Source organism: Pseudomonas marginalis (assembly GCF_001645105.1).
Classification (GTDB): Bacteria; Pseudomonadota; Gammaproteobacteria; order Pseudomonadales; family Pseudomonadaceae; genus Aquipseudomonas; species Aquipseudomonas petroselini.
Genome location: NZ_LKEG01000060.1, coordinates 252,672 through 302,602 on the forward strand (window position 1 = coordinate 252,672; position 49,931 = coordinate 302,602).

Genomic DNA, 49,931 nt, shown 5'->3' on the forward strand with positions numbered 1-49,931 from the left:
AGAAAATGGCCGGGGTGTTGCTGGCGCGGGCACGGTTGACGGCCAGTTTGACCCAGTCCTGGATCGGCGCGTCTTGGGTCTGGCACATGCGGAAGATGTCGCCAGCCTCGACTTTCTGTTCCATCAGCAGGTTGCCCTTGCTGTCGGTCACGCGGACGACGCCGTCAGCCTTGACCTGGAAGGTCTTGTCGTGGGAGCCGTACTCTTCAGCCTTTTTCGCCATCAGGCCAACGTTTGGCACGCTGCCCATGGTGGTAGGGTCGAAAGCGCCGTTGGCTTTGCACTCTTCGATCACCGCCTGGTAGATGGTGGCGTAGCAGCGATCCGGGATCACGGCCTTGGTGTCGTGCAGTTGGCCGTCGGTGCCCCACATTTTGCCGGAGTCACGGATCATGGCCGGCATCGAGGCGTCGACGATGACGTCGCTCGGTACGTGCAGGTTGGTGATGCCTTTGTCGGAGTTGACCATCGCCAGGGAAGGGCGAGCGGCGTAGACCGCTTGAATGTCAGCTTCGATCTGCGCTTGCTGATCACTAGGCAAGGCCTTGATGCGCGCGTACAGGTCGCCTATGCCGTTGTTCAGGTTGAAGCCGATCTGTGCCAGCACGTCGGCGTGCTTGGCCAGGGCGTCTTTATAGAACTCGGCAACGATCTGGCCGAACATGATCGGGTCGGAGACCTTCATCATGGTGGCTTTCAGGTGAACCGACAGCAGTACGCCTTGCTTCTTGGCGTCTTCGATTTCAGCGGCGATGAAGCTGCGCAGGGCTTTTTTGCTCAGCACGGCGCTGTCGATGATTTCGCCGGCCTTGACCGTGGTCTTTTCTTTCAGGACGGTGGTAGTGCCGTCTTGAGCGACCAGCTCGATTTTGACAGCGTCAGCGGCTTCGATCTGTACGGATTTTTCGCTGCCGTAGAAGTCGCCGCTGCTCATGTGGGCAACGTGGGACTTGGAGTCGGCAGCCCAGGCGCCCATTTTGTGCGGGTGCTTGCGTGCATAGTTCTTGACCGACAGCGGTGCGCGACGGTCGGAGTTGCCTTCGCGCAGTACCGGGTTCACGGCGCTGCCCTTGACCTTGTCGTAACGTGCACGGGTTTCTTTTTCCGCGTCGGTGGTTACGGTTTCCGGGTAGTCCGGCAGGGCGTAGCCCTGGGCCTGCAATTCCTTGATCGCGGCTTGCAGCTGCGGGGTCGAGGCGCTGATGTTAGGCAGCTTGATGATGTTGGCTTCAGGTGTAACGGCCAGGTCGCCCAGTTCGGCGAGGTGGTCCGGGATAGCCTTGGTGCCCAGTTGCTCGGGGAAGCTTGCGAGGATGCGCCCTGCGAGGGAGATGTCGCGGGTTTCCACGGCAATATCAGCGGAAGCGGTGAAGGCCTCTACGATAGGCAGCAGTGAATAGGTGGCGAGGGCTGGGGCTTCGTCGGTGAAGGTATAGATGATCTTCGAGCGGGTGGGCATATTCGGATTAACTCTCTTCTTTGCTGAAAGCGTGCGCAGAAACTCGAGATGCGCCGGGTGGAGCGCGTTCGTTCAAAGTCATCCATGAGCGAAATGTCGAGGTTTCTTCGCGGTGATGTTGGGTTGCATCAGTCGAGCGTCAAGCGGGTGGACTATTGTATTAGCCCTGCTTTGTAGCGGAAGGCGCTGTTCTAGAGCGGTCCGCCGTCGTGACTCTTTGGTCAGCGGCGGCATTATACATAGGTCGCTATGCTTACGCCGAGCCTTCATACAAAAGGTGTGTCGTCCATTGGTCTAAAGGTCGCAGGTGCCGGGATACGCCTAAAGTCGCACGATGTGCTCAAGATTGGCGCTTTTCCCTTTGCTTTCAGGCTTGTAGGCGACAATTTATGCTGTTTTCGATGCAAATGAGCATGGCGCGAGGTTTCAGTCGCCATTTATCTGGAGTAGGCTCGAACGCAGCCAGATGTTTAATCCATAGATGGAGTTCAGCATGGGATACAAGAAGATTCAGGTTCCGGCAGTCGGCGACAAAATCACCGTCAATGCAGACCATTCTCTCAATGTTCCTGACCAACCGATCATCCCTTACATCGAAGGTGACGGTATTGGCGTCGACATCAGCCCGGTGATGATCAAGGTGGTCGACGCAGCTGTTGAAAAGGCCTACGGCGGCAAGCGCAAAATCTCGTGGATGGAGGTTTACGCCGGTGAGAAGGCGACCCAAGTCTACGACCAGGACACCTGGCTGCCCCAGGAAACCCTGGATGCGGTCAAGGATTACGTGGTGTCCATCAAGGGGCCGCTGACCACGCCGGTCGGTGGCGGCATCCGTTCGCTGAACGTGGCCCTGCGTCAGCAACTCGACCTGTACGTGTGCCTGCGCCCGGTGCGCTGGTTCGAAGGCGTGCCCAGCCCGGTCAAGAAGCCAGGCGATGTGGACATGACCATCTTCCGCGAGAACTCCGAAGACATTTACGCCGGGATCGAATGGAAGGCTGGTTCGCCGGAGGCGACCAAGGTCATCAAGTTCCTCAAGGAAGAAATGGGCGTCACCAAGATCCGTTTCGACCAGGATTGCGGGATCGGCATCAAGCCGGTATCGCTGGAGGGCACTAAGCGTCTGGCGCGCAAGGCCCTGCAATATGTGGTGGATAATGACCGCGATTCGCTGACTATCGTGCACAAAGGCAACATCATGAAGTTCACCGAAGGGGCCTTCAAGGAGTGGGCCTACGAAGTGGCGGCGCAAGAGTTCGGCGCGACGTTGCTCGATGGTGGGCCGTGGATGCAGTTCAAGAACCCGAAGACCGGCAAGAATGTAGTGGTCAAAGATGCGATTGCCGACGCGATGCTCCAGCAAATCCTGCTGCGTCCGGCTGAGTATGACGTGATCGCCACCCTCAACCTGAACGGTGACTACCTGTCTGATGCCCTGGCGGCGGAAGTGGGCGGTATCGGTATCGCGCCGGGGGCCAACTTGTCCGACACTGTGGCGATGTTCGAGGCAACCCATGGTACTGCGCCTAAATATGCAGGCAAGGACCAGGTCAACCCAGGTTCGTTGATTCTGTCGGCAGAGATGATGTTGCGCCACATGGGCTGGACCGAGGCGGCTGACTTGATTATCAAGGGCACCAACGGTGCGATTTCGGCCAAGACCGTGACCTATGACTTCGAGCGCCTGATGGAGGGTGCGAAGCTGGTGTCGTCGTCGGGCTTTGGGGATGCGTTGATTTCGCATATGTAAGTCGAGCTATAAAAAATCGGCCATTCTGTTGAGTCAGAATGGCCGTTTCTTTAGCTGTTCACTCAAGGCTGATCAGGCCGTTTGTTTCTTTTTTGATTGAGTGCGCTGATCTGTCATGGGCTTCGTTTCGTGTGTTTCGTCGTGGGCTATTCCGGGCGTTGCCGCGCAAGCTGCACAAATCGCAACAGCGTGCAGTCCCTTAGGTCCTTGAATGATTTCAAAGCTCACTTCCTGGCCTGCTTTCAGCGTCTTGTAGCCGTCCATATTGATTGCTGAATAATGCGCAAACAGGTCCTCGGTTTTACCTTCTTCGTTGATAAAGCCATATCCCTTGGCATTGTTAAACCATTTGACCTTGCCACTGATCTTGACGCCAGACATACCCATATCCCTCTGCACCAGACTCCATCACTGGAGTATCATCCAGTTTATCCGTCCTAACCCGAATAAATAAGGTTGACTGCGCGGACCTTTTTTACCCACTGTGGGTTCTATTGGTTGTAACACCGTTTCGCCGATAGTCAAGGCGACCGATCGGTCAGCAGTTGAAATTCTGACAGGTCGCCCCCACCACTGTATTTGAACCACTGACGAACCTTTCTTTCCATGCATGCAATCAGCCAGATTCGACTAACATTCAATCAGGATCGACCGGATCACGAACACGATGACGACGGTTCTGCAGGCATTGCTGTTCAGGAGGCCAAGCCTGCTTTACAGGCGCCGCCGATGTACAAGGTGGTTTTGTTCAATGATGACTACACACCGATGGATTTCGTGGTCGAAGTGCTCGAGGTGTTTTTTAACCTGAACCGCGAGTTGGCGACCAAGGTAATGCTGGCCGTTCACACAGAAGGACGGGCAGTATGTGGAGTGTTTACCCGCGACATCGCCGAGACAAAGGCCATGCAGGTCAACCAGTACGCCAGGGAAAGCCAGCATCCGCTACTCTGTGAAATCGAGAAGGACGGTTAACGCCGACCACTTGGGTATGAGGTGAAGCTATGTTAAACCGCGAGCTCGAAGTCACCCTCAATCTTGCCTTCAAGGAGGCCCGTTCGAAACGTCATGAATTCATGACCGTCGAACACCTGCTGCTGGCACTTTTGGATAACGAAGCTGCCGCCACCGTTCTACGTGCGTGCGGCGCCAACCTCGACAAACTCAAGCACGACCTGCAGGAGTTTATCGACTCCACCACGCCACTGATCCCCGTGCACGACGAGGACCGTGAAACCCAGCCAACCCTGGGCTTCCAGCGGGTATTGCAGCGCGCTGTTTTCCACGTTCAGAGCTCCGGTAAGCGTGAAGTCACGGGCGCCAATGTGCTTGTGGCCATTTTCAGCGAACAGGAAAGCCAGGCAGTGTTCCTGCTCAAACAGCAGAGCGTTGCCCGTATTGATGTCGTCAATTACATCGCCCACGGTATCTCCAAAGTGCCTGGGCACGGCGATCATTCCGAGGGTGAGCAGGAAATGCAGGACGACGAGGGCGGTGAGTCTTCTTCTTCGGGCAATCCACTGGATGCCTATGCCAGCAACCTCAACGAACTGGCGCGCCAGGGGCGGATCGATCCGCTGGTGGGGCGCGAGCTTGAGGTTGAGCGTGTAGCGCAGATCCTCGCGCGTCGTCGCAAGAACAACCCGTTGCTGGTGGGTGAGGCGGGCGTGGGTAAAACCGCGATTGCCGAGGGCCTGGCCAAGCGCATCGTCGATAACCAGGTGCCGGACCTGCTGGCAAACAGCGTGGTCTACTCCCTGGACCTGGGCGCCTTGCTCGCCGGGACCAAGTACCGTGGTGATTTCGAGAAACGCTTCAAGGCGTTGCTGGGTGAACTGAAAAAACGCCCTCAGGCGATTTTGTTCATCGACGAGATCCACACCATCATCGGTGCCGGTGCGGCGTCCGGCGGGGTAATGGATGCCTCCAACCTCCTCAAGCCGCTGCTCTCGTCGGGCGATATCCGCTGCATCGGTTCGACCACGTTCCAGGAATTCCGTGGCATCTTCGAGAAAGACCGTGCCTTGGCGCGTCGCTTCCAGAAGGTCGATGTGTCCGAGCCTTCAGTCGAAGACACCATCGGTATCCTGCGCGGGCTCAAGGGGCGTTTCGAAGCGCACCATGGCATCGAGTACACCGATGAGGCTCTGCGTGCGGCTGCTGAGCTCGCATCGCGCTACATCAATGACCGGCACATGCCGGACAAAGCCATCGATGTGATCGACGAGGCGGGCGCCTACCAGCGCCTGCAGCCGGTCGAGAAGCGTGTGAAGCGCATCGACGTTGCTCAGGTCGAGGACATCGTGGCCAAGATCGCGCGGATTCCGCCTAAACACGTCAACAGTTCCGATAAGGAGCTGCTGCGTAACCTGGAGCGCGACCTCAAGCTCACCGTGTTCGGCCAGGATGCAGCCATCGACGCGCTGTCCACCGCGATCAAGCTGTCGCGTGCGGGCCTCAAGTCGCCGGACAAGCCTGTCGGTTCGTTCCTGTTCGCAGGCCCGACCGGCGTCGGCAAGACCGAAGCGGCACGGCAGTTGGCCAAGGCCATGGGTATTGAACTGGTGCGGTTCGACATGTCCGAGTACATGGAGCGCCACACGGTATCGCGCCTGATCGGTGCGCCTCCGGGTTATGTCGGTTTCGATCAGGGCGGCCTGTTGACCGAAGCGATCACCAAGCAGCCGCACTGCGTATTGCTGCTCGATGAAATCGAGAAGGCTCACCCCGAAGTCTTCAACCTGCTGCTGCAGGTGATGGACCACGGCACCCTGACCGACAACAACGGGCGCAAGGCGGACTTCCGCAATGTGATCGTGATCATGACCACCAACGCCGGTGCCGAAACGGCTGCGCGGGCTTCGATCGGCTTCAGTCATCAAGATCACTCTTCCGATGCCATGGAAGTGATCAAGAAGAGCTTCACGCCGGAGTTCCGCAACCGCCTGGACACCATCATCCAGTTTGGTCGCCTCAGCCATGAGGTTATCAAAAGCGTGGTGGACAAGTTCCTCACCGAGCTTCAGGCGCAGTTGGAAGACAAGCGCGTGCAACTGGAAGTCTCCGAGGCGGCGCGCAGTTGGATCGCCGAGGGTGGCTACGACGCGGCAATGGGCGCACGTCCCATGGCACGTCTGATCCAGGACAAGATCAAGCGGCCATTGGCCGAAGAGATCCTGTTCGGCGAGCTCTCCGACCATGGTGGCGTGGTGCACATCGACCTCAAGGATGGCGAGCTGACCTTCGAGTTCGAAACCACGGCTGAAATGGCCTGATCGATAGCTGCGGGTGCCAATGTGGGAGGGGGCTTGCTCCCGATAGCAGTGTTTCAGTCGCTACATGAGTGACTGATCTACCGCTATCGGGGGCAAGTCCCCTCCCACATTTTGTTTTGGCACTTGGTAAATAGCACGCACACAAAAACGCCCGGCATAACCGGGCGTCTTGTATTGACTTGCTTAGCGAGCGCGGTAAGTGATGCGCCCTTTGCTCAAGTCATAGGGCGTCAGCTCGACGCGCACTTTGTCACCGGTAAGAATACGAATGTAGTTCTTGCGCATCTTGCCGGAGATATGCGCGGTTACGACGTGCCCATTTTCCAACTCCACACGAAACATGGTGTTGGGCAGGGTGTCGACGACAGTGCCTTCCATTTCGAAGCTGTCTTCTTTCGACATGCAGTAAAGCCCTCGGTATCCAGTGAATGGCCCGGTGCAACTGCGCCAGGCAAAAGCGGCGTGCATTGTGCCCGAAAAAGGGTGTTTAAGCCAAGGGGTTCTAGTTAAGTGTTACCCATCTTTGATTAATCAGCAGTTCAATAGGCCGGTATTGGGTCTTGTAATTCATCTTTTTGCAGTTCTTGATCCAGTATCCGAGGTACACCGCCTCCAGTTCCTGGCGCAGTGCCTCACCGATTTGCCAGAGGATCGCAAAGCGTCCCAGGCTGCGGCGTTCTTCGGCCGGCTCGTAGAAGGTGTAGACCGCTGACAGGCCGTTAGGCAGCAAATCGGTCACGGCAACGGCCACCAGTCGGCCGTCTGCGCGAAACTCGTAGAAGCGCGAGAAGGGCAGGTCGCGCACCAGGAAGGTAGAGAACTGGTCGCGGCTGGGCGGGAACATATCGCCATCGGCGTGTCGCTCCTCGATATAGCGCTGGTAAAGGTCGAAGTATTCTTCGGTAAACCGAGGCTTGGCCGGCATCACTGTGAGGTCGGCGTTGCGCTTGAGGATGCGTTTCTGGTTGCGGTCCGGCAGAAACTGCGCCACGGGGATGCGTGCCGGTACACAGGCATTGCAGTTCTGGCAGTGAGGCCGGTACAGATGATCGCCGCTGCGCCGAAAACCCATCTCCGACAGGTCGGCATACACATGCACGTCCATAGGCTGGCTGGGGTCGAGGAACAGCGTGGTGGCCTGCTCGTCGGGCAGATAGCTGCAAGAGTGGGGTTGAGTGGCATAAAACTTCAAACGCGCCAACTCGGTCATGATCAACCCTCGGATAAGCTTTCAAATAAGTGTAAGCCAGGAGCGCGCAAGTCGCCTAAGAAACCCACGGTCCAGTGTTGGGTTGGTCCAGATGGTCGCGCAGGAAACCTGCGAAGTCGCTGCGGGAGATGGCGCGGGCACCCAGGCTGTGCAGGTGATCGTTGGGCATCTGGCAGTCGATCAGTACAAAACCCCAGGCCTGCAATTGGCGGGTCAGGGTGGCGAAGCCGAATTTTGAAGCGTTGTCGGCGCGGCTGAACATGGATTCGCCGAAAAACAGCTGGCCCATCGCCAGGCCATACAGGCCGCCCACCAGTTCACCGTTGTCCCAAACCTCCACCGAATGCGCATAGCCGCGCTGGTGCAGTGCCAAGTAGGCGTTCTGGATGCTCTCGGTGATCCAGGTGCCGTCGGCATAGGCGCGCGGTGCTGCGCACGCTTGAATGACGGCAGCGAAGTCCTGGTCGAAGGTCACGGTGTAGCGCTGCTGGCGCAACAATTTGCCCAGGCTGCGCGATATATGCAGCTCGTCGGGGAATATCACCGTGCGGGGATCGGGCGACCACCAGAGGATCGGCTGGCCCTGCGAAAACCACGGGAAACAACCGTGGCGGTAGGCTTGGATCAGTCGCTCGACCGATAAATCGCCACCGGCCGCGAGCAGGCCATTGGGTTCGCGCATGGCTTTGGCCAGCGGGGGGAATGTTAGTGAGTCGCGTTGTAACCAGGTCAGCATGGCATCCAGGCTTACGGAAGGGGAGGGGAGTGGGCAGCGATGGTGTCTGCCCCAAGGGTTGATTATTGTCGACGCAGCGCTCTGGGGCCAGTCCGAATCGGCCATTGACGCGCATTAGCGTGAGCGGGTGTTTCTGCAACTCTCTGCATAAGGCGTGGTCGTAATCGGGTCTGGCCCATGCAGGCATTTTGCCAAGCTTGCCTGGATTAGTAAAAACAGCTCATAAGCCTTTGTCAGCAAAGACAATGCATGCTCAAATTGGGCCTCTTGTGAGATGTCATTGGCCAGGCTGTTTGAAGAACGCCAAGCGGCGTGGCATCAGGCACACAAACCCGTACAATGCGGCCATTGTGGCGCTGCTGCCATTTCATCCAGCAATCGCCCGGTGTTAAAAGTAGATTCAACCACGCTCGTTCATTTTTCAGCTGCTCGGATTGGGCAGTATTTGCAGTCATTCAACAGATGGACGCGCTAAAGGCGCAGGAAAAGACCCGTTTTGAAGAAATCCGCCGCAACACCTAAAGCAGCAGTCGTGCCCGCTTGGCGCCAGCACCTGCATTATCGCCTCAAGGAAGGTGCGTTGATCGCCATCGGCGCGCTGTGCCTGTTCCTGATGATGGCCTTGCTGACGTACGGCAAGGACGATCCGGGCTGGAGCCATAACAGCAAGATCGAAGACGTGCAGAACTTCGGTGGGCCTGCCGGTTCCTACAGCGCCGATATCCTGTTCATGGTGCTGGGTTACTTCGCCTATATCTTCCCATTGCTGCTGGCGATCAAGACCTGGCAGATCTTCCGCCAGCGTCACGAGCCGTGGCAGTGGAGTGGCTGGCTGTTCTCCTGGCGGCTGATCGGCCTGGTGTTCCTGGTGTTGTCCGGGGCGGCATTGGCGCACATTCATTTCCATGCACCCACCGGCCTGCCGGCGGGCGCGGGCGGGGCGCTGGGCGAAAGCCTCGGCGACCTGGCGCGCAAGACCCTGAATATCCAGGGCAGCACCCTGATGTTCATCGCGCTGTTCCTGTTCGGCCTCACCGTGTTCACCGACCTGTCGTGGTTCAAGGTGATGGACGTGACCGGCAAAATTACCCTCGACCTGCTGGAGCTGTTCCAGGGCGCCGCCAACCGCTGGTGGGCGGCCCGCGTTGAGCGCAAGCGCATGGTGGCGCAGCTGCGTGAAGTGGACACCCGTGTCAACGAAGTCGTGGCCCCAAGCACACCGGACCGGCGTGAGCAGGCCAAGGTCAAGGAACGCCTGATCGAACGCGAGCAGGCCCTGAGCAAGCACATGTCGGACCGCGAGAAGCAGGTGCCGCCGGTGATCGCTCCCGCGCCGCCTAAACCGGCCGAGCCGAGCCATCGCGTGCAGAAAGAGAAGCAGGCGCCGCTGTTTGTCGACAGCGCCGTCGAAGGCACCTTGCCGCCGATCTCGATCCTCGACCCGGCCGAAAAGAAACAACTCAACTATTCGCCGGAATCCCTGGCGGCCGTCGGCCATCTGCTGGAAATCAAGCTCAAGGAATTCGGCGTTGAAGTGTCGGTGGACTCCATCCACCCAGGCCCGGTGATTACCCGGTATGAAATCCAGCCAGCCGCGGGGGTGAAGGTCAGCCGTATCTCCAACCTGGCGAAGGATTTGGCCCGTTCCCTGGCCGTAACCAGCGTGCGCGTGGTGGAAGTCATCCCCGGCAAGACCACCGTGGGTATCGAGATTCCCAACGAAGACCGCCAGATCGTGCGCTTCTCCGAGGTACTGTCGACGCCGGAATACGACAACTTCAAATCGCCGGTGACCCTGGCCCTGGGTCACGACATCGGCGGCAAGCCGGTGATCACCGACCTGGCGAAAATGCCCCACCTGCTGGTGGCCGGTACCACCGGCTCGGGTAAGTCGGTAGGTGTGAACGCGATGATCCTGTCGATCCTGTTCAAGTCCGGCCCGGACGACGCCAAGCTGATCATGATCGACCCGAAGATGTTGGAATTGTCGATCTACGAAGGCATCCCGCACCTGCTGTGCCCGGTGGTGACCGACATGAAGGACGCCGCCAACGCCCTGCGCTGGAGCGTGGCCGAGATGGAGCGTCGCTACAAGCTGATGGCGAAGATGGGCGTACGGAACCTGTCGGGCTTCAACGCCAAGGTCAAGGAAGCCCAGGACGCCGGTACACCGCTGACCGATCCGCTGTACAAGCGCGAAAGCATTCACGACGAAGCGCCGTTGTTGACCAAGCTGCCGACCATCGTGGTGGTGGTCGACGAATTCGCCGACATGATGATGATCGTCGGCAAGAAGGTTGAGGAACTGATCGCGCGTATTGCCCAGAAGGCCCGTGCCGCCGGTATTCACTTGATTCTTGCGACCCAGCGTCCGTCGGTGGACGTTATCACCGGCCTGATCAAGGCCAACATTCCGACGCGCATGGCGTTCCAGGTGTCGAGCAAGATCGACTCACGGACCATCATCGACCAGGGCGGCGCCGAACAACTGCTCGGCCACGGTGACATGCTCTACATGCCACCGGGCACCAGCCTGCCAATCCGGGTTCACGGCGCCTTCGTTTCCGACGATGAAGTCCACCGTGTGGTGGAAGCCTGGAAACTGCGCGGTGCGCCGGAGTACAACGACGACATCCTCGCGGGCGTTGAAGAGGCCAGCAGTGGCTTTGACGGCGGCAGCAGTGGTGGCGACGATGATGCCGAGACCGACGCGTTGTACGACGAAGCCGTGGCCTTTGTGCTGGAAAGCCGTCGCGCCTCGATCTCGGCGGTACAGCGCAAGCTGAAAATCGGCTACAACCGCGCCGCCCGCATGATCGAAGCCATGGAAAACGCCGGCGTCGTCACCGCAATGAACACCAACGGTTCGCGCGAAGTCATTGCCCCCGGGCAGATGCGCGACTGATCCCGTGCCGCGTGGCAACACGCGGCGCGCCCTGACTACTCAATGAGGACTCCCATGCGTCTTATCCGCATGCTGTTGTTGCCGGCACTGGCCCTGACTGCTGTTTCGGCGCACGCCGACCCGGCCTCTGTCGCCAGCCTGAAGAACCTGCTGGACAAATCCCAGACCCTGACCGCGCGCTTCTCCCAGATGACCCTGGATGCCGGTGGCACCCAGTTGCAGGAAACTGCCGGCGAAATGGCCGTGCAGCGCCCTGGCCTGTTCTACTGGCACACCGAAGGCAAGGCCGAGCAAACCATCGTTTCCGACGGCCAGAAGGTCACCCTGTGGGACCCGGACCTGGAGCAAGCGACCATCAAGAAGCTCGACCCGCGCTTGAACCAGACCCCGGCGCTGTTGCTGTCGGGTGATGTGTCGAAGATCAACGACAGTTTTGACATCACCTCCAAGCAAACCAGCAACGTGATCGAGTTCACCCTCAAGCCGAAATCCAAGGACACGCTGTTTGACACACTGTCCCTGTCGTTCGGCAACGGCGTGATCAATAACATGCGCCTGGTCGACAGCGTCGGCCAGCGCACCGATATCCTGTTCTCCGGGGTCAAGGCCAACCAGCCGGTGCCCGCGTCCAAGTTCAAGTTCGACATCCCCAAGGGTGCCGACGTGATCCAGGAATAATCTAGAGGTTTCAAACGCTGCCCATGGACCTGTTTCGAAGTGACCCGATTGCCCAGCCTTTGGCGGCGCGCTTGCGTTCGACCAACCTGGATGAGTACGTCGGTCAGGAACACCTGCTCGCTCGCGGCAAGCCTTTGCGCGAAGCCCTGGAGCAGGGCGCGCTGCATTCGATGATTTTCTGGGGGCCGCCGGGAGTGGGTAAGACCACCCTGGCACGGCTGCTGGCGAAGGTCTCCGACGCGCACTTCGAAACAGTCTCGGCGGTCCTCGCCGGGGTCAAGGAGATCCGCCAGGCGGTGGAAGTCGCCAAGCAGCAGGCCGGGCAATACGGCAAGCGCACCATCCTGTTTGTCGATGAAGTGCATCGCTTCAACAAATCGCAGCAGGATGCGTTCCTGCCCTATGTGGAAGACGGCACGCTGATCTTTATCGGCGCCACCACCGAAAACCCTTCGTTTGAGTTGAACAACGCCTTGCTTTCGCGGGCGCGCGTCTATGTGCTGAAAAGCCTGGACGAAGCGGCGATGCGAAAGCTGTTGCAGCGTGCGTTAAGCGAAGACAAGGGTCTGGGCAAGCGCCAGCTGAGTCTCAGCGATGAAGGCTTCAAGATTCTGATGAGCGCCGCAGACGGTGACGGGCGCCGCTTTCTCAACCTGCTGGAAAACGCCTCGGACCTCGCCGAAGACGGCAATGAAATTGGCGTCGACCTCCTGCAAAGCCTGCTCGGCGATACGCGTCGGCGCTTCGACAAGGGCGGCGAAGCCTTCTACGACCAGATCTCGGCGCTGCACAAATCTGTACGCGGTTCCAACCCGGACGGCGCGCTGTACTGGTTCGCGCGCATGATCGACGGCGGCTGCGACCCGCTGTACCTTGCCCGCCGCGTAGTGCGCATGGCCAGCGAAGACATCGGCAACGCCGACCCTCGTGCGCTGAGCCTGTGCCTGGCGGCGTGGGAAGTTCAGGAGCGCCTGGGCAGCCCGGAAGGCGAATTGGCGGTGGCCCAGGCCATTACCTATTTGGCCTGCGCACCTAAAAGCAACGCGGTGTACATGGGCTTCAAGTCCGCGCTGCGCGCCGCGGCCGAACACGGCTCCCTGGAAGTGCCGCTGCACCTGCGCAACGCGCCGACCAAGCTGATGAAACAACTGGGCTACGGTGATGAATACCGTTATGCCCATGATGAACCGGACGCCTATGCTGCCGGTGAAGATTACTTCCCCGACGACCTTGAGCCACAGCCGTTCTACCAGCCGGTGCCCCGTGGCCTGGAGCTGAAAATCGGTGAAAAGCTCAATCACCTCGCGCAACTCGACCGGCTCAGCCCCAAACAGCGGAGAAAGTAGTGTTTAAGACGATTCTTGCCGTGTCCGCAGCCGGCATCGCTGGTACATTATTGCGTTTCGCCGCTGGCACCTGGGTCAGCGCCAACTGGCCGAAGCATTTTTATGCGGCGACCCTGGCGGTCAACCTGGTGGGCTGCCTGATCATCGGGCTCTTGTACGGCTGGTTCCTGTTGCGCCCGGAAGTGCCGATTGAAATTCGTGCCGGCTTGATTGTCGGCTTTGTAGGCGGTCTGACGACCTTTTCATCCTTTTCACTGGATACGCTGCGCCTGCTGGAAAGCGGGCAGGCCCTGATAGCCTTCGGGTACCTGGGCATCAGCGTGTTCGGCGGGCTGCTCGCCACCTGGGCCGGCCTGTCCTTGACCAAACTTTGATAAACGAGAGACCGACATGCTCGATTCCAAACTGTTACGTAGCAACCTTCAGGACGTAGCGGACCGCCTGGCATCCCGTGGCTTTGCCTTGGATGTTGCGCGCATCGAAGCGCTGGAAGAACAGCGCAAGACCGTCCAGACCCGCACCGAAGCACTGCAGGCTGAGCGGAATGCGCGCTCCAAGTCCATCGGTCAGGCCAAGCAGCGCGGCGAAGACATTGCGCCGCTGATGGCGGATGTCGAGCGCATGGGCACCGAGCTGTCCGACGGCAAGGTCGAGCTGGACAAGATTCAGACCGAGCTGGATTCGATCCTGCTCGGCATCCCTAACCTCCCGCACGAATCCGTGCCGATTGGCGAAGACGAAGACGGCAACGTCGAAGTGCGCCGGTGGGGCACGCCAACAGCCTTTGATTTCGAGATCAAGGACCACGTTGCCCTGGGCGAACTGACAGGTGGCCTGGATTTTGAAACTGCCGCCAAGATGTCCGGCGCGCGCTTTGCCTTGCTGCGCGGCCCGATCGCACGCATGCACCGCGCCCTGGCGCAGTTCATGATCAACCTGCACACCGCTGAGCATGGTTACGAAGAAGCCTACACCCCTTACCTGGTGCAGGCGCCGGCGCTGATGGGCACCAGCCAGCTGCCGAAGTTCGAGGAAGAGCTGTTCAAGATCAGCCGCGACGGTGACGCCGATCTGTACCTGATCCCGACCGCCGAAGTGTCGCTGACCAACATCGTGGCGGGCGAGATCCTCGACGCCAAGCAACTGCCGCTGAAGTTCGTGGCTCACAGCCCGTGCTTCCGCAGCGAAGCCGGTGCATCGGGTCGTGACACTCGCGGCATGATTCGCCAGCACCAGTTCGACAAGGTCGAGATGGTGCAGGTGGTCGAGCCGTCGACCTCCATGGAGGCCCTAGAAGGCCTGACCGCCAACGCCGAACGCGTCCTGCAACTGCTGGAGCTGCCGTACCGCGTGCTGGCGCTGTGCACCGGCGACATGGGTTTCAGCGCCGTGAAGACCTACGACCTCGAAGTGTGGGTGCCGAGCCAGGACAAATACCGCGAGATTTCGTCGTGCTCCAACTGCGGTGATTTCCAGGCGCGTCGCATGCAGGCCCGTTTCCGCAACCCGGAAACCGGCAAGCCGGAGCTGGTCCACACCCTCAACGGTTCCGGTCTGGCTGTAGGCCGCACCCTGGTGGCCGTGCTGGAAAACTACCAGCAGGCTGACGGTTCTATCCGCGTACCTGAAGTGCTCAAGCCTTACATGGCGGGCGTTGAGGTCATCCGCTAAATGGAATTTCTGCCGCTGTTTCATAACCTGCGCGGCAGTCGCGTGTTGGTCGTCGGTGGCGGGGAGATTGCCTTGCGCAAATCCCGGCTGCTGGCGGATGCCGGTGCGGTGCTGCGAGTGGTTGCTCCCCAGATCGAAGACCAGTTGCGTGAGCTGGTGCAGGGCAGTGGCGGGGAACTGATGTTGCGCGGTTATCAGGAGGCCGACCTCGACGGTTGCACCCTGATCATCGCGGCAACGGACGACGAGCCGCTGAACGCGCAAGTGTCCAGCGATGCCAAGCGCCGTTGCGTGCCGGTCAATGTGGTGGATGCGCCAGCCTTGTGCAGTGTGATCTTCCCGGCGATCGTCGACCGCTCACCGTTGGTGATTGCCGTGTCCAGCGGCGGCGATGCGCCGGTGCTGGCGCGCTTGATCCGCGCCAAGCTGGAAACCTGGATTCCGTCCACTTACGGCCAATTGGCCGGGTTGGCGGCGCGTTTTCGTGCCCAAGTCAAAGGGTTGTACCCGGATGTGCAGCAGCGTCGTGCGTTCTGGGAAGAGGTGTTCCAAGGCCCGATTGCCGACCGCCAGTTGGCCGGGCAGGGCGATGAAGCTGAGCGCCTGCTGATCGAAAAGGTCAATGGCGCGCCACCTTATGCGCCGGGCGAGGTCTATCTGGTCGGTGCCGGCCCGGGTGATCCCGACCTGCTGACCTTCCGCGCCCTGCGTCTGATGCAGCAAGCTGACGTGGTGCTGTATGACCGCCTGGTCGCTCCGGCGATCCTCGAACTGTGTCGCCGTGATGCCGAGCGCATCTATGTTGGCAAGCGTCGCGCCGACCACGCGGTGCCGCAAGACCAAATCAACCAGCAACTGGTGGACCTGGCCAAGCAAGGCAAGCGCGTGCTGCGCCTCAAGGGTGGCGATCCGTTCATCTTTGGTCGTGGTGGCGAAGAGATCGAAGAGCTGGCGGCCCATGGCATCCCGTTCCAGGTGGTGCCGGGGATCACGGCGGCCAGCGGTTGCGCGGCATATGCCGGGATTCCGCTGACCCACCGTGATTACGCGCAGTCCGTACGCTTTATCACCGGGCATTTGAAGAATGGGACGTCGGACCTGCCTTGGCAGGACCTGGTGGGACCCTCGCAGACCCTGGTGTTCTACATGGGTTTGATTGGCTTGCCGATCATCTGCGAACAGCTGATCAAGCATGGGCGTGCGGCGGATACACCGGCGGCGTTGATCCAGCAGGGCACCACGTCCAACCAGCGCGTGTTCACCGGCACCCTGGCGGATTTGCCGCGCATGGTGGCGGAGCATGAAGTGCATGCACCGACGCTGGTGATCGTCGGTGAAGTGGTGGTGTTGCGCGAGAAGCTGAAGTGGTTCGAAGGCGCACAATCCCAGGTCTGAGCCTTAAAAGCATCGGGAGCAAGCCCCCTCCCACATTGGAATGCATTCCAATGTGGGAGGGGGCTTGCTCCCGATGACGCCTTCAGACACAGCACTGCATATGGATCAGCCCCAGACAGCACTGCCGTTTAGCCGCCCACGATCATGCGCAGTATCAAACGCTTGCAACGGCCCCTTCGGCACAATTCCCGTCGGGTTGATCGTGCGGTGACTGGCATAGTAATGCCCTTTGATATGCTCGAAATCCACCGTCTCGGCCACCCCCGGCCACTGATACATCTCCCTCAGCCAATTCGACAGGTTCGGATAATCCGCAATCCTGCGCAGGTTGCATTTGAAGTGGCTGTAATACACCGCATCAAAGCGAATCAGCGTGGTGAACAGCCGCACATCCGCTTCAGTCAGGTATTCGCCTGCCAGGTAACGATGGTCGCCTAAGTGATGTTCCAGGTGATCCAGCTCCGCAAACACATCATCAAACGCACGTTCATACGCCTGCTGTGAGGTGGCAAAGCCTGCGCGATACACGCCGTTGTTCACCGCTGGATAAATACGTTCGTTCAACGTGTCGATGGTCGTGCGCAGCGGCTCGGGGTAGAAATCCAGAGTGTTGCCGGTCAATTCATTAAAGGCACTGTTGAACATGCGGATGATCTCCGCCGATTCATTGCTGACGATGCGCTGCAGCTTTTTGTCCCACAGCACCGGCACGGTGACGCGCCCGGTGTAGTCCGCAGTGTCGGCGGTGTAGCGCTGGTGCATAAACGCAAAGTCGTCGAGTTTGTCGCCGGTCGAGCCATGGGCCTTGTCGAAGGTCCAGCCGTTTTCGAGCATCAACCAACTGACCACGGACACATCGATCAGGCTTTCCAGGCCTTTGAGCTTGCGCAGGATCAGGGTGCGGTGCGCCCACGGGCAGGCCAGGGACACGTAAAGGTGGTAGCGACCGGCCTCGGCCTTGAAGCCGCCTTCGCCGCTCGGGCCGGGCGCGCCATCGGCGGTCACCCAGTGGCGGCGTTGCGCTTGTTCGCGTTGGAAAGCGCCATCTGCGCTACTTTCGTACCACTGGTCTTTCCAGTGTCCTTCGATCAGCAAACCCATGACTGGCTCCTTGGCTAATAAGCGTTGGAGCCCAGTCTAAAGGGATGAGTTCGAACTAAAAGCGCAAATACCGGGCGTGAATAATCGATTAAATCGATTTGTCCCGTGCGGCCCAATACTGCTGGGCCAATTCAAAGGCTTGCTCCCTTGGGTGGCCCAGGCCGCGCAAGGCCAGGGCCATGGTGGCGATCAGCGCCAATTGCGGGTAGCTGTCCTCGACGTCACCGCGCCACACGGCCTTCAGGTGTTCGGGTTCGAGCGTGGCCGGCTTGACGTGGCGCTGGGCGGAGAGGGCGGGCCATTCTTCGTCCCAGCTTTCGCCAGCGGTGGTGCCGTACAGATGGCTGAGGGTGTCAGGGTTGATCTCGACCTCGCCGCCATCCCCTTTCACCACGATCACATTGTCACCCAGCAGGCCGCTGGCATCGCGGTGCACGCCCTGATAACCCGGATGGAAAATGCTTTGCAGCCCCAGGCGTGCCTGCAGCGGGTTGAGCAGGCGCGCCAATGAGTGGATCGGCGAGCGCAGGCCCAGGGTGTTGCGCAGGTCGATCATGCGCTGCAATTGCGGCGCCCAATCACCCAGTGGAATAAACGCCAGGTTGCCTTGCGCATAGGCGGCCTCGACCTGCTGCCAGTTACGGCACAGCGGGATCTGCAAACCTTCGAGCAATTGCTCGGTGTACAGCCGGCCCGCCGTGTGTGCGCCACCCCCGTGCATGAGGATGCGCACGCCGTTCTGCGCCAGGCACTTGGCCGCCAGCAGGTACCACGGCAAATGGCGTTTCTTGCCGGCGTAGGTGGGCCAGTCGACATCCACCTTCAGCGCCGGGGCGTGCAGGCGCTCGCGCACGGCTTCGGTGAAGCCTGCAAGTTCCTCTGGGCTTTCTTCCTTGTGGCGCAACAGCATCAGGAAGGCGCCGAGCTGGGTGTCCTCGACTTTTTCGTCGAGCAGCATGCCCATGGCCTCGCGGGCCTCTTCGCGGGTGAGGTTGCGCGCACCGCGCTTGCCTTTGCCCAGGATGCGCACGAATGGCGCAAACGGGTGCTCGGCAGGCGTTTCAAGGGTCAGCGGGGCAAAGTCGGTCATAAGCAATTCGTCGGCCTGGGCAGGCCCGCCAGCTTGGCGGCGAGTTTGGCGGGAGTGCCGTTGAACAGTTTGTTGAGGTGCAGGCTGTTGCCCTTTTCCGGGCCCAGTTTCAAGGCGGTGTACTTGATCAATGGGCGCGTGGCCGGGGACAGCTGGAATTCGGCATAGAACTGACGCAGAAGCGTGAGGATTTCCCAATGGTCTGCGGTCAATTCCAGGGTTTCGGCGGCGGCCAGGGCGTTGGCCACCTCATCGGACCATGCGTTGAGGTCAACGAGGTAGCCGTCCTTGTCCAGTTCCAGGGTGCGTGCGCCAACGGTCAGGGTGTTCATAGCCAACTGTTGACCTTGTCGTAGTCGAGCGACAACTGCACGAAGCCTGGGTAATCCACGCTATCGGCCCAATCCGGGAGCGGCAGGTTGCGTGCCTGCATGTCCTCGGCCAGCACAAAGACTTTCACGCCTTTGGTGTGCAGGGCGGGGCTGTGGAGCCCGTAGGCGCCATCGCCGCAGAGCAGGATGGCGTCTTCGGCGCCGCAGATACGCAGGCAGCTGTCGAGGCGGCTATCGGTAAGCGGGGAGTGGGAAACCACATGGAGAGTCGACATCAGAGGGTAATCACCTGGTCGTAACGGTCAATCAGCGCGGCGATCGCGGCACTGTCCAGCGGCTCGGCGCTGACGGGCATCGTGAGGCCGCGCGCGGCCAGACTGTGGCGGCAGGCGAACACCTCATCGATGCCGAACAGGCCCAGCGCCTGGAGGTTGGCGCTGAGGTCTTTTTGCTGCACGGCCTTGGCGTCCTGGTGCGGCGCCAGTTGGAACACGCCGTCATCGAGGAACAGCAGGCCAATCGGCAGATCGAAGGCGCCACCGGCCAAAACGATGTCCAGCGCTTCGCGGGCGCTTGGCCCGGACCACGGTGCCTGGCGGCTGATCACCAATAGGGATTTGGACATGTCACGGCCCTCCAAAACAGATCAGGCGGTCGGCGGCCTGGGTGGCGTCGTGCAATTGCCCCAAGCCAGACAGCTCCCAAGGCGCCTCGAGGTTGACCGCGCTGCGTTGATAGCGCGTGGCCTCCTCCTGGTTGAGCACGCCACGGCGCAAGGCGGCGGCGATGCACACCACGCTATCAAGCTGGTGCGCGCTGACAAACTCGCGCCATTGGTGGGCAATGTCTTGTTCGTCCTGGGGCGCAACGACGTTATTGGACGCGCTGTAGACGCCGTCCTGATAGAAAAACAGCCGCACAATCTCATGCCCGCCGGCCAGCGCCGCCTGGGCGAACAGCAGAGCGCGGCGCGAGGAGGGCGCGTGGGCGGCGGAAAACAGTGCAATCGCAAACTTCATGGAACACTCTGCAAGCAAACGTCGGCCAATGATAAAGCCGTCGCCCTGAAAAAGCCCGCCGTGATCAAAACGGTCACTGTCGATGACTGTTCAGGCGATTGCCGGTAGGCGCAAGGCTGCCTAGTCTGTGGGCATTCAAATGCCGAAATGGAGTTTCCATGTCAGGTCCCTTGGCGTCACTCAAAGTGTTGGATTTTTCTACCTTGCTGCCTGGTCCATTCGCCTCGTTAATGCTGGCGGACATGGGCGCCGAGGTGCTGCGCATCGAATCGCCCACGCGCATGGACCTGTTGCGCGTCCTGCCGCCTCACGACCAGGGCACGTCAGCCAGCCATGCCTACCTCAATCGCAACAAGCGTAGCCTGGCGCTGGACCTCAAGCAGGCCGAGGCGCTGGAGATCGTACGGGCGTTGGTGAAAGAGTACGACATTGTGCTCGAACAGTTCCGACCGGGGGTGATGGAGCGGTTGGGGCTGGAGTATGAGGCATTGAAGGCGATCAACCCCCGGCTGATCTATGTGTCGATCACCGGATACGGCCAGACCGGGCCCTACAAGGACCGCGCCGGGCACGATATCAATTACCTGGCGCTGGCCGGGGTGGCCAGCTACACCGGACGCCAGGACACCGGGCCGTTGCCGCTGGGCGTGCAGTTGGCGGATGTGGGCGGCGGTTCGCTGCATGCGGTGGTGGGGCTGCTTGCGGCGGTTATCGCCCGGCAGCAGAGCGGGGTCGGCCAATACTTGGACGTGAGCATGACCGACTGCTCGTTCAGCCTGAACGCCATGGCCGGCGCGGGTTACCTGGCGTGTGGGGTGGAACCGGAGCGGGAAGGCCACGTGCTCAATGGCGGCAGCTTCTACGACTATTACCGCTCGCGGGATGGGCGCTGGATGTCGGTGGGCAGCCTGGAGCCCGCGTTCATGCAGCCATTGTGTGACGCGTTGGGGCGTCCGGATTTGGTGTCGATGGGCCTGAGGCCTGATCAGCAGCCAGCGCTGAAGCAGGCGCTGCAGGTCGAGTTTGAGAAGCGCAGCTTTGATGAGTTGTGCGCGTTGTTCGCCGCAGTGGATGCGTGTGTGGAACCGGTGCTGAGCTTGCGTGAGGCGGTGGAGCATCCGCAGTTGAAGGCGCGGGCGTTGGTGAGCCAGGTGCCACGGGGCGATGGCTCGACCCAGGCGCAACTGGCCTGCCCGCTGAAGTTTTCCGAGGGGTTGCCTGAGCCCAGGCATATGGGCGCTGCGGTTGGGGCGCACAGTGATGAGGTATTGGCGGAGTTGGGGTTCAGTGCTCAGCGCATAGAGGACTTGCGGCGGGCCAGGGTTGTAGGGTGACTGAACCGACGCCATCGGGAGCAAGCCCCCTCCCACATTTTTACCCGGTTCACCCTTTGGATGTGGGAGGGTGCTTGCCCCCGTTGAGGCCCTTACTCCACGCGGGTTTCCCCGGTAAACACCAAGGTCTGGCGACACCGCCGACACAAATACCGCCGCCCCTGAGCCACCATGCCATGGCGCTGTGACGAAAACGGAAAGTCACTGTCCGCACACGGGCATCGGTAGATATAGCGAGTCACCTGACGGCGCTTCACTTCATAGGTGTGGCAACGGTCCGGCGGCAGTTCATAGACCCCGCGCATGATCAATTGCCATTCCTCGCCATGGGGCTGGATGCGCTCGCCGAACAATTGGTGGGCAATCAAGTGCGCCACTTCATGGGCCACGGTCTGTTTGAGGAAGTGTTGGCTGTTCTCACGGTACAACTGTGGGTTGAAACGCAGCAGGTTCTCGTGCAAATGCGCGACACCGGCCTTCTGGCCCCGCAGCTTGAGGCTGACCTGGGGGCGTTTGAAGCTTCGTTTGAAAAAGGATTCGGCTTGTAGGAAACAATCTTCGACGCGGGTATTGAGTTGCTCGGGCATGCTGTACATATCTCCAGAGACGTCCAGTATGCCGCAAAGCTGGGTGTTTCCGAATCTGTCAGGCGCCGAATGGTCATGCATAACGCACAAAGCCACCTTGCGGTGGCCTTGCCTACGGATTTATCCGCTCAGTTGGTGTAGATCGGACCCACGCCCAAGCCCCAGACGATCACGGTAAACGCCATGATCGCCACCAGTACCACCAGGCCCACGGCCAGCACCGAGCTGGAAAACAGGAAACCCTCGTCCGGGTCGATGCTCATGAACGTCGGCAGCCCCACGTACAGCAGGTACACCGTGTAACAAATGGCCGCCGTGCCCACCACCATGCCCAGCCACATATGCGGATAGAGCGCGGCCAGCCCGCCGATGAACAGCGGCGTCGCGGTGTAGGTGGCAAACGCCACGCAGCGCGCCATGCTGGGGTTGGCATCGTAGGTGCGTGCCATCCAGTGAATGAACGCTCCCATCACTGCCACGCCGCCGAGCATGGCGGCGTAGGACATGATGGTCATCCACAGGGCGCTTTCCTGGGTCAGCATCACCGGCGCGCGGTTGCCGATGACCCAGCCGACCTGGGTGGTGCCGATAAAGGCGGATACGGCGGGGATCGCCGCGAGAATCAAGGTATGGGTGAGGTACATGTGGCCGATGCTTTCTTCTTTATCGCCACGGATTTCCCGCCATTCCTGGTCGGGATGGGTAAACAGCCCCACGACGTGATGGATCATGCCAGTCACTCCTGTCGTTGTTACCATCGCCCCCCATCGGAGCGCCCACGGGCCAAATGGCCTCAAAGGTCCTGGATACATGTGCGACCTCTAGTCGCAGTATAGGAAGGGATGACCGGAATGACTGTAAGGCCTTTAGAGCAAATTGCGCTGTAAACACGGGGGTTAATCGCGGCGGGGTCTGTAGGTGGCGATGTGATTCAAGGTGGGAGGGGGGGGCTTTCATCGCCTAGCCAATGGGGCTGCTGCGCAGCCCAGCGCGGGGCAAGCCCGCTCACCACAGCAAGCCCACTCCCACATTGGAACTCAGCGGGTCATGAAGGTAAAATACCCGGCTTTTCGTCACACACCTTTTGCGGATCCAAGCGCCATGGGCACTCTTACGGTCAACCAGAACAAACTGCAAAAACGCCTGCGTCGCCTGGCCGGTGAAGCGGTCGCCGATTTCAATATGATCGAGGACGGCGACAAGGTCATGGTCTGCCTCTCCGGCGGCAAAGACAGCTACACCCTGCTCGACGTGCTGCTGCATCTGCAAAAAGTCGCGCCGATCCAGTTCGAGATCGTCGCCGTTAACATGGACCAGAAACAGCCAGGTTTCCCTGAACATGTGCTGCCGGCCTATCTCAAAGAGTTGGGCGTCGAGTACCACATCGTTGAAAAGGACACCTATTCGGTGGTCAAGGAACTGATTCCGGAAGGCAAGACCACCTGCTCGCTGTGCTCGCGCCTGCGCCGTGGCACGCTCTACACCTTCGCCGATGAGATCGGTGCGACCAAGATGGCCCTGGGTCATCATCGAGATGACATCGTCGAGACCTTCTTCCTCAACATGTTCTTCAACGGCTCGCTCAAGGCCATGCCGCCCAAGCTGCGGGCCGATGACGGGCGCAACGTGGTGATCCGCCCGCTGGCGTATTGCAACGAGAAAGACATCCAGGCCTACTCCGACTTCAAGCAGTTCCCGATCATCCCGTGCAACTTGTGCGGTTCCCAGGAGAACCTGCAGCGCCAGGTGGTCAAGGAAATGCTGCTGGACTGGGAGCGCAAGACCCCAGGTCGTTCCGAAAGCATCTTCCGCAGTCTGCAGAATGTGATCCCCTCGCAGTTGGCCGACCGCAACCTGTTCGACTTCGCCAGCCTGAAGATTGATGAAACCGCCGCGTCGCGCTTCGTTAATGTTGTGAACCTCTGAGCTGATTCGATGCTCTGACACACGGCGCTCGCGGGCGCCGTTTTCAATTCAATTGCCAGGAGAGGGCATGCGCGATTACAAGTGGCTGCACGAATATTGTCTGAACCGCTTCGGTTCGGCGGCCGAGTTGGAAGCCCATCTGCCTGTTCCCAAGACTGCGGCGCAGTTGCGCAAGATCAGTGATGATCGCTACCTGTCGACCCTGGCGCTGCGCGTGTTTCGTGCGGGCTTGAAGCACAGCGTGGTCGATGCCAAGTGGCCGGCGTTCGAACAGGTGTTTTTTGGCTTCGACCCGGAAAAGGTCGTGCTGATGGGCGCTGAGCACCTGGAGCGGCTGATGCAGGACACGCGGATCATCCGCCACCTGGGCAAGCTCAAGAGTGTGCCGCGCAATGCGCAGATGATCCTCGACATTGAGCAGGAGAAGGGCAGCTTCGGCGCGTTTGTCGCCGACTGGCCGGTGACCGATATCGTCGGACTGTGGAAGTACCTGAGCAAGCACGGCCATCAACTCGGCGGGCTGTCAGCGCCGCGTTTCTTGCGCATGGTCGGCAAGGATACGTTTGTGCCGAGTGATGACGTGGTCGCCGCGCTGAACGCGCAGAAGATCGTTGATAAGGCGCCGACCAGCCTGCGCGACCTGGCGACGGTGCAGGGCGCGTTCAACCAGTGGCATGCCGAGAGTGGCCGGCCGATGTGCCAGTTGTCGATGATGTTGGCCTACACCGTCAACCACTGATCAGCGCTTATCGTGGCGAGGGAGCTTGCTCCCGCTGGAGTGCGAAGCGCTCCCAAACGATCTTGGGGCTGCTGCGCAGCCTAACGGGAGCAAGCTCCCTCGCCACAGGGTGTGATCAGTTGGGTTGCGAATCAACGGCCAGGCGGCGATTGAGCTGATGCCGCCACCGCACATACAGCAATGCCGTACAAAACACCGCCAGGCTCGCTAGCATCTCCAGCACCCCGAACCCTTGCCGGTTCGGGTCATACGCCGCCAGCGCGCCCTTGATGAAATACAGGTTCACCACAAAGCACATCCACGAATGCCCGCGTGCGCTGCCCAGCAGCATGCCTGGCGCCAGCATCAGCAGTGGCACCAATTCGATCAGCAGGATCACCCACGGCCGTGCGCCGTGCAGGTCAGCGACGAACAGGTAGTACACGCAGAGCAAACCCACCAGGCCAAAAAACGCCAGCAGGCTCAGTGCCCGGGCCACCTTGACCCGTGGCTCGAGCCACGCCTGGGGCGGCAGGACCTTAGGCTTTCTGGCCACGGCCGTTCTCCAGCAGCGTGGCAGTGTTGGCCAGGCGCAGGCCAAGGGCGCGGCACAGGGCGATTTCATGTTGATCGAGCAGGCGCTTGCCGTCCGGCCCCGCATGGTGGCTGGCACCATACGGCGTGCCGCCGCCCTGCGTATCGAGCAACGCTTGTTCGCTGTAGGGCAGGCCGGTGATGAGCATGCCGTGGTGCAGCAACGGCAGCAGCATCGACATCAGCGTGGTCTCCTGGCCGCCATGCAGGCTGGCGGTGGAGGTAAACACACCGGCCGGCTTGCCGACGAGGGCGCCGGTAAGCCACAGGTTGATGGTGCCGTCGAGGAAATACTTGAGCGGCGCAGCCATGTTGCCGAAGCGGGTCGGGCTGCCCAGGGCCAGGCCCGAGCAGTGCTTCAGGTCATCGAGGCTGGCATACAGCGCGCCTTCCTCCGGAATGCTCGGCGCCACGGCTTCGCACTCGGTGGAGATCGCCGGCACGGTGCGCAGCCGGGCTTCCATCCCGCCTTGCTCGATGCCCCGGGCAATCTGCCGGGCCATTTCGCTCACGGAGCCGTTGCGGCTGTAATACAACACCAGCACATACGGCGACGTCACGGCAGGATCTCCACTACGTTTTCCGGCGGACGGCCAATGATGGCTTTGTCGGCGGTCTCCAGGATCGGGCGTTCCATCAGCTTCGGGTGCGCGGCGATGGCAGCGATCAATTGGGCTTCGCTGAGGCTGGCGTCGGCCAGGTTGAGGGTCTTGTATTCGTCTTCACCGCTGCGCAGCAGTTGGCGCGCGCTGATCCCCAGTTTGCCCAGCAACGCCTTCAACTGTGCGGCGTCCAGCGGGGTTTCCAGGTAACGCACCACGGTAGGCGTGAGGCCGCGGGCTTCCAGCAGTTCCAGCGCACCGCGGGATTTCGAGCAGCGCGGGTTGTGATAAAGCGTCAGATCGGTCATGTGCGGGTCGCATCTTGCGTAAGGTGGCGGGTATTCTACCCGCGCAGCGACCCGTCCTTAAACCGTAAGAGGCGATAGGTCGCAGCCAACGTTCATTTTTGCGAAGGATTACCCCATGACTAGGCGACTGATCGGTGCATTGGCGATCATCACAACCCTGCTGCTCAGCGGCTGCGGTAACGATTACGGCGTTGACCAATATGGCCAGAAAGTGGCGGCCGAGCGCTTGGACAAGCAGTGGCTGGTGGTCAATTACTGGGCTGAATGGTGTGGCCCGTGCCGCACGGAAATCCCCGAGCTCAATGCCTTGGCCGAACAACTGAAGGCGCAGAACGTGGGCGTGTTCGGGGTCAACTTCGACAATGTGCAGGGCGCCGAACTGAAGGAAGCCAGTGAGAAGCTGGGTATCAAGTTCACGGTGCTGGCGCAGAACCCGGAGGGGATCTTCGATATTCCACGCAGCGAGGCGTTGCCGGTGACCTACATCATTGATGACAAGGGCAAGGTGCGCGAGCAGTTGATGGGTGAGCAGACGGCGGAAGGGGTGCTGGCCAAGCTCAAGGCCTTGCGCGGTTAAAGCCACAACTCAAAATAACTGTGGGAGGGGGCTTGCCACCTCCCACATTTAGCTTCCATCAATCCATAGAGTGGAAAAATCAGCCTTCTTCGAGCCACAGGCGAATCGGCTTGCCTTCGGCCGGCCAGAACCGCGTCTGTTCGATCGGCGAGATGTCCCAGCGCTGCACGCCTTGCAGGGCCTGGAAGAAGCGGTGTTCCTGTTCCATCAGGGCTTCGCCGCAGAGTTTGCGAGTGCTGCCGATCTTGCCGAAGCTGAGCGTGTCGCCCTCCAGGGTGTACGGCGCAAACCAATGGTTGCAGCCGCCATTGCCGTAGGCGCGGCCATCGGCGCCGAGGGTGACGGTCAGGTGCGCGTAATCCATCAGCGGCCGTTCGCCAATCCATTCCACCACGTAGCTGTGATCCTGCTTGAGCTTGACCGAGTCCCCGGCACAGCCCGTCAAGGCCGCACCGACGGCGGCGAGCAGAAGCAGGCCTTTCATTGTGCGGCCTTCTGGCATTTAGGGCAGCGGTGCTTGTCGCCCTCGCTGGCCCAGCTCAACTCGGCGATCCGCGCATTGGCGGCCGGTTGCAGCGGCGCTTTGGTCAGCTTGGTTTCCACCGCAAATTCGAACTCCAACACCGCATCGCAGCTGTCGCAGTTGACCTTCCAGGTGTGAATCTCCAACTCGCCGAACTTCGGCCCCTGGGCCATCGCGACCCACTGGCCCGCCGGGCGGATGGAGTAGCGCGCGTCACCTTCGACGGTGAGGCGCATCGACAGGGTTTTACTACCGCGCAGGGTGACGATCAGCACGTCGCCATGCTTGATCGAACCACCGTTGCCAGTCACCTGGTAACGGCCCGGCACCAGGGCGCGGCATTCGATCAGGGTGTGTTGCGGGCTCAGCAAACTGAAGCGGAAATCGTGTTCGGCCATGGATCCTCCAAATAGGCGCGGCATCCTATCACGGGTGCCGGCTCATCATGAGCCTGGTATGTGACCGCTGATCATCCTTCGACCAGGTTCTGCGCCCGGCCCTCGGCCCAGGCGACAATGTTGGCCAACGTGGTACCGGCGATGGCCGCCAGGGCTTCGCGGGTGAGAAACGCCTGGTGGGCGGTGATGATCACAGTGGGGAAGGTCAGCAGGCGCGCGAGGACGTCGTCCTGCAGGGGCAGGTCGGAGCGGTCCTCGAAAAACAGCTGCGCTTCTTCCTCATACACATCCAGCCCGAGGTAGCCGAGTTGGCCGTCCTTGAGCGCCTCGATCAGCGCCGGGGTGTCGACCAGCCCGCCGCGGCCGGTGTTGATCAGCATCGCGCCGGGCTGCATCTGCGCCAGCGAGCGGGCGTTGATCACGTGTTTGCTGTCGGCGGTGAGCGGGCAGTGCAGGCTGATGATCTGCGCCTGGGCCAGCAATTCGGGCAGGGTTACGTAGCGCGCGCCCAGGGCCTCGACCTGCGGATTGGGGAAGGGGTCATAGGCGAGCAGTCGGCAACCGAAGCCGGCCATGATCTTGGCGAAGGTGGCGCCGATCTGCCCGGTACCGACCACGCCGACGGTCTTGCCCACCAGGTCGAAACCGGTGAGGCCATGCAGGCTGAAATCGCCATCACGGGTGCGGTTGTAGGCGCGGTGCAGGCGGCGGTTAAGCGCGAGGATCAGCGCGACCGCGTGTTCGGCCACCGCGTGGGGCGAATAGGCCGGCACGCGCACGACGGTCAGTCCCAGGCGTTTGGCGGCGGTCAGGTCCACATGGTTGTAGCCCGCCGAGCGCAGGGCGATCAGCCGCGTGCCGCCCTTGGCCAACTGTTCCAGCACCGGGGCGCTGAGGTCGTCGTTGATAAACGCGCACACCACTTCGTGGTGTTCGGCCAGGGCCACCGTGTCGAGGTTGAGCCGGGCGGGCTGGAACTGCAGCGCCAGGCCTGGCGGCAGCGGCTCGCCGAGAAAGCTGTCGCGGTCGTAGGTTTGGCTGCTGAAAAAAATGACGCGCATCAAAAAGCTCCCTGCAATTAATCCGTCGGAAACGCTGATCAATGGTGGGAGGGGGCTTGCTCCCGACTAGTGTGTGTCAGTTACAGATGCTTCGATTGACACCACGCTATCGGGGGCAAGCCCCCTCCCACAGGTGATCAGCGCCTATAAAGTAGCGTCAGGCGCTGACCCGCGCTTCGCTGGCCAGCCGGGCAATGGCCATGTCCAGCTCGTCCAGCGCGTGCTGGGCCTTGGCGTCGTCCTGCTTGAGCAGGGTTTCGGCGCGGTGGCAGGCGGCACGCAGTTGCGGTACGCCGCAGTAACGGGTCGCGCCGTGCAGGCGGTGCACACGTTCGATCAGGGCGCTGTTGTCGTTGGCGTCGCGGGCAATGGTGATGGCCAGGCGATCGGCCTCCAGGGAGGCCAGCAACATGGCGAGCATATCCGCCGCCAGGTCAGCCTTGCCGGCGGCCAGGCGCAAGCCTTCTTCATGATCCAGCACCGGCAGTTGCACGCCGGGGCCGAGGCCGTCGGTGGCGCGTTCCGGGCCTTGATTGCGCAGGGCCAGGCCGGTCCATTTCAACACCACCTGGGCCAGTTGCCGCTCGCTGATGGGTTTGGTCAGGTAATCGTCCATGCCGCTTTGCAGCAAGGCGCGTTTTTCGTTGGCCATGGCGTGGGCGGTAAGGGCAACCACCGGCAATGGCGTGCCGCTGCGCTCGCTTTCCCACTGGCGGATCGCCTCGGTGCTTTGGCGGCCGTCCATGCCGGGCATCTGCACGTCCATCAGCACCAGGTCGAAGGTGTCCTGTTTCACCGCGTCGATGGCCGCATACCCGCTTTCCACCGCACGCACCCGTGCGCCCATGTCTTCCAACAGGGTCTGCACCAGCAGCAGGTTCGCCGGGTTGTCGTCCACGCACAGCACGCGGGGCGCCCGGCTGGAGAGCGGCTCGCCCGGTTCGCTGCGCGACGGGCGTGGGCTGATCAGGTCGGACAACGCACGGCGCAGTTTGCGCGTGCACGCCGGCTTGGCCTGCAACTGGCTGTTGGGGTTGGGCACCGATTGGTTGAACAGCATCTGTTCGGTGGTGGGGCACAGCACCAGCACTTTGCAGCCCAGGTGTTCAAGGTCCCACAAGTGCTGGTTGAGGCGCTCGGGCGGGATGTCATTGGCGGTCACGCCGAGGACCGCGAGGTCAATCGCCTGGTCGGTCTGGTGGGCGCTGGTGATGCCGTTGGTCAGGCTTTCAAGGCTGGTGAACGGCGTGACTTCCAGGCCGCAGTCTTCCAGTTGATGCTGCAGCGCCTGGCGCGCCAGCTCGTGGTTTTCCAGCACGGCCACACGATGGCCCAGCAGTGGCGCGGACGGCAGGTCTTCGACGTCGTCACGGGTCTTGGGCAGGTTCAGGCTGATCCAGAACTCCGAGCCTTCGCCCGGCGTACTGTCGACGCCGATTTCACCGCCCATCTGCTCGATCAGGCGCTTGGAGATCACCAGCCCCAACCCGGTGCCGCCGGGCTGGCGCGACAGTGAGTTGTCGGCCTGGCTGAAGGCCTGGAACAGCGCGCGCACGTCCTGGCTGGACAGGCCGATGCCGGTGTCTTGCACGCTGATGCGCAATTGCACGCTGTCTTCTTGCTCGTCCTCGATCATCGCCCGGGCGACGATGGTGCCTTCGCGGGTGAACTTGATCGCGTTGCTGATCAGGTTGGTGAGGATCTGTTTGAGGCGCAGCGGGTCGCCCACCAGCGCCAGCGGCGTGTCGCGGTAGACCAGGCTCACCAGTTCCAGCTGCTTGGCATGCGCGGCGGGGGCAAGGATGGTCAGGGTGTCTTGCAGCAAGTCCCGCAGGTTGAACGGGATGCTGTCGAGGACCAGCTTGCCGGCTTCGATTTTCGAGAAATCGAGGATTTCGTTGATGATGCCCAGCAGGTTGTCGGCGGATTTTTCGATGGTGCCCAGGTAATCGAGCTGGCGCGGCGTGAGTTCGCTCTTCTGTAGCAAGTGGGTAAAGCCGAGGATGCCGTTGAGCGGCGTGCGGATCTCGTGGCTCATGTTGGCCAGGAACTCCGACTTGATGCGGCTGGCCTCCAGGGCCTCCTTGCGCGCCAGGTCCAGCTCGATGTTCTGGATCTCGATGGTTTCCAGGTTCTGGCGCACGTCTTCGGTGGCCTGGTCGATGCTGTGTTGCAGTTCTTCCTGGGCATTCTGCAGGGTCTCGGCCATGCGGTTGATGCCCGAGGCGAGTTGGTCGAGTTCCTGGCTGCCCAGCGGTGGCAAGCGGGTTTCCAGGTTGCCGTCCTTGAGTTGGGCCACGGCTTGCTTGATCTGGCCGATCGGTGAGTTGATCGTACGGCTGATGCGCAGGGCCAGCGCCGCGGTGCAGATCAGGCCGATGGCGATCAGCAACAGGCTGGCGAACAGGCTGCGGTAGCCACGCAACAGCATGCCATTGTGGGACAGTTCCACCTCGACCCAGCCCAGCAGGCGATCGGCCTCATCCGGGATCAGGTCGCCGGCGAGGTTGCGATGGCGGCCAAACACCGGCAGCAAGTAGCGGGTGGCGTCATTGCCGGTGCGCTGCAGCAGGTGGGAACTGTTGCCGATCGGCGGCTGGTTGAGCATGGTCGGGCCGGCGTGGGCGAGCGATGCGCGGTCCGGGCTGAGGAATGACACGGCGCGAACGTCCGGCTGCTCCAGGGACTGGGTGGCGATGCGCTCCAGCAGGTCGGTGTTGCGAGCGCTCAGGGCGGGCGCAACCAGCGGGGCCAACTGCTCGGCGATCATTTCGCCGCGTTGCAGCAGTTGGGTCTGCAGTTCGGAGAGCTGCATCCAGGTGAAATAGCCCCCCAACAGTGAGGCCATCAGGCTGGTCGGTAATAACGTCAGCAACAGTACGCGGCCTTTTATCCCCATTCTTGTAAGCACGCCACTCTCCTGCTACCACATTGATATCTACGGAATTGCGCGGGCATCCGGCCCGCGCCACCTGCGCAGTGTAGCCATTTGCGCGGCGAGGAATCTTGCAAATTAATGACAGATGGCAATCTTCAAGCCAATTGGCGTCCGGCGGCGATTGGCCGCAGCGGGGGAATCTTGAGTAATCAGCTCTTGAGAATGACTTGCAGACCGCCGCAAGCTCAAGGCCATCGGCTACACCGAGCGCGAAGTGCGCAGGGTGTGGGGCAAGGGCTGCGCGTGCATTTGCGCTGGCGGGCCTGCTAGGCGCGGCGTTGTTTGCGCTTTTTCCACTGATGGGCAACCCACCAGCGCCAATAGCCCATGGTCACGCAGTAGGCGAGGGCGCCCAGCACCAGTCCCAACACCACTGAACCGAGCAGGAACGGCTGCCATAAGGTGCTCAGTTGGCCGCTGATCCATTCCCAGGTCAGGTCATCGGGCAGGCTGCGGGGCGGCACATTCATCAGCCAGGCGCCGGTCATGTAGGTGCAGATAAAGACCACCGGCATGGTAATCGGGTTGGTCAGCCACACCAGGCTGATCGCGATGGGCATATTGCCGCGCACCGTGATCGCCAGGACCGCCGCCAGCAGCATCTGCAAAGGAATCGGGATAAAGGCCGCGAACAAACCCACGGCCATTGCGCGTGCGACCGAGTGGCGGTTGAGGTGCCAGAGGTTCGGGTCATGCAGCAACGTGCCGAGAAACTGTAATGACTTGTGTTCCCGGATACTGCTGGGATCAGGCATATACCGTTTGAATAAGCGCCGGGGCATAAGGGGTCCAGGTCAGTTCGAGGGGCAAGTATGCCCGCATTCTATAAACAGAAAATTCAGACTTTGTGACAAAACATCATAGGCCGCGCTGGGTGCTCGGCTAAGACTGAGTGGATCACTTGAAAAGGATGATTCATGAGGACAGGGATGTTCACGTTTGCGCTGGGGCTGCTGGCCTTGCGTTTTCTACCGGCATTGCCGGCAACCGGCTGGCTGATCGCCCTGCTGGTGCTGGCGTTGATGCTGCTGCCGTTTCGCACTTACCCCTTGGCGTTTTTCCTGCTGGGGCTGAGTTGGGCGTGCATCAGCGCACAGTGGGCCCTGGATGACCGCCTGCGGCCAGTATTGGACGGCCAGACGCGTTGGGTGGAAGGGTGGGTCACCGGTCTGCCGCAACAGACGGGCGAGGGCGTGCGTTTCGTACTGACCGACAGCCGGTCACGTAACGCGCGGTTGCCCACACGCATCCGGGTGTCCTGGCGTGGCGGGCCGCCGGTGCGCAGCGGTGAACGCTGGCGCCTGGCGATCACCCTCAAACGACCGGCCGGGTTGCTGAATTTCCACGGCTTTGATCAGGAAGCCTGGCTGCTGGCCCAGCGGATTGGCGCCACCGGCACGGTGAAGGACGGCGAGCGTCTGGCACCGGCCCGCCACGCCTGGCGTGACAACGTGCGCCAGCGCCTGATGGTGGTGGATGCGCAGGGCCGGGAAGCCGGCCTGATGGCCCTGGTATTGGGCGATGGTTCCGGATTGGCCGCTACCGATTGGCAGGTGTTGCAGGACACCGGCACCGTGCATCTGCTGGTCATTTCCGGCCAGCACATCGGTTTGCTCGCGGGCTTGATCTACGGGTTGATCGCCGGGTTGGCCCGCTACGGCTGCTGGCCGCGAACCTGGCCGTGGCTGCCCTGGGCGTGCGGCCTGGCGTTCAGCGCCGCGCTGGGTTACGGCGTGCTGGCAGGGTTTGGCGTGCCGGTGCAGCGCGCCTGCGTGATGGTCGGGTTGGTGTTGTTGTGGCGCTTGCGCTTCCGGCATCTGGGGCTGTGGTGGCCATTGCTGCTGGCACTCAATGCGGTGCTGGTCCTGGAGCCGTTGGCCAGCCTGCAGCCAGGGTTCTGGCTGTCGTTTGCGGCGGTGACGGTGCTGGTCCTGGCGTTTGGCGGACGGCTGGGGCCGTGGAGCCTGTGGCAGGCGTGGACCCGGCCGCAGTGGTTGATTGCCATCGGGTTGTTTCCGGTCTTGCTGGTGCTGGGGCTGCCTATCAGCCTCAGCGCACCGTTCGCCAATCTGGTTGCGGTGCCCTGGATCAGCCTGGTGGTATTGCCGCTGGCGTTGCTGGGGACCGCGTTGCTGTCGCTGCCGTGGGTGGGTGAAGTATTGCTGTGGCTGGCGGGCGGTGCGCTGGACGGCTTGTTCAACGGCTTGGCGTGGCTGGCCGGGTACATGCCTGCCTGGATCCCGGCCGAGGTGCCGTTGGGCTATTGGCTGGTGAGTCTGCTCGGTGCGGTGCTGCTCCTGCTGCCCAAGGGCGTGCCGTTTCGGCTGCTGGGCTGGCCGATGCTGTTGCTGGCGGTGTTTCCGCCGCAAGAACGGGTGCCCCATGGGCAGATGGAGGTGGTGCAGCTGGACGTCGGGCAGGGACAGTCGCTGATTTTGCGCACGCGTCACCACACTTTGCTGTATGACGCCGGTCCACGCTCCGGAACCTTTGACCTGGGCGCCCGCGTGGTGTTGCCGTCGTTGCGAAAGCTTGGGGTAGCGGCCTTGGACCTGATGCTGCTCAGCCACGCCGACGCCGATCATGCCGGTGGTGCGGCAGCGATTGCCAAGGGCCTGCCGATCAAGCGCGTGGTGGGTGGAGAAACCGACGGGCTGCCGGCGTTTCTCGGCACCCGGCCGTGCATCAGTGGCGAGCGCTGGACCTGGGACGGCGTGACGTTCGAACTCTGGCAGTGGCCTGGCGCCATCAGTGGCAATCCGAAGTCTTGCGTGTTGCAGGTGCAGGCCAATGGCGAACGCCTGCTGCTGACCGGCGACATTGACCGCGCCGCCGAACAGGCCATGCTCGCTTCCCCGCTGGCGGTGCCCACTGAATGGTTGCAAGCGCCGCACCATGGCAGTCGCAGTTCTTCGTCGTGGGCGTTTCTGGAGCGCCTCGCCCCTGGTTCCGTGCTTATTTCACGGGGGCGGGGTAATGCGTTCGGCCATCCGCATCCCCAGGTGATGGCGCGCTACCAGCGGTTGGGCAGCCAGGTGTATGACAGTGCCGAGCAGGGTGCTGTGCGCGTGCAATTGGGCGCTTTCGCACCACCGGTTGTTGCGCGCAGTCAACGCAGGTTCTGGCGCGAGCGGTTACCTTAGGCTCTGGCAGCCGCGGCCGATGGGGTCTGTGGCCGACGAACCTATATGGTAAAGTGGCGCACTTTTTCGAGGGGACATTCACTGTGTGGGAATTGGTCAAATCCGGCGGCTGGATGATGTTGCCGATCATCATGAGCTCTATCGCCGCACTCGGCATCGTCGCCGAACGCCTGTGGACCCTGCGTGCCAGTCGCGTTACCCCCGAGCACCTGCTGGGGCAGGTCTGGTCCTGGATCAAGAACAAGCAGTTGGACAAGGACAAACTCAAGGAGCTGCGCGCCAATTCGCCGTTGGGTGAAATCCTCGCCGCCGGCCTGGCCAACTCCAAGCATGGTCGCGAGATCATGAAAGAGTGCATCGAAGAGGCCGCCGCGCGCGTCATCCATGAACTGGAGCGCTACATCAACGCCCTCGGCACCATCGCCGCCATGGCACCCTTGCTTGGTTTGCTGGGTACGGTACTGGGCATGATCGATATTTTCAGCTCGTTCATGGGCTCTGGCATGACCACCAACGCGGCCGTGCTGGCCGGTGGTATTTCCAAGGCGCTGATCACCACGGCAGCAGGCCTGATGGTGGGTATTCCTTCGGTATTCTTCCACCGTTTCCTGCAGCGTCGCATTGATGAACTGGTGGTGGGCATGGAACAGGAAGCCATCAAACTGGTGGAAGTGGTGCAGGGCGACCGTGACGTGGATCTGGTTGGGGGCAAAGCGTGAAATTTCGCCGCAAGCAACGGGAAAATGTCGATAACAACCTCGCGTCGCTGATCGACGTGGTGTTTATCCTGCTGCTGTTTTTTGTCGTCACCACCACCTTCACCCGACAAACCGAGCTGCGCGTCGACCTGCCGGAAGCCGTGAGCGGCTCGCCGGCCGAAGACCAGGAAGTCAAGCAACTGGACATCGCCATCAGCGCTGACGGGGTGTTTTCCGTGAACAATCAGTTGCTCGAGAAAAACGACCTCGCCAGCCTGATGGATGCGTTGCAGAAAGAGTCCGGCGGTGACACCCAGCGGCCGTTGTCCATCAGCGCCGATGGCAAGACCCAGCACCAGGCCGTGATCACTGCGATGGATGCCGCTGGCAAGCTCGGCTTCAGCCATTTGCGCATGACCACCGTCGAGGCGGCGAGCCCACCCTGATGGCCATGTCCGATCGTTTGCTCAAGGCCTGGTACGAAGGCCATCCGGCACTCGCACTGTTGCGGCCGCTGGAATCTCTGTATCGCCGGGTGGTGCAACGCAAGCGCGCACGCTTCCTGGCGGGTGAGGGCGAGATCTATCAATCGACGGTGCCGGTGGTCGTGGTCGGGAATATCACCGTGGGGGGCACGGGCAAGACGCCGTTGATCCTCTGGTTGATCGAGCACTGCCGACGCAGCGGCTTGCGCGTGGGCGTAGTCAGTCGCGGTTATGGCGCCAAGCCACCACAGTTGCCGTGGCGGGTCGAAGCCAGCCACAGCGCTGACGTGGCAGGTGACGAACCTTTGTTGATTGTGCAGCGCTGCGGTGTACCGCTAATGATCGATCCCGATCGCAGCCGTGCGGTCAAGGCGCTGCTGGCCAGTGAAACCCTGGACCTCATTCTCTCCGACGACGGCCTGCAGCATTACCGCCTGGCCCGTGACCTTGAACTGGTGCTGATCGACGCCGCCCGTGGCCTGGGCAACCGCCGTTGCCTGCCGGCAGGGCCGTTGCGCGAACCGGTGGAGCGGCTGCAGAGTGTCGACGCGCTGCTCTATAACGGCGCCGCCAGCGACCGCGAGGACGGTTTTGCCTTTTGCTTGCAGCCCGCCGCGCTGGTCAATCTACAGACCGGCGAGCACCAGCCGGTCGATCATTTTGCACCGGGCCAGCCAGTGCATGCGGTCGCCGGCATCGGCAACCCGCAACGTTTCTTCAATACCCTTGAAACGCTACACTGGCAGCCGATACCCCATGCGTTTGCCGACCACGCGCCATACAGTGCCGAGGTCTTGAATTTTACGCCGTCATTGCCGCTGGTCATGACCGAGAAGGACGCGGTGAAGTGCCGCGCCTTTGCCCAGCCCGACTGGTGGTACCTTGCGGTGGATGCACTGCCGTCGCCGGCGTTCGTTGCCTGGTTCGACACGCAGTTGATGCGTCTGTTGCCTGCCCGTCTTTTGCCTTAAACCGCTTCTTTCCAGGAAACACTCATGGACACCAAACTGCTCGACATCCTCGCTTGCCCGATCTGCAAAGGCCCGCTCAAGCTCAGCGCCGACAAAACCGAGCTGATCAGCAAAGGCGCCGGCCTGGCTTACCCGATCCGTGATGGCATCCCGGTGATGCTCGAAAGCGAAGCCCGCACCCTGACCACCGATGAGCGCCTGGATAAATGACCACAGCCTTTACCGTTGTCATTCCCTCCCGCTATGCGTCGACCCGGCTGCCGGGCAAGCCGCTGCAACTGATCGGCGACAAGCCGATGATCCAGCTGGTGTGGGAACAGGCCTGCAAAAGCAGCGCCGAGCGCGTGGTGGTGGCCACCGATGACCCGCGTATCATTGAAGCCTGCCAAGGCTTCGGCGCCGAAGCCGTACTGACGCGCGAAGATCACAACTCCGGCACTGATCGCCTGGCCGAAGTCGCCACAAAACTTGGCCTGGCGCCCGATGCCATTGTGGTCAATGTGCAGGGTGACGAGCCGTTGATCCCGCCGAGCGTGATCGACCAGGTAGCCGCCAACCTGGCAGCCCATGGCGAAGCCCGCATGGCGACCCTGGCCGAGCCGATCGAAGACATCGCGACCCTGTTCAACCCGAACGTGGTGAAGGTGGTCAGCGACATCAACGGCCTGGCGCTGACGTTCAGCCGTTCGACCTTGCCATGGGCCCGCGATGCGTTTGCCAGGCAACCTGATGTGTTGCCGGAAGGCGTGCCCTACCGCCGCCATATCGGCATATACGCCTACCGCGCCGGTTTCCTGCATGACTTCGTCAGTTGGGGCCCGTGCTGGTTGGAAAACACCGAATCCCTGGAGCAACTGCGGGCGCTGTGGCACGGCGTGCGCATCCACGTGGGCGATGCGCTGGAAGCGCCGCCGGCCGGTGTCGACACCCCGGAAGACCTTGAGCGCGTCCGTCGCCTGCTGGGGGCCTGATGGAGGTCCTGTTTGTCTGCCTGGGCAATATCTGTCGCTCGCCCACCGCAGAAGGCGTACTGCGCCATAAATTGCGTGAAGCGGGGCTGGCGGGGCAGGTCGACGTAGCGTCCGCCGGTACCGGCGAATGGCATATCGGCAACCCGCCGGACCAACGCAGCCAGCGTGCGGCGTTGGTGCGTGGCTACGATCTGTCGGCCCAGCGGGCCCAGCAGGTCTCGCGCGCCGACTTTGCGCGCTATGACCTGATCCTGGCCATGGACCACAGCAACCTGCGCAACCTCAAGGCCATGCAGCCGGCGCAGGGCAAGGCGGAGCTGGACCTGTTCCTGCGCCGTTACGAAGCTGAAGTGGACGAAGTCCCCGACCCGTATTACGAAGGTGAACAAGGCTTCGAACGGGTCCTGGACTTGATCGAACGTGCCTGTGATTTATTGGTGATCGAATTGAAGGGGCGGTTATGACCTTGCAGGTGCTTGCGCAGGTATCGCTCAAGCCATTCAACAGCTTTGGCATTGACGTACGTGCCCGGCTATTCGCCGAGGCCCACAGCGACGAAGATGTCCGTGAGGCCCTGGCCTATTCAGCCGCGCATGCGGTGCCGTTGCTGGTGATCGGCGGTGGCAGCAACTTGCTGCTGACCCAGGACATCCAGGCGTTGGTGCTGCGCATGGCCACCAAAGGCATCCGTGTGCTGCACGATGACGGCACGCAGGTGGTGGTCGAAGCGGAGGCGGGTGAAGCCTGGCACCCGTTCGTGCTGTGGACCCTGGAACAGGGGCTCTGCGGCCTGGAAAACCTCAGTCTGATCCCCGGCACCGTTGGCGCAGCCCCCATGCAGAACATCGGCGCCTACGGTGTGGAAATCAAGGATGTGTTCGTCGGCCTCACCGCCCTGGACCGACACACTGGTGAACTGCGCGACTTCAGCCTGGAAGAATGCAAATTCGCCTACCGTGACAGCCTGTTCAAGCACGAGACCGGGCGCTGGCTGATCCTGAGGGTGCGTTTTGCCCTGAGTCGCGCCAGCCACCTCACACTCGACTACGGCCCGGTGCAGCAGCGTCTGGCAGGGCAGGGCATTACCGACGCGACGCCGAGCGATGTCAGCCGGGCCATCTGCAGCATCCGCCGGGAAAAACTCCCGGACCCGGCAGAGCTGGGCAATGCCGGGAGTTTCTTCAAGAATCCATTGGTGTCCCAGGCGCTGGCGGCTGAACTGCAGGCGCTGTATCCGGACCTGGTGGCTTACCCTCAGGCCGATGGGCAGATGAAGCTCGCGGCCGGCTGGCTGATCGACAAGGCCGGCTGGAAGGGCTTTCGTGAGGGGGATGCCGGGGTGCACACGCTGCAGGCGCTGGTGCTGGTCAACTACGGCGGTGCCACCGGGCACGATATCGCCAACCTGGCGCAGCGTATCCAGCGCGACATTGCACAGCGTTTCAAGGTCGATCTGGAAATGGAGCCCAACCAGTACTGATCGGCTGCTCTCGATACGTAAGAAATAAAAATGCCCCGTATCTTTCGATACGGGGCATTTTTTATTGCGCTAGCGATCAGTCGTCGCGGCTCATGATGCCGAAGATCTGCAACAGGCTGATGAACAGGTTGTAGATCGACACATACAGGCTGACAGTCGCCATGATGTAGTTGCGCTCACCGCCGTGGATGATCGCACTGGTCTGGAACAGGATGCACACCGAGGAGAACAGCACAAAACCTGCGCTGATCGCCAGTTGCAGACCGCTGATCTGGAAGAACATACCTGCGACCACGGCCGCCAGCAGCACGAAGAAGCCCGCGGTGATGAAGCCGCCCAGGAAGCTCATGTCCTTACGGGTGATCAACACGTAGGCCGAAAGACCACCAAACACCAGGGCCGTCATGGCAAACGCCGAACTGACCACTTCCGCCCCACCGGCCATGCCGAGGTAGCGGTTGAGTATCGGGCCGAGGATAAAGCCCATGAAACCGGTCAAGGCAAACGCCGACACCAGGCCCCACGCCGAGTCACGCAACTTGTTGGTCAGGAAGAACAGACCATAGAAGCCGATCAGCACGACAAAGATATTCGGGTAGCCGACGCGCATCTGCTGCGCCACGAACGCCATCACGCCGCTGAAGGCGAGGGTAAGGGCGAGCAAGCCATAGGTGTTGCGCAACACGCGGCTGACTTCAAGCTGCTCAGCCTGCGCGTTGCCATTCACTGCGTAATTCTGTTCGCGCATGGCGACACTCCTTCGGTTTTGAAACGTTCAGTCGCAAAGATCATAACAGACGCTCTGTAACAAGCGATGGCGAGAGTTTGACAGTGTGTTTCATTCGGGTATTATGGCGCCCGCTGAGACGGGATGGGCTATTATAATCTCGTGATGCACAAGGGAAATTGGCAGAGTGGTTGAATGCACCGGTCTTGAAAACCGGCGGACGTTAATAGCGTCTCCAGGGTTCTTATCTAAGGCTATCTCCAGTTGCACCTTGCAGTACCGCTTCATCGCGTCATCGGAATACACGGGAAATTGGCAGAGTGGTTGAATGCACCGGTCTTGAAAACCGGCGAACGTTAATAGCGTTCCCAGGGTTCGAATCCCTGGTTTCCCGCCGCGAACTCAACAAAATCAAGGGCTTAGGTTAATCCTAGGCCCTTTTTTTATGGCTTTTTGCACCGATCTCTCGTAAGGAGCTTCTCTCCCTTGCGACACCTTCATAAAGGCGCAACAACCTAGATGCGCCTTATGATGCGTGATCCGTTCTCAGAGAGAAAGATCCTGGCAATTGCAGCTTTCGGACGTCTCTCTGATATCCGCTCCCCTACATTCCTTGCGCACAGCGGTGACGGGTGGCGCCTACGATGTGCGCGCGCGTCCTCATCCTAAGCCTTAGGAAATCATAAAAACTGCTCAGTCAGCGGATGTCTGAGATCTCTCATCGGGCATTCGCAAGCTAATCGTTTATAGGTGGGTGCCAACGTTGTGCGAACGTGATACCTCACCTGGCCGGGAAGGTCTGTGCTGCGAACCCTCCGAGTCTATAGCTCACCCTTGGCCATCATGATCGAAAGCTGGCTTGCTTACTCAATGCTGAACGATTCAGCTAGCCCCATAGCTCCCCATCTTCTTCAGCGTCTCGGCGTTCTGGTCGTCTCCACGCCTTGCCCCGCGCTCAACTGTAAAGCTCTTGCGCCTGGGGGAATGCTCTTAAGGTCGTAAGTGTTAGGTGAGGGTGGCGATTGTCCGACGGTCTCAAGGCTTTCGAAGCCTTTCAGCAGTGGGGGAGCAACGCGGGGACGCGATCATTCAGCAGGTTGTATCTTTAATTGGCGCTGTCACAGCGTGATAGCTCCTTGGCCGCCATTCTGGGGCAATTGCTTTGGGGTACAGCGGCGGAGGTCGATATCGAATGTAAGGTACCAATGCGGCCGATCTAGAATCGGTATGCTACGAGCATACTATAAGATGCAATAAAGTTTATTGCACCTTGTTGATCAGCTGCTTTTAGTGTGGCAGGATGCGTGCCACTTTAGCGTCAGTAATCACTGAAACTGCACAGAAGGATTGCAACTCTGAACAGAGTATATTTGCGTCAGGAAGTTAGCGGATTTTATTGACTGCGCGCTAGGTCGATAAAATTACGATGCTACTTGGAAAGTTTAGGATCTTTCAGCCCTGACTCCGCAGTTGATACGTTAATGATCCGCCCTTTCTCGAGGGGTGTGACGCACTATATGGTCGGCATCCTGTGTGAAAAATACGCTGTCGAATGCCAGTGCCTGATCTAAAACTTAGAAGAAGACGAAATTAAACAGGATGGTATAGTGAATTCGAAATCAACTGAAAGACTTCAGGTGCGTGTTGATGTTTCAAACAAGGATGTGATCCTTTGAATGCGGTCGTCTCTTTACGTATGAACCATGTCGAGCTGTTTGAGACGACACGCAATGGGACTCTTACGTTCCGAATGATTTGTCCTGATCACACGATGACAGAGTTCTTCGATGAGTGGGCGTATCAACTTGCCAAAGTTAAAGCATTCAAAACCACACGTACATATTGTTACGCGGTGCGTGAAATGCTGAACTATATTCATCAAGTCAGTATTCAATGTGGTGGCCTCACTGCATTGCAACTGCGAGATGCATTAGATAGCTATGAGAGCTACTTGGTCAGCGGTATTTATAGTACATCATCCGTAGCCAGAGAGGCTGCGAGGGTGCTTGGTAGCAGAGAACTGGGTGGCGCTTCTATTGCAGTACATTTTGCGGGTGTAAATAATTTCATCACCGCTAGTGAGGCGATGAGAGAAGCCTTACTGCAAATGCAGGACAGTGGCTACGTCTCCGATATAGCTATCTCGATGATGCCGCTCACTACAACCAGGTACATGGAGACGCCTCGGAATGTCAGGGCTGCTATCAGGGCGAACAGTTGGATGGCCGGCTGCATCGCAGGGGGCGCCAAACGGATCAAAAAGAAACACCTGAGCCCGGTTTCTAAGCCCTCGACGGTAGCGCGCACTGATGAATTTGGAGGGGATGAAAAAACCTTTCCAATTGACAAGTGTAGGGATTTGATTGAAAACGCTACGTGTCTGCGCGACAAGGTGCTGTGGAGCTTGCTAGCAGCATCCGGCTGCCGGATTTCGGAAGCGCTTACAGTGTTGTGGGACGACATTTATATCGATACCGATAATCCGAAAAATAATAAGGTATTTATTGTTGATCCTGACACGCGTCTAGATGTTTTGATCCATTACATCCCTGAGCATCAGCTCAAAAAGCTTGATCATAAGGGGCGGGTTAAGCCTGATACGTTTTTGATCCAGCCTTTTGCTTCAATGTTCTGGCATTACTTAGGGTTATATGACCAAGAACAGCGTGCTCTAGAAGCGAGTAGGCACCGTCCGGTAGCACACAGATTTTTATTTCGTAATCTTCGAGACGGGGGCCCCATGGCGACGTCTTATCAGGCCGTTTACGAGCGCTTCCGTTCAGCTGCACAGAAAGTTACGGGCATGAGCTACGGCTTTCATTCGCTTCGTCATATGTATGCGTATTACCTGGTGAACCATTGCCCTAATCCGGTTGGTCATAACAAATTCGGACTGGATTTGAAAACGGTGCAAGTTTTCATGGGGCATAAGAGCATCAAGGCAACTGAGCGATACGCGCGGAAAGACATCAAAATGCTTGAGGCAACATTCGCGACTATTAATATGCTTCGTATGTCAACGGCTAACTACAGCGTGACCCACGTTCAGATTCAGCATCTTGAGAATGAACTCAAACAACTTAAGCTCTCACTGCAAGGCGACAGTAACTAATGATTAATTTGCACCCCGCCAACGCAATTTGGCTCGTAGAAGAGAATGAGGTTGCTCCGCAGTTCGTTAAGGCTGTAGCGACAGTTCGAACCCTTTATAAAAAATATTATGGTGCGCAGCCTGATAGTGCTGCGGAGCGAGTAGAGACCATTTTCAGGCGTGCTCTAACCTTTGAAGGTTGGGAGGTGAGTCATGTTCAATTGACATTAGAGGCGACGTTCCGCGCTAGTAAAGTTTCGTGGAGTGAAGTTGATCCCAGGATTTCGGGGCTCTCAGTTAGCTACGAGGGGTCGATCTCTCAGTTTTTTCGTTTGGTTTTCATCACGCTCTGGGCGCGAAAAGTTTTCGTTGCGCCTCTCGGGATGCAGACTATCGCACATATGCCAGAAGTATTGGATGCTCTTTGTCACAAGTTGAATGTAGAGAGCCTGACCCTGATTCGCGGCGTGCATCCTGAATCCAGGATCAAAAGTCTTTTCAAAAGAGAAGAGTTTGATAGTGGGAGCAGTCGCGTAAACTTTTGGCTGAGACTTCTTCTAAGTACCACCGCTTACACCATTGAGGATCTTTCGCAATCCGATGCCAACAGCCTGTTTTCCGCTGCTAATGGATCAGGACAACTGCCATTGCGGAGGTACTACGTCAATGATTTCCTTCTCACACTCTCGTCTCAGAGTGAGGGAAAAAAGCAAATGGTTGAGGATGTTATAAACCAATATCAACTGGAAAAGCGCGAAAACAAACCTGCCAGAGTCTATAAAGGGCGAATCCGGACTGGAAAAGTAAAAAAGAAAGCTGAAAGCGCGTATGAAAAATCTTATGCGGCAGCGCAAGAAATTGCGTCCGGTGTACGGAGTATCAATTTTGCTGAGGATTTTGGTAAATATTTCCCGTCTCACATGCTCAAGAAAATTTTCTATATTGGTGGTGAGGGTGAGGATTCGCATTTTTATGAGTCCTCGCGTTATCCTGTGAAAGTATTTTCCTCGATGGTAGATGGCTTTTATAAATCGTTCATGCACTCTATGAGGCTCCAGAACACTACCAATCATGAGTTTGTACTCGGCTTGCTCATGAGCTATGTCATGTGCTATCTACCCAATTTCTTCCTTGAACGGGATGGTGATCTCCTAGACTATCCTAAGAATTTGAACGACTTCAACTGTACCCTTTTTTTTACCCGAGAATCAGTTTTTCTTGATGGTGTAATCCTATATGAAAAGGAGCCCCCAAGAACATTTATTGGTTATGTTAATGAATTTTCTCGTGTGAATAATTGGGTCAGCGATACTCTGTATGCTCGAGTAGGTATCGTCGATCGTTTTTGCGACTATATTGAGGATAATAACCTAGTATTGCCAGGTGCTGATAAGTTTAGAAACAACTTTACGAGTTCATGCTACCCGGCTGTCTCAAAGAAATCAGGCACTGACAAAGTTCCAGTCCCAAGGCCGTATTTCTCGACGTTCATCAGCATGCTTGACAGTCTTGAATACCTGGTTGACCACATTAATGAAATGCCATATTACGATGGTCAATTGGAGCAAGATGTTAACTATGGAGTCCTGGATGGTAAGCTCTATCAGCCCTCCACAGCTGAGCTTATTCATAGTCATGCTTGGGCGGGATTGATTGGTCGTAACGTTAAGGGTATGGATGAGGTTAATCAAGGGTTATTGAATTATACGCCAATTTTTTATCATGAGGATAAGATCTATACTTTCAAGTTTCTTCCTCGTTTTTATAAGGTTGTCGACATTGAGATTCGGGGAGAGGTGGTGAGGCGTATTTCGCCCAATGAAGTTAGGCTAACGCAGCTGATGTGTCACACTGGTATCCGTCAGCAGCATCTGATTTGGCTGGACAAAGATAAGTATGATCGTGGGGTGGATCGCTTTCGCGCTCTTCCATTCCAACCCATGTTTGTAAGCTCAGACAAGTCGCATGGAGAGTGGACTGCGATTGTTGCTATGCGTGCTATTGAGATCATGGATAGGCAGCGCAAGTGGTATGACGCGTGCACTTCGGCTAGTTACAAGCAGGACTTGTGGTATGGCATGGTTGAGGGATCCAAATTTGGTCGATACAAACCCCTGTTCAGGGGGCAAGGGAATACAGACTCTGATTGGAACAACTCTCGGCAGTTTCGTGTTTACATGTTGATTCTGCAGCATTTCATTCGCGTTCAGATGCAGGACACCTCCGGGGAAGACTTGGTTTTCGTCAAGTCTGAGGGTGGTTCGCCTGCTCCTTTTCTCGACTATTCGCCATATTTCCTCAGAGAGCTTGCCGTCAATGATCTGGTCAGCCCACACACACCCCATGCATTGCGCGCGGGGTTCGTATCTGACGCGATCAGGCTCCTACCGCCTTCGATCATCGGTCAATATTTGACAGGTCAGAGTGAGGCGCTTGTCTGGTATTACGCAATTTTTGATGGCGACAATTTGTCTGATCACCAACAGTTGCTCGCTGATTACATGATGAAAAACATGCAGAGTATTGAGCGGGGTGATGCTCCTGAACTTGCTGAGACCGTCCTCAAGCTTCATGCTAAATTGATGACGTCTATTGAAAAAGATCCAGTGCAGGCTATTAAAACTCACGGCTTGATCAGCCTCGCGGGTGTAGCGGATGACAAGAACGGGCTTGAGACTCTGCGCGCAAGACTTTACACCAAGCTCGCGTTCAATAACTGCCATATTTGCCCGTTTGATAATCGTTGTCCGAAGGAAGTAGTCTCCAAAATCGGTGGGCACCGTCAATGCGCGTTGTGCCCTTATGCCATCCGTGGTATCGATCACTTACAGGCTGTGAGTGCAGAAAAAGATAAAGCAAAAGAGATGATGAAGGTCGTGCTTGACAAAATTCAAGAGTATCGAGCTCTCAAGCCAAGCGCTCGCAATCCGCAAATTTTGGAAAATTTGTATGTTGAGTATGACCACCATGCTTTGGAAGCTTACGCCCTGGAGGCTATTGAGCAGCAACTGTATCTGATGGCGCAAACCGGAGAGGCAAATAGTTTTTTTCTCCGAGAGAAGGATGGACTGATGGCTCACTTCCAGAAAGTCGAGATCTCAGAATCCGACCACGTCCTGAAGCGCTTGGTCGATGTTCAGAACTTTCCGGATCTTTCCAGTCCTCGGCTTGATGCGCAGTTCGCCCAAATGAGGATGAGGATGCTTGTGAACCAAGGCAAGTATGATGAGCTACTGAAGCCGAGTAACAAACCTGCGAGTCATCAGTTGGCGTCACAGATTTCCAGCATGATGACGACGGGCATGCTCAGCGTCCGGGACGTTATGAAAATCAGTCACGACAGCGCCAATGTTAGCATGGTAGCTAGGCCCGCTTTATCACTTTCTGCTAACATGGGGTTATCAGAAATGGGAGCATAGCATTGGTTCAGCGACTCGATCCGTTTGATAATTATAGAGCAGAGCACAAGGCGTTACGCATTAGACATATTCGTAGTGCGCTTGATATTCTGTCTAAAGCTACGTATCCGAACATCACAAATTTGGCAATCGACGTTGCTAAAATTGTGAAAGAGTTTGAATACCGAGATTTCGAGTCGTTGCCTGAAAAGACTAAGGTCAAAGGCTTTAAGCCCGTTAGCCATGTCACGCTGCTTAGGAATTCCGACTATCGTCTTTATCTAGATCGGAGCGGCAAGATAGAGGAGTCTGCAGAGGAAACTCCTGTCGTTACTACTTCGGATTTCGAAGCGCTTAAGATCCGCAATGCGAGTTTGAATGGCCAAATCGACCAGTTGAAACTCACAATCAGAAATATCGATTCTGGTGTTCTTCCTAATTCGCCAGAAGAAACGGATAAGCTTCGTAGCGAAACTGAAAGCCTTCGTGACGCTTTAACGATGGTTTGTAGGGTACTTGACAACGTTTTGGGCGAGTGTAGTCAAGTCTTGATCACAGTCCCACCTGGGCAGGAAACTGAACAGCAACCGTCGCCCGGGTTGTGGGGATTATTCGATATCATCGCTACTTATGACGAGCTTTTGAAGCTTGATACTTTACGTAGACAACTCTGCAAAGTTTAGCCCTCACGTTTCCTTGGGAGTGCCCGGAGTCGTACATTACAATGACGCCGGGGCGTGGGGCGTTGAGCACCAAGTCTTCAGCATCAACAGGTCATCCCCATGTCTAGCGACCTCAGGCGCTCGATGATTTTCAAAGACTGGCGATGCTCCGCCTTGATATTAACCCTTGTGAAAATCGTCCTTCTGCTTTCAAGTAGTGTTTATGCCAGTAAGTCTGGCAGGCCGTAATTTTAATCCAGATTTTCCAGCCGCTTCGTACTCGCCACTTCGCTATCAATTTAGAGCGGTCAGTCGATAAGGGCTCGTTGCTAGCACATTGGCCTAATACAGTGCCCCAGAAATCCTTTTCGAGTCATTTCAGCTAACTCAACGGTGTAGCTTCATAGCTCAATCGTCCGAAAACGCTTATCCGATCAGCAACGAATGCACCGACTCGCTCTTGGGCAATTTTCAGTATATTCAGGATTTCTTGACTCACCTGTTTGGTGGACAGGTATTCCACGACTGGCTTGGGCGGAGGAGCAGCGTGACTCCACATTTCTATGATTACCTTGAGGAACCCGTCTGAGCCAAAATGCTTGAGAGCCATTTCCCACAGCTGACCTTCCTGCACCATATCCAGGCGAGGCCTAGTCATAACGGAGTTCCAGCAACATGATGGTCTTTCTTGATTGCGAATTTACCGAGCTCTCGGCGGCAGCGAAGCTGATTTCACTGGCGTTAGTCGCTGAGGATGGGCACGAATTCTACGTGGAATTGCTCGATGCTTGGCAAGAAGAAGACTGCAGTGATTTCGTAAAGGAAACCGTGCTTCCACAGCTGTGGGGTGGGAGCTACGCGTTGCCCATTATTGAAGCCAGGATGTCGCTGCTCAGATTTCTGACGTCGTTCAAAAAAGAGATCGAGATCGTCACTGATGCCCCTCAGTTCGATTGGGAGCTTTTTTGCGACCTGGTATATGAGGACGGGCGATGGCCCAGAATCGTTCGTAATTTCCCTACTGACGCAACAACCCTTTCTCCGACTAGCGAGGGTGAAGAGCTGCCTCACCACGCCTTGCTCGACGCCAGGATCATCGCCGGCATGTTCGTATCTGTAAACCGAGGGCATCCCGGTGGAACCTGAGCGGGTTAGACGGAACTATACCTCTAGCTGATTCGCTGGATTTTCTTGATCTCAGATCACACCAAATCTCGTACAAACCACAAAAAGTAAACTCAAATACTTGGCTTTTGTTGGCAAAACGAGCCGGGGCCTACGACCCCAAATTAACGAGCAGGTTACAAGGTGCGTAGGGGCAACCATAAGCGATGGTATTTGCTTGAGAGTGAGCTTAAAAAGCTGTCATATCGAAAGGGTCAGATAAAAACAGCGGCCAGCGAACCAGCCTCATTTCCAAAATGAAAAATGGGCCGGTGCAGGCAACGCTGCTTTTCTTTTGAGTTCAAAATATAGATCTCCGGTTTTGAAAAACGAATTCAAGGGCAGAGATTTCATAATGTCGAAAAAAGACATTAATGTCGCATTTGTGTAAATCCTGAATCAGGATCTGGCACCATCGCTTATGAGGTTCTCGTGCGCAGGGGGCTATGGATTAAGCCGGAAATAACGTTATCCAGTGATCGAAGCCACTTCGCGGCAAACCGATCTTTCCGCTCGGCCTCGCGTTGTCGTGTAAGCCAAGCTCAATCTCAACGCACGGCCCCGAGCCCTTTGAGAGCACGTGCGTCAATCCAGCATTGTCCTCTAACAATCAGCTCTAGATTCGGTAGCGTTAATCCTCTTCCAATATCGATGCACAGTCGATAGAGCCAGCCCCGTCTCCCGCGCAATCTGCGATTGATTCATTCCAGCAGTCTTAAGCTCGCGAACGACGCTTTCGCTTCCCTTGTTCTGAGGCTTTCCAGGCTTACGGGGGGCAACCCCTCCATCAGTGAGCTGTTCAGCAAGAATTCCAAGACCTCCTTCTTTCTCAAACGCTTGCAGCTGCTTCAGGGCAGCATCCATGAGGACATGGTAAGGGGTGTCTTGCTGTTGGGACATACATAGAGCTAGGAGGGCCAGAGGGTTTATTCGAAGGCCCTCAGCAAGGCTCTCGAACTTCTCAAGGGTAATGCTTGTTTCGCCTCGCTCGAGGGCGCTGAGTTTAGATTTCACGGAGGCGTCAGAAAGGTCTTCGTGCCGAAGTTGACGCTGCTTACGCAGTGCTCGGATGGCGCCTGCGAGTGCGATTCTAAGCTGCATGGCTCACTCAAAAGTCAGGATATAGCCACACAGGAGGGTTTCCGTTAAATACCAAAATGAGGTAGTATTGCGCATATCGCGACCAAGACGGCTCATAGCGAAGCTTTCGTAAGCTCATTTTGGCAATTTATGGAAATTAGGTGAGAGCGTTTTGCTGCCCGTGAAGACCAGCGCGCGGACTTTCCAGCAAGCCTCTGGTGAGCAGGCGTACTACTCGTAAATGATTTCGGAGGCAGCACATGGTTAGAGTGATCGATGCGGGCCTTTTGGGAGACCCGGGAGCCTCTCTAGTTGGCTCAGAACTTAGCCTCGAAGACGCGATGTCTGCAGCTAGAAAGCGCTACAAGTGGATGCCTCTCTGCGCCGTAGAAGAATGGACAATCCTAGACGCCATCGTCACCGACGAAGAGCGAACGAAGATAAACGCCGCAGGCTGCCAACCAATGTTTATGTTTGCCCACAAGGTCGTGGATGACGAGCAGAGACGTTTTGAACCTGGCCACTGGG

At 58.8% G+C, this 49,931-nt stretch carries 49 protein-coding genes and 1 tRNA gene (1 of these 50 only partly in view); 27 read left to right on the forward strand and 23 right to left on the reverse strand.

What is annotated here, in order from left to right:
* On the reverse strand, nt 1-1,459 hold the 5' portion of the coding sequence (locus AO064_RS28910; protein WP_064055394.1) for an NADP-dependent isocitrate dehydrogenase. The gene continues 767 nt to the left of window position 1, outside the view; only the first 1,459 of its 2,226 coding nucleotides appear in the window; the start codon lies at nt 1,457-1,459; the stop codon falls past the left edge of the window.
* A gap of 493 nt (nt 1,460-1,952) precedes the next feature.
* Here AO064_RS28910 and icd point away from each other — a divergent pair, with 493 nt between their 5' ends.
* Nucleotides 1,953-3,209 (forward strand): NADP-dependent isocitrate dehydrogenase, encoded by a 1,257-nt coding sequence (icd, locus tag AO064_RS28915; RefSeq protein ID WP_064055395.1) that lies wholly within the window; start codon nt 1,953-1,955, stop codon nt 3,207-3,209.
* Between the two features lie 72 nt (nt 3,210-3,281).
* Here the strand turns inward: icd and cspD are convergent, their stop codons facing one another.
* Nucleotides 3,282-3,590: a cold shock domain-containing protein CspD gene (cspD, locus tag AO064_RS28920; protein ID WP_064055432.1), complete on the reverse strand. Its 309-nt coding sequence runs from the start codon at nt 3,588-3,590 to the stop codon at nt 3,282-3,284.
* 225 nt (nt 3,591-3,815) lie between these two features.
* On the opposite strand from cspD, the gene clpS reads away from it, so the two are divergent.
* Together clpS and clpA are read left to right on the forward strand one after the other, a co-directional pair.
* Nucleotides 3,816-4,184 (forward strand): ATP-dependent Clp protease adapter ClpS, encoded by a 369-nt coding sequence (gene clpS / locus AO064_RS28925; protein ID WP_010567912.1) that lies wholly within the window; start codon nt 3,816-3,818, stop codon nt 4,182-4,184.
* A gap of 29 nt (nt 4,185-4,213) precedes the next feature.
* Complete coding sequence (gene clpA / locus AO064_RS28930; RefSeq protein ID WP_012724940.1) at nt 4,214-6,484, forward strand: ATP-dependent Clp protease ATP-binding subunit ClpA; 2,271 nt, start codon at nt 4,214-4,216, stop codon at nt 6,482-6,484.
* A 183-nt stretch (nt 6,485-6,667) separates the two neighbouring features.
* Here clpA and infA read toward each other — a convergent pair whose 3' ends face one another.
* From infA to aat, 3 genes are all read right to left on the reverse strand, one after another.
* A complete protein-coding gene (gene infA / locus AO064_RS28935; RefSeq protein WP_002553999.1) occupies nt 6,668-6,886 on the reverse strand; it encodes a translation initiation factor IF-1 in 219 nt (72 codons plus the stop codon).
* 100 nt (nt 6,887-6,986) lie between these two features.
* Nucleotides 6,987-7,694 carry an arginyltransferase gene (locus AO064_RS28940; protein WP_012724939.1) on the reverse strand — a complete coding sequence of 236 codons (708 nt, stop codon included), beginning with the start codon at nt 7,692-7,694 and terminating at the stop codon, nt 6,987-6,989.
* A gap of 55 nt (nt 7,695-7,749) precedes the next feature.
* The gene (gene aat, locus AO064_RS28945) at nt 7,750-8,430 is read right to left on the reverse strand and encodes a leucyl/phenylalanyl-tRNA--protein transferase (RefSeq protein ID WP_064055396.1); all 681 of its coding nucleotides are present in this window, start codon (nt 8,428-8,430) and stop codon (nt 7,750-7,752) included.
* Between the two features lie 496 nt (nt 8,431-8,926).
* Here aat and AO064_RS28950 point away from each other — a divergent pair, with 496 nt between their 5' ends.
* From AO064_RS28950 to cysG, 6 genes are read left to right on the forward strand one after another with little or no spacing between them, the layout of a single operon-like run.
* Nucleotides 8,927-11,335, forward strand: a complete 2,409-nt coding sequence (locus AO064_RS28950) for a DNA translocase FtsK (protein WP_064055397.1) — start codon at nt 8,927-8,929, stop codon at nt 11,333-11,335.
* Between the two features lie 54 nt (nt 11,336-11,389).
* Entirely contained in the window at nt 11,390-12,013 is a 624-nt protein-coding gene (lolA, locus tag AO064_RS28955) for an outer membrane lipoprotein periplasmic chaperone LolA (RefSeq protein WP_064055398.1), read from the forward strand.
* Nucleotides 12,014-12,036: 23 nt separating this feature from the next.
* The gene (locus AO064_RS28960; RefSeq protein ID WP_049712683.1) at nt 12,037-13,359 is read left to right on the forward strand and encodes a replication-associated recombination protein A; all 1,323 of its coding nucleotides are present in this window, start codon (nt 12,037-12,039) and stop codon (nt 13,357-13,359) included.
* Entirely contained in the window at nt 13,359-13,733 is a 375-nt protein-coding gene (crcB, locus tag AO064_RS28965) for a fluoride efflux transporter CrcB (RefSeq protein WP_012724934.1), read from the forward strand. The genes AO064_RS28960 and crcB overlap by 1 nt, the downstream gene beginning before the upstream one ends.
* Nucleotides 13,734-13,749: 16 nt before the next feature.
* Nucleotides 13,750-15,030, forward strand: a complete 1,281-nt coding sequence (serS, locus tag AO064_RS28970) for a serine--tRNA ligase (RefSeq protein ID WP_064055399.1) — start codon at nt 13,750-13,752, stop codon at nt 15,028-15,030.
* Nucleotides 15,031-16,425, forward strand: coding sequence for a siroheme synthase CysG (gene cysG, locus AO064_RS28975; protein WP_012724932.1), 1,395 nt, complete (start codon nt 15,031-15,033; stop codon nt 16,423-16,425).
* A gap of 105 nt (nt 16,426-16,530) precedes the next feature.
* Here the strand turns inward: cysG and AO064_RS28980 are convergent, their stop codons facing one another.
* The 6 genes from AO064_RS28980 to tusD form a co-directional block, all read right to left on the reverse strand.
* The gene (locus tag AO064_RS28980) at nt 16,531-17,526 is read right to left on the reverse strand and encodes a glutathione S-transferase family protein (protein WP_064055400.1); all 996 of its coding nucleotides are present in this window, start codon (nt 17,524-17,526) and stop codon (nt 16,531-16,533) included.
* Between the two features lie 88 nt (nt 17,527-17,614).
* Complete coding sequence (locus AO064_RS28985; RefSeq protein WP_064055401.1) at nt 17,615-18,616, reverse strand: glycosyl transferase family protein; 1,002 nt, start codon at nt 18,614-18,616, stop codon at nt 17,615-17,617.
* A complete protein-coding gene (locus AO064_RS28990; protein WP_012724929.1) occupies nt 18,613-18,948 on the reverse strand; it encodes a TusE/DsrC/DsvC family sulfur relay protein in 336 nt (111 codons plus the stop codon). Before AO064_RS28990 ends, AO064_RS28985 begins: the two co-directional genes overlap by 4 nt.
* Nucleotides 18,945-19,223, reverse strand: a complete 279-nt coding sequence (gene tusB, locus AO064_RS28995) for a sulfurtransferase complex subunit TusB (protein WP_064055402.1) — start codon at nt 19,221-19,223, stop codon at nt 18,945-18,947. The genes AO064_RS28990 and tusB overlap by 4 nt, the downstream gene beginning before the upstream one ends.
* A complete protein-coding gene (gene tusC, locus AO064_RS29000; protein WP_012724927.1) occupies nt 19,223-19,573 on the reverse strand; it encodes a sulfurtransferase complex subunit TusC in 351 nt (116 codons plus the stop codon). The genes tusB and tusC overlap by 1 nt, the downstream gene beginning before the upstream one ends.
* Nucleotide 19,574: 1 nt before the next feature.
* Nucleotides 19,575-19,967 carry a sulfurtransferase complex subunit TusD gene (tusD, locus tag AO064_RS29005; RefSeq protein ID WP_064055403.1) on the reverse strand — a complete coding sequence of 131 codons (393 nt, stop codon included), beginning with the start codon at nt 19,965-19,967 and terminating at the stop codon, nt 19,575-19,577.
* Between the two features lie 158 nt (nt 19,968-20,125).
* On the opposite strand from tusD, the gene AO064_RS29010 reads away from it, so the two are divergent.
* Entirely contained in the window at nt 20,126-21,301 is a 1,176-nt protein-coding gene (locus tag AO064_RS29010) for a CaiB/BaiF CoA transferase family protein (protein ID WP_064055404.1), read from the forward strand.
* 92 nt (nt 21,302-21,393) lie between these two features.
* Here AO064_RS29010 and AO064_RS29015 read toward each other — a convergent pair whose 3' ends face one another.
* Nucleotides 21,394-21,888, reverse strand: a complete 495-nt coding sequence (locus tag AO064_RS29015; RefSeq protein WP_010209629.1) for a SprT family zinc-dependent metalloprotease — start codon at nt 21,886-21,888, stop codon at nt 21,394-21,396.
* Between the two features lie 128 nt (nt 21,889-22,016).
* Nucleotides 22,017-22,619 carry a Yip1 family protein gene (locus AO064_RS29020; protein WP_064055405.1) on the reverse strand — a complete coding sequence of 201 codons (603 nt, stop codon included), beginning with the start codon at nt 22,617-22,619 and terminating at the stop codon, nt 22,017-22,019.
* Nucleotides 22,620-22,989: 370 nt separating this feature from the next.
* Between AO064_RS29020 and ttcA the strand changes: the two genes are divergently transcribed.
* Both ttcA and AO064_RS29030 read left to right on the forward strand, forming a co-directional pair.
* Nucleotides 22,990-23,814: a tRNA 2-thiocytidine(32) synthetase TtcA gene (ttcA, locus tag AO064_RS29025; RefSeq protein ID WP_064055406.1), complete on the forward strand. Its 825-nt coding sequence runs from the start codon at nt 22,990-22,992 to the stop codon at nt 23,812-23,814.
* A 67-nt stretch (nt 23,815-23,881) separates the two neighbouring features.
* Nucleotides 23,882-24,553 carry a DNA-3-methyladenine glycosylase I gene (locus tag AO064_RS29030; protein ID WP_012724922.1) on the forward strand — a complete coding sequence of 224 codons (672 nt, stop codon included), beginning with the start codon at nt 23,882-23,884 and terminating at the stop codon, nt 24,551-24,553.
* A 115-nt stretch (nt 24,554-24,668) separates the two neighbouring features.
* Here AO064_RS29030 and AO064_RS29035 read toward each other — a convergent pair whose 3' ends face one another.
* From AO064_RS29035 to arsC, 3 genes are read right to left on the reverse strand one after another with little or no spacing between them, the layout of a single operon-like run.
* Complete coding sequence (locus tag AO064_RS29035) at nt 24,669-25,088, reverse strand: DUF2069 domain-containing protein (protein WP_064055407.1); 420 nt, start codon at nt 25,086-25,088, stop codon at nt 24,669-24,671.
* Nucleotides 25,072-25,686 carry an NAD(P)H:quinone oxidoreductase gene (gene wrbA / locus AO064_RS29040; RefSeq protein ID WP_064055408.1) on the reverse strand — a complete coding sequence of 205 codons (615 nt, stop codon included), beginning with the start codon at nt 25,684-25,686 and terminating at the stop codon, nt 25,072-25,074. Before wrbA ends, AO064_RS29035 begins: the two co-directional genes overlap by 17 nt.
* Nucleotides 25,683-26,036 (reverse strand): arsenate reductase (glutaredoxin), encoded by a 354-nt coding sequence (gene arsC, locus AO064_RS29045; protein ID WP_012724919.1) that lies wholly within the window; start codon nt 26,034-26,036, stop codon nt 25,683-25,685. Before arsC ends, wrbA begins: the two co-directional genes overlap by 4 nt.
* A gap of 115 nt (nt 26,037-26,151) precedes the next feature.
* Here arsC and AO064_RS29050 point away from each other — a divergent pair, with 115 nt between their 5' ends.
* Nucleotides 26,152-26,613, forward strand: coding sequence for a TlpA disulfide reductase family protein (locus AO064_RS29050; RefSeq protein ID WP_012724918.1), 462 nt, complete (start codon nt 26,152-26,154; stop codon nt 26,611-26,613).
* A gap of 79 nt (nt 26,614-26,692) precedes the next feature.
* On the opposite strand, the gene AO064_RS29055 is transcribed toward AO064_RS29050, so the two are convergent.
* The 5 genes from AO064_RS29055 to AO064_RS29075 all read right to left on the reverse strand — a co-directional run bounded on the left by AO064_RS29055 (nt 26,693) and on the right by AO064_RS29075 (nt 32,315).
* Nucleotides 26,693-27,097, reverse strand: a complete 405-nt coding sequence (locus AO064_RS29055; RefSeq protein ID WP_064055409.1) for an META domain-containing protein — start codon at nt 27,095-27,097, stop codon at nt 26,693-26,695.
* On the reverse strand, nt 27,094-27,534 hold the full coding sequence (locus AO064_RS29060) for a hypothetical protein (RefSeq protein WP_064055410.1): 441 nt from the start codon (nt 27,532-27,534) through the stop codon (nt 27,094-27,096). Before AO064_RS29060 ends, AO064_RS29055 begins: the two co-directional genes overlap by 4 nt.
* Nucleotides 27,535-27,605: 71 nt before the next feature.
* Nucleotides 27,606-28,595: a 2-hydroxyacid dehydrogenase gene (locus AO064_RS29065; protein WP_064055411.1), complete on the reverse strand. Its 990-nt coding sequence runs from the start codon at nt 28,593-28,595 to the stop codon at nt 27,606-27,608.
* Nucleotides 28,596-28,752: 157 nt separating this feature from the next.
* Complete coding sequence (locus tag AO064_RS29070; RefSeq protein ID WP_064055412.1) at nt 28,753-31,506, reverse strand: response regulator; 2,754 nt, start codon at nt 31,504-31,506, stop codon at nt 28,753-28,755.
* Nucleotides 31,507-31,799: 293 nt separating this feature from the next.
* Nucleotides 31,800-32,315, reverse strand: a complete 516-nt coding sequence (locus AO064_RS29075; protein WP_064055413.1) for a DUF2062 domain-containing protein — start codon at nt 32,313-32,315, stop codon at nt 31,800-31,802.
* 135 nt (nt 32,316-32,450) lie between these two features.
* Between AO064_RS29075 and AO064_RS29080 the strand changes: the two genes are divergently transcribed.
* The 8 genes from AO064_RS29080 (at nt 32,451) to murB (ending at nt 39,281) form a co-directional block, all read left to right on the forward strand.
* Nucleotides 32,451-34,676, forward strand: a complete 2,226-nt coding sequence (locus AO064_RS29080) for a DNA internalization-related competence protein ComEC/Rec2 (RefSeq protein WP_064055414.1) — start codon at nt 32,451-32,453, stop codon at nt 34,674-34,676.
* An 83-nt stretch (nt 34,677-34,759) separates the two neighbouring features.
* The gene (locus AO064_RS29085) at nt 34,760-35,395 is read left to right on the forward strand and encodes a MotA/TolQ/ExbB proton channel family protein (protein ID WP_012724911.1); all 636 of its coding nucleotides are present in this window, start codon (nt 34,760-34,762) and stop codon (nt 35,393-35,395) included.
* Nucleotides 35,392-35,820 carry an ExbD/TolR family protein gene (locus tag AO064_RS29090; protein ID WP_064055415.1) on the forward strand — a complete coding sequence of 143 codons (429 nt, stop codon included), beginning with the start codon at nt 35,392-35,394 and terminating at the stop codon, nt 35,818-35,820. Before AO064_RS29085 ends, AO064_RS29090 begins: the two co-directional genes overlap by 4 nt.
* A complete protein-coding gene (gene lpxK, locus AO064_RS29095) occupies nt 35,820-36,830 on the forward strand; it encodes a tetraacyldisaccharide 4'-kinase (protein WP_064055416.1) in 1,011 nt (336 codons plus the stop codon). The genes AO064_RS29090 and lpxK overlap by 1 nt, the downstream gene beginning before the upstream one ends.
* Before the next feature lie 24 nt (nt 36,831-36,854).
* Entirely contained in the window at nt 36,855-37,040 is a 186-nt protein-coding gene (locus tag AO064_RS29100) for a Trm112 family protein (RefSeq protein ID WP_003174668.1), read from the forward strand.
* On the forward strand, nt 37,037-37,801 hold the full coding sequence (kdsB, locus tag AO064_RS29105; protein WP_064055417.1) for a 3-deoxy-manno-octulosonate cytidylyltransferase: 765 nt from the start codon (nt 37,037-37,039) through the stop codon (nt 37,799-37,801). The genes AO064_RS29100 and kdsB overlap by 4 nt, the downstream gene beginning before the upstream one ends.
* Nucleotides 37,801-38,265, forward strand: coding sequence for a low molecular weight protein-tyrosine-phosphatase (locus AO064_RS29110; RefSeq protein ID WP_064055418.1), 465 nt, complete (start codon nt 37,801-37,803; stop codon nt 38,263-38,265). Before kdsB ends, AO064_RS29110 begins: the two co-directional genes overlap by 1 nt.
* Nucleotides 38,262-39,281, forward strand: a complete 1,020-nt coding sequence (murB, locus tag AO064_RS29115) for a UDP-N-acetylmuramate dehydrogenase (RefSeq protein ID WP_064055419.1) — start codon at nt 38,262-38,264, stop codon at nt 39,279-39,281. Before AO064_RS29110 ends, murB begins: the two co-directional genes overlap by 4 nt.
* A 76-nt stretch (nt 39,282-39,357) precedes the next feature.
* Here the strand turns inward: murB and AO064_RS29120 are convergent, their stop codons facing one another.
* Nucleotides 39,358-40,029 carry a Bax inhibitor-1/YccA family protein gene (locus AO064_RS29120; RefSeq protein WP_003174664.1) on the reverse strand — a complete coding sequence of 224 codons (672 nt, stop codon included), beginning with the start codon at nt 40,027-40,029 and terminating at the stop codon, nt 39,358-39,360.
* A gap of 285 nt (nt 40,030-40,314) precedes the next feature.
* Here AO064_RS29120 and AO064_RS29125 point away from each other — a divergent pair.
* The 5 genes from AO064_RS29125 (at nt 40,315) to AO064_RS29150 (ending at nt 48,305) form a co-directional block, all read left to right on the forward strand.
* Nucleotides 40,315-40,402: transfer RNA gene (locus AO064_RS29125), tRNA-Ser, on the forward strand.
* Nucleotides 40,403-41,680: 1,278 nt separating this feature from the next.
* Nucleotides 41,681-43,120 carry a tyrosine-type recombinase/integrase gene (locus AO064_RS29130; protein ID WP_244159549.1) on the forward strand — a complete coding sequence of 480 codons (1,440 nt, stop codon included), beginning with the start codon at nt 41,681-41,683 and terminating at the stop codon, nt 43,118-43,120.
* Entirely contained in the window at nt 43,120-46,518 is a 3,399-nt protein-coding gene (locus AO064_RS29135; protein WP_064055421.1) for a hypothetical protein, read from the forward strand. Before AO064_RS29130 ends, AO064_RS29135 begins: the two co-directional genes overlap by 1 nt.
* A gap of 2 nt (nt 46,519-46,520) precedes the next feature.
* Nucleotides 46,521-47,180 (forward strand): hypothetical protein, encoded by a 660-nt coding sequence (locus AO064_RS29140; protein ID WP_064055422.1) that lies wholly within the window; start codon nt 46,521-46,523, stop codon nt 47,178-47,180.
* 654 nt (nt 47,181-47,834) lie between these two features.
* A complete protein-coding gene (locus AO064_RS29150; RefSeq protein ID WP_064055423.1) occupies nt 47,835-48,305 on the forward strand; it encodes a 3'-5' exonuclease family protein in 471 nt (156 codons plus the stop codon).
* Nucleotides 48,306-48,926: 621 nt separating this feature from the next.
* Here AO064_RS29150 and AO064_RS31955 read toward each other — a convergent pair.
* Nucleotides 48,927-49,424: a helix-turn-helix domain-containing protein gene (locus AO064_RS31955; protein ID WP_046487219.1), complete on the reverse strand. Its 498-nt coding sequence runs from the start codon at nt 49,422-49,424 to the stop codon at nt 48,927-48,929.
* A gap of 239 nt (nt 49,425-49,663) precedes the next feature.
* On the opposite strand from AO064_RS31955, the gene AO064_RS31095 reads away from it, so the two are divergent.
* Nucleotides 49,664-49,931 (forward strand): DUF6957 family protein (locus AO064_RS31095; RefSeq protein ID WP_425262151.1); only part of this gene is annotated, 268 nt, incomplete at its 3' end.

Bases quoted from the DNA above. Each gene is read 5' to 3' on its own strand.
- AO064_RS31955 (WP_046487219.1), bottom strand. From the start codon at position 49,424: ATGCAGCTTAGAATCGCACTCGCAGGCGCCATCCGAGCACTGCGTAAG.
- arsC (WP_012724919.1), bottom strand. From the start codon at position 26,036: ATGACCGATCTGACGCTTTATCACAACCCGCGCTGCTCGAAATCCCGC.
- AO064_RS29015 (WP_010209629.1), bottom strand. From the start codon at position 21,888: ATGCCCGAGCAACTCAATACCCGCGTCGAAGATTGTTTCCTACAAGCC.
- cspD (WP_064055432.1), bottom strand. From the start codon at position 3,590: ATGTCTGGCGTCAAGATCAGTGGCAAGGTCAAATGGTTTAACAATGCC.
- AO064_RS28940 (WP_012724939.1), bottom strand. From the start codon at position 7,694: ATGACCGAGTTGGCGCGTTTGAAGTTTTATGCCACTCAACCCCACTCT.
- AO064_RS29150 (WP_064055423.1), top strand. From the start codon at position 47,835: ATGATGGTCTTTCTTGATTGCGAATTTACCGAGCTCTCGGCGGCAGCG.
- lolA (WP_064055398.1), top strand. From the start codon at position 11,390: ATGCGTCTTATCCGCATGCTGTTGTTGCCGGCACTGGCCCTGACTGCT.
- AO064_RS29055 (WP_064055409.1), bottom strand. From the start codon at position 27,097: ATGAAAGGCCTGCTTCTGCTCGCCGCCGTCGGTGCGGCCTTGACGGGC.
- AO064_RS29050 (WP_012724918.1), top strand. From the start codon at position 26,152: ATGACTAGGCGACTGATCGGTGCATTGGCGATCATCACAACCCTGCTG.
- AO064_RS29110 (WP_064055418.1), top strand. From the start codon at position 37,801: ATGGAGGTCCTGTTTGTCTGCCTGGGCAATATCTGTCGCTCGCCCACC.
- AO064_RS29100 (WP_003174668.1), top strand. From the start codon at position 36,855: ATGGACACCAAACTGCTCGACATCCTCGCTTGCCCGATCTGCAAAGGC.
- icd (WP_064055395.1), top strand. From the start codon at position 1,953: ATGGGATACAAGAAGATTCAGGTTCCGGCAGTCGGCGACAAAATCACC.
- AO064_RS29060 (WP_064055410.1), bottom strand. From the start codon at position 27,534: ATGGCCGAACACGATTTCCGCTTCAGTTTGCTGAGCCCGCAACACACC.
- AO064_RS28980 (WP_064055400.1), bottom strand. From the start codon at position 17,526: ATGGGTTTGCTGATCGAAGGACACTGGAAAGACCAGTGGTACGAAAGT.
- AO064_RS28990 (WP_012724929.1), bottom strand. From the start codon at position 18,948: ATGAACACCCTGACCGTTGGCGCACGCACCCTGGAACTGGACAAGGAC.
- ttcA (WP_064055406.1), top strand. From the start codon at position 22,990: ATGGGCACTCTTACGGTCAACCAGAACAAACTGCAAAAACGCCTGCGT.
- AO064_RS28985 (WP_064055401.1), bottom strand. From the start codon at position 18,616: ATGACCGACTTTGCCCCGCTGACCCTTGAAACGCCTGCCGAGCACCCG.
- tusB (WP_064055402.1), bottom strand. From the start codon at position 19,223: ATGTCGACTCTCCATGTGGTTTCCCACTCCCCGCTTACCGATAGCCGC.
- tusD (WP_064055403.1), bottom strand. From the start codon at position 19,967: ATGAAGTTTGCGATTGCACTGTTTTCCGCCGCCCACGCGCCCTCCTCG.
- murB (WP_064055419.1), top strand. From the start codon at position 38,262: ATGACCTTGCAGGTGCTTGCGCAGGTATCGCTCAAGCCATTCAACAGC.
- AO064_RS29020 (WP_064055405.1), bottom strand. From the start codon at position 22,619: ATGATCCATCACGTCGTGGGGCTGTTTACCCATCCCGACCAGGAATGG.
- kdsB (WP_064055417.1), top strand. From the start codon at position 37,037: ATGACCACAGCCTTTACCGTTGTCATTCCCTCCCGCTATGCGTCGACC.
- AO064_RS29135 (WP_064055421.1), top strand. From the start codon at position 43,120: ATGATTAATTTGCACCCCGCCAACGCAATTTGGCTCGTAGAAGAGAAT.
- AO064_RS29030 (WP_012724922.1), top strand. From the start codon at position 23,882: ATGCGCGATTACAAGTGGCTGCACGAATATTGTCTGAACCGCTTCGGT.
- serS (WP_064055399.1), top strand. From the start codon at position 13,750: ATGCTCGATTCCAAACTGTTACGTAGCAACCTTCAGGACGTAGCGGAC.
- AO064_RS29065 (WP_064055411.1), bottom strand. From the start codon at position 28,595: ATGCGCGTCATTTTTTTCAGCAGCCAAACCTACGACCGCGACAGCTTT.
- lpxK (WP_064055416.1), top strand. From the start codon at position 35,820: ATGGCCATGTCCGATCGTTTGCTCAAGGCCTGGTACGAAGGCCATCCG.
- clpS (WP_010567912.1), top strand. From the start codon at position 3,816: ATGCATGCAATCAGCCAGATTCGACTAACATTCAATCAGGATCGACCG.
- tusC (WP_012724927.1), bottom strand. From the start codon at position 19,573: ATGTCCAAATCCCTATTGGTGATCAGCCGCCAGGCACCGTGGTCCGGG.
- cysG (WP_012724932.1), top strand. From the start codon at position 15,031: ATGGAATTTCTGCCGCTGTTTCATAACCTGCGCGGCAGTCGCGTGTTG.
- AO064_RS29080 (WP_064055414.1), top strand. From the start codon at position 32,451: ATGAGGACAGGGATGTTCACGTTTGCGCTGGGGCTGCTGGCCTTGCGT.
- aat (WP_064055396.1), bottom strand. From the start codon at position 8,430: ATGCTGACCTGGTTACAACGCGACTCACTAACATTCCCCCCGCTGGCC.
- AO064_RS29010 (WP_064055404.1), top strand. From the start codon at position 20,126: ATGTCAGGTCCCTTGGCGTCACTCAAAGTGTTGGATTTTTCTACCTTG.
- clpA (WP_012724940.1), top strand. From the start codon at position 4,214: ATGTTAAACCGCGAGCTCGAAGTCACCCTCAATCTTGCCTTCAAGGAG.
- AO064_RS29120 (WP_003174664.1), bottom strand. From the start codon at position 40,029: ATGCGCGAACAGAATTACGCAGTGAATGGCAACGCGCAGGCTGAGCAG.
- AO064_RS28960 (WP_049712683.1), top strand. From the start codon at position 12,037: ATGGACCTGTTTCGAAGTGACCCGATTGCCCAGCCTTTGGCGGCGCGC.
- AO064_RS29075 (WP_064055413.1), bottom strand. From the start codon at position 32,315: ATGCCCCGGCGCTTATTCAAACGGTATATGCCTGATCCCAGCAGTATC.
- infA (WP_002553999.1), bottom strand. From the start codon at position 6,886: ATGTCGAAAGAAGACAGCTTCGAAATGGAAGGCACTGTCGTCGACACC.